This window comes from Pseudomonas sp. YuFO8 (assembly GCF_035065025.1).
GTDB lineage: Bacteria > Pseudomonadota > Gammaproteobacteria > Pseudomonadales > Pseudomonadaceae > Aquipseudomonas > Aquipseudomonas putida_AE.
Genome location: NZ_JAXDEQ010000015.1, coordinates 110,783 through 159,252, shown reverse-complemented (window position 1 = coordinate 159,252; position 48,470 = coordinate 110,783). Strand labels below are relative to the sequence as shown.

General features: G+C 60.9%; 41 protein-coding genes (1 of these 41 cut by a window edge). 17 read left to right on the top strand and 24 right to left on the bottom strand.

Translation table 11 applies throughout. The features are described from left to right. Window positions 1-225: hypothetical protein (locus tag SOP95_RS15940; RefSeq protein WP_323607556.1), on the top strand; the 225-nt coding region annotated here is incomplete at its 5' end. A 254-nt stretch (window positions 226-479) separates the two neighbouring features. Here SOP95_RS15940 and hutC read toward each other — a convergent pair. Further along, window positions 480-1,232 (bottom strand): histidine utilization repressor, encoded by a 753-nt coding sequence (hutC, locus tag SOP95_RS15935; RefSeq protein ID WP_323607555.1) that lies wholly within the window; start codon window positions 1,230-1,232, stop codon window positions 480-482. A gap of 361 nt (window positions 1,233-1,593) precedes the next feature. Between hutC and SOP95_RS15930 the strand changes: the two genes are divergently transcribed. The 5 genes from SOP95_RS15930 (at window position 1,594) to SOP95_RS15910 (ending at window position 7,601) form a co-directional block, all read left to right on the top strand. Beyond that, a complete protein-coding gene (locus tag SOP95_RS15930; RefSeq protein ID WP_323607554.1) occupies window positions 1,594-2,838 on the top strand; it encodes an OprD family outer membrane porin in 1,245 nt (414 codons plus the stop codon). A gap of 148 nt (window positions 2,839-2,986) precedes the next feature. Then, window positions 2,987-4,348 (top strand): spinster family MFS transporter, encoded by a 1,362-nt coding sequence (locus SOP95_RS15925; protein WP_323607552.1) that lies wholly within the window; start codon window positions 2,987-2,989, stop codon window positions 4,346-4,348. 78 nt (window positions 4,349-4,426) lie between these two features. Then, window positions 4,427-5,401 carry an AraC family transcriptional regulator gene (locus SOP95_RS15920; protein ID WP_323607550.1) on the top strand — a complete coding sequence of 325 codons (975 nt, stop codon included), beginning with the start codon at window positions 4,427-4,429 and terminating at the stop codon, window positions 5,399-5,401. Window positions 5,402-5,496: 95 nt separating this feature from the next. Next, window positions 5,497-6,606 (top strand): NAD/NADP-dependent octopine/nopaline dehydrogenase family protein, encoded by a 1,110-nt coding sequence (locus tag SOP95_RS15915; protein WP_323607549.1) that lies wholly within the window; start codon window positions 5,497-5,499, stop codon window positions 6,604-6,606. Then, on the top strand, window positions 6,603-7,601 hold the full coding sequence (locus SOP95_RS15910; RefSeq protein WP_323607548.1) for a 3-hydroxybutyryl-CoA dehydrogenase: 999 nt from the start codon (window positions 6,603-6,605) through the stop codon (window positions 7,599-7,601). Before SOP95_RS15915 ends, SOP95_RS15910 begins: the two co-directional genes overlap by 4 nt. A 12-nt stretch (window positions 7,602-7,613) precedes the next feature. Here SOP95_RS15910 and SOP95_RS15905 read toward each other — a convergent pair whose 3' ends face one another. The 5 genes from SOP95_RS15905 to SOP95_RS15885 form a co-directional block, all read right to left on the bottom strand. Then, on the bottom strand, window positions 7,614-8,015 hold the full coding sequence (locus SOP95_RS15905; protein WP_323607547.1) for a hypothetical protein: 402 nt from the start codon (window positions 8,013-8,015) through the stop codon (window positions 7,614-7,616). Between the two features lie 182 nt (window positions 8,016-8,197). Further along, entirely contained in the window at window positions 8,198-8,737 is a 540-nt protein-coding gene (locus SOP95_RS15900; RefSeq protein WP_323607546.1) for a dihydrofolate reductase family protein, read from the bottom strand. Window positions 8,738-8,870: 133 nt separating this feature from the next. Further along, complete coding sequence (locus SOP95_RS15895; RefSeq protein ID WP_323607545.1) at window positions 8,871-9,542, bottom strand: GNAT family N-acetyltransferase; 672 nt, start codon at window positions 9,540-9,542, stop codon at window positions 8,871-8,873. 17 nt (window positions 9,543-9,559) lie between these two features. After that, window positions 9,560-10,006 (bottom strand): GNAT family N-acetyltransferase, encoded by a 447-nt coding sequence (locus SOP95_RS15890; protein ID WP_274077656.1) that lies wholly within the window; start codon window positions 10,004-10,006, stop codon window positions 9,560-9,562. Window positions 10,007-10,015: 9 nt separating this feature from the next. Next, window positions 10,016-10,639 (bottom strand): FMN-binding negative transcriptional regulator, encoded by a 624-nt coding sequence (locus SOP95_RS15885; protein WP_323607544.1) that lies wholly within the window; start codon window positions 10,637-10,639, stop codon window positions 10,016-10,018. Window positions 10,640-10,729: 90 nt separating this feature from the next. On the opposite strand from SOP95_RS15885, the gene pdxR reads away from it, so the two are divergent. Beyond that, on the top strand, window positions 10,730-12,244 hold the full coding sequence (pdxR, locus tag SOP95_RS15880; protein ID WP_323607543.1) for a MocR-like pyridoxine biosynthesis transcription factor PdxR: 1,515 nt from the start codon (window positions 10,730-10,732) through the stop codon (window positions 12,242-12,244). Window positions 12,245-12,246: 2 nt separating this feature from the next. Here the strand turns inward: pdxR and SOP95_RS15875 are convergent, their stop codons facing one another. The 8 genes from SOP95_RS15875 to SOP95_RS15840 form a co-directional block, all read right to left on the bottom strand. Beyond that, on the bottom strand, window positions 12,247-16,779 hold the full coding sequence (locus tag SOP95_RS15875) for a dermonecrotic toxin domain-containing protein (protein ID WP_323607542.1): 4,533 nt from the start codon (window positions 16,777-16,779) through the stop codon (window positions 12,247-12,249). After that, window positions 16,776-21,353 (bottom strand): dermonecrotic toxin domain-containing protein, encoded by a 4,578-nt coding sequence (locus tag SOP95_RS15870; protein ID WP_323607541.1) that lies wholly within the window; start codon window positions 21,351-21,353, stop codon window positions 16,776-16,778. The genes SOP95_RS15875 and SOP95_RS15870 overlap by 4 nt, the downstream gene beginning before the upstream one ends. A gap of 139 nt (window positions 21,354-21,492) precedes the next feature. Next, window positions 21,493-22,593 carry a polyamine ABC transporter substrate-binding protein gene (locus tag SOP95_RS15865; RefSeq protein WP_323607540.1) on the bottom strand — a complete coding sequence of 367 codons (1,101 nt, stop codon included), beginning with the start codon at window positions 22,591-22,593 and terminating at the stop codon, window positions 21,493-21,495. Continuing rightward, a complete protein-coding gene (locus tag SOP95_RS15860; protein WP_274077662.1) occupies window positions 22,590-23,615 on the bottom strand; it encodes a histone deacetylase family protein in 1,026 nt (341 codons plus the stop codon). The genes SOP95_RS15865 and SOP95_RS15860 overlap by 4 nt, the downstream gene beginning before the upstream one ends. Window positions 23,616-23,780: 165 nt before the next feature. Then, window positions 23,781-24,773, bottom strand: a complete 993-nt coding sequence (locus SOP95_RS15855; protein ID WP_323607539.1) for an AraC family transcriptional regulator — start codon at window positions 24,771-24,773, stop codon at window positions 23,781-23,783. A 64-nt stretch (window positions 24,774-24,837) separates the two neighbouring features. Continuing rightward, window positions 24,838-25,467: a LysE family translocator gene (locus SOP95_RS15850; protein ID WP_323607538.1), complete on the bottom strand. Its 630-nt coding sequence runs from the start codon at window positions 25,465-25,467 to the stop codon at window positions 24,838-24,840. Between the two features lie 71 nt (window positions 25,468-25,538). Next, window positions 25,539-26,888: an NCS2 family permease gene (locus tag SOP95_RS15845; RefSeq protein WP_095196825.1), complete on the bottom strand. Its 1,350-nt coding sequence runs from the start codon at window positions 26,886-26,888 to the stop codon at window positions 25,539-25,541. Between the two features lie 298 nt (window positions 26,889-27,186). Further along, the gene (locus tag SOP95_RS15840) at window positions 27,187-27,633 is read right to left on the bottom strand and encodes a MarR family winged helix-turn-helix transcriptional regulator (RefSeq protein WP_323607537.1); all 447 of its coding nucleotides are present in this window, start codon (window positions 27,631-27,633) and stop codon (window positions 27,187-27,189) included. Between the two features lie 82 nt (window positions 27,634-27,715). On the opposite strand from SOP95_RS15840, the gene SOP95_RS15835 reads away from it, so the two are divergent. Next, window positions 27,716-28,873 (top strand): aminotransferase-like domain-containing protein, encoded by a 1,158-nt coding sequence (locus SOP95_RS15835; protein ID WP_323607536.1) that lies wholly within the window; start codon window positions 27,716-27,718, stop codon window positions 28,871-28,873. 162 nt (window positions 28,874-29,035) lie between these two features. Here the strand turns inward: SOP95_RS15835 and SOP95_RS15830 are convergent, their stop codons facing one another. The 5 genes from SOP95_RS15830 to SOP95_RS15810 form a co-directional block, all read right to left on the bottom strand. Continuing rightward, window positions 29,036-29,407 carry a glutathione S-transferase N-terminal domain-containing protein gene (locus SOP95_RS15830; RefSeq protein WP_323607535.1) on the bottom strand — a complete coding sequence of 124 codons (372 nt, stop codon included), beginning with the start codon at window positions 29,405-29,407 and terminating at the stop codon, window positions 29,036-29,038. A gap of 103 nt (window positions 29,408-29,510) precedes the next feature. Next, window positions 29,511-30,056 (bottom strand): GTP cyclohydrolase I FolE, encoded by a 546-nt coding sequence (gene folE, locus SOP95_RS15825; RefSeq protein ID WP_046815589.1) that lies wholly within the window; start codon window positions 30,054-30,056, stop codon window positions 29,511-29,513. 77 nt (window positions 30,057-30,133) lie between these two features. Next, window positions 30,134-30,691 (bottom strand): Smr/MutS family protein, encoded by a 558-nt coding sequence (locus SOP95_RS15820; RefSeq protein ID WP_007898817.1) that lies wholly within the window; start codon window positions 30,689-30,691, stop codon window positions 30,134-30,136. A gap of 87 nt (window positions 30,692-30,778) precedes the next feature. After that, on the bottom strand, window positions 30,779-31,099 hold the full coding sequence (locus tag SOP95_RS15815) for a hypothetical protein (RefSeq protein WP_274077668.1): 321 nt from the start codon (window positions 31,097-31,099) through the stop codon (window positions 30,779-30,781). 130 nt (window positions 31,100-31,229) lie between these two features. After that, entirely contained in the window at window positions 31,230-31,820 is a 591-nt protein-coding gene (locus tag SOP95_RS15810) for a cysteine hydrolase family protein (protein WP_274077669.1), read from the bottom strand. Between the two features lie 239 nt (window positions 31,821-32,059). On the opposite strand from SOP95_RS15810, the gene prmB reads away from it, so the two are divergent. Continuing rightward, window positions 32,060-32,968, top strand: coding sequence for a 50S ribosomal protein L3 N(5)-glutamine methyltransferase (gene prmB / locus SOP95_RS15805; protein WP_323607534.1), 909 nt, complete (start codon window positions 32,060-32,062; stop codon window positions 32,966-32,968). A gap of 117 nt (window positions 32,969-33,085) precedes the next feature. On the opposite strand, the gene SOP95_RS15800 is transcribed toward prmB, so the two are convergent. Continuing rightward, the gene (locus SOP95_RS15800) at window positions 33,086-33,877 is read right to left on the bottom strand and encodes a hypothetical protein (RefSeq protein ID WP_274077671.1); all 792 of its coding nucleotides are present in this window, start codon (window positions 33,875-33,877) and stop codon (window positions 33,086-33,088) included. A gap of 99 nt (window positions 33,878-33,976) precedes the next feature. Continuing rightward, window positions 33,977-34,975, bottom strand: coding sequence for an alpha/beta hydrolase (locus SOP95_RS15795; protein ID WP_323607533.1), 999 nt, complete (start codon window positions 34,973-34,975; stop codon window positions 33,977-33,979). Between the two features lie 83 nt (window positions 34,976-35,058). Between SOP95_RS15795 and aroC the strand changes: the two genes are divergently transcribed. Genes aroC through SOP95_RS15780 form a run of 3 tightly spaced genes read left to right on the top strand, consistent with a single transcriptional unit; the run spans window position 35,059 to window position 37,872 of the window. Next, the gene (aroC, locus tag SOP95_RS15790) at window positions 35,059-36,150 is read left to right on the top strand and encodes a chorismate synthase (RefSeq protein ID WP_274077673.1); all 1,092 of its coding nucleotides are present in this window, start codon (window positions 35,059-35,061) and stop codon (window positions 36,148-36,150) included. Window positions 36,151-36,157: 7 nt separating this feature from the next. After that, a complete protein-coding gene (locus SOP95_RS15785) occupies window positions 36,158-37,333 on the top strand; it encodes an MFS transporter (RefSeq protein ID WP_274077674.1) in 1,176 nt (391 codons plus the stop codon). Then, entirely contained in the window at window positions 37,330-37,872 is a 543-nt protein-coding gene (locus SOP95_RS15780) for an acireductone dioxygenase (RefSeq protein ID WP_323607532.1), read from the top strand. The genes SOP95_RS15785 and SOP95_RS15780 overlap by 4 nt, the downstream gene beginning before the upstream one ends. A gap of 72 nt (window positions 37,873-37,944) precedes the next feature. On the opposite strand, the gene SOP95_RS15775 is transcribed toward SOP95_RS15780, so the two are convergent. Continuing rightward, window positions 37,945-38,220 carry a DUF3509 domain-containing protein gene (locus tag SOP95_RS15775; protein WP_274077676.1) on the bottom strand — a complete coding sequence of 92 codons (276 nt, stop codon included), beginning with the start codon at window positions 38,218-38,220 and terminating at the stop codon, window positions 37,945-37,947. A gap of 345 nt (window positions 38,221-38,565) precedes the next feature. On the opposite strand from SOP95_RS15775, the gene SOP95_RS15770 reads away from it, so the two are divergent. Together SOP95_RS15770 and SOP95_RS15765 are read left to right on the top strand one after the other, a co-directional pair. Beyond that, the gene (locus SOP95_RS15770) at window positions 38,566-40,404 is read left to right on the top strand and encodes a long-chain-acyl-CoA synthetase (protein WP_323607531.1); all 1,839 of its coding nucleotides are present in this window, start codon (window positions 38,566-38,568) and stop codon (window positions 40,402-40,404) included. A 96-nt stretch (window positions 40,405-40,500) separates the two neighbouring features. Further along, window positions 40,501-41,019: an ankyrin repeat domain-containing protein gene (locus SOP95_RS15765; protein ID WP_274077678.1), complete on the top strand. Its 519-nt coding sequence runs from the start codon at window positions 40,501-40,503 to the stop codon at window positions 41,017-41,019. A gap of 57 nt (window positions 41,020-41,076) precedes the next feature. On the opposite strand, the gene SOP95_RS15760 is transcribed toward SOP95_RS15765, so the two are convergent. Then, window positions 41,077-42,417: a phosphate ABC transporter substrate-binding/OmpA family protein gene (locus SOP95_RS15760; RefSeq protein WP_323607530.1), complete on the bottom strand. Its 1,341-nt coding sequence runs from the start codon at window positions 42,415-42,417 to the stop codon at window positions 41,077-41,079. A gap of 151 nt (window positions 42,418-42,568) precedes the next feature. Beyond that, entirely contained in the window at window positions 42,569-43,381 is an 813-nt protein-coding gene (gene xthA / locus SOP95_RS15755) for an exodeoxyribonuclease III (RefSeq protein WP_323607529.1), read from the bottom strand. A 184-nt stretch (window positions 43,382-43,565) separates the two neighbouring features. Between xthA and SOP95_RS15750 the strand changes: the two genes are divergently transcribed. From SOP95_RS15750 to SOP95_RS15740, 3 genes are all read left to right on the top strand, one after another. Then, a complete protein-coding gene (locus SOP95_RS15750; protein WP_274077681.1) occupies window positions 43,566-44,216 on the top strand; it encodes a GNAT family N-acetyltransferase in 651 nt (216 codons plus the stop codon). Between the two features lie 63 nt (window positions 44,217-44,279). Continuing rightward, a complete protein-coding gene (locus SOP95_RS15745) occupies window positions 44,280-46,007 on the top strand; it encodes an autotransporter assembly complex protein TamA (RefSeq protein WP_323607528.1) in 1,728 nt (575 codons plus the stop codon). Next, window positions 46,004-48,470, top strand: the 5' portion of a protein-coding gene (locus SOP95_RS15740; protein ID WP_323607527.1) for a translocation/assembly module TamB domain-containing protein. It continues 1,208 nt past the right edge of the window; 2,467 of the gene's 3,675 nt are visible here — the first part of the coding sequence; the start codon lies at window positions 46,004-46,006; its stop codon lies beyond the right edge, outside the window. Before SOP95_RS15745 ends, SOP95_RS15740 begins: the two co-directional genes overlap by 4 nt.

Genomic DNA, 48,470 nt, shown 5'->3' with positions numbered 1-48,470 from the left:
TTCGGTCAGCCAGCTCTTGGCGGTCAGCTTGTTACCGCGGGCAGCGCGGATTTCAACATCACGCAGGCGTGTGTTCTTAGTGGTCATGGCGTTCTCCTCATTCAGCGGTCAGTGGCGTGGCATCGGCAAACAAGGATGTACATGTATGCTTATACCAACCTGTATGTACAAGTGAATGCAAGTGAAGGGCCAAAATCCGATCTGGCGGACGCAGAAAACTTCTAGAAAGGTGATAAATCGATTTGAATCAGATACTTATCAAAACAGAGAAAACTTGACTAACGCAGAGCTTGATCAAATTTCTGTTGCAACTTTGAAAAAGTTTGCTGCGATGGTGAGCATCTCGTAACACTTTTGTGCGAAAGGAAACGCTGGAATGTCACTTTTTTGCCACATTTGGCCTTGGCAGTAACAGCCCTGCAGAATGTCTGCAACAACAGCCTTGTCGAGCGGCAAGCGGGGGCCGCTCGACGGGTAAATCAGTTGCCGAACTTGCCTTCCAGGCGATAACGCGAACCGGGATACACCAGCCGCGCACAACCGACCTGGCCTTTGGCAGCCCAGGTACGGCGGCGAATCAACAGGCACGGCTCATACCGTTTGATTTGCAACAGCTTGCACTCCGCGGATTTGGCATGGATCGACTCGACCACATGTTCGCCTTCGGTCAGCGGGGCCAACTGGATCAGGTAGGCGTAGGGCGTGACCTGGGTAAAGTCCTGCTGCAAATAAGCGGGTGCGACGTCGGCATTGACGAAGCGTTCTTCGATCTGCACCGGCACACCGTTCTCGTGGTGCACCACCACCGAATGGAACAGGCGCTTGACCCCCTCCAGGGGGAAGGGCATGGAAGCGCGGGCCCGCTCCGGCATCTCCTCGAGCACGATCACTTCGCAGCGGTGCTCGTGACCCCGGGCCTCGATTTCTTCGGCGATGTTGTGGATCTCGAAAAGCGCAGCATGCCCCTTGGGCTCCGCCACGAAGGTGCCAACCCCTTGCATGCGCACCAGCGCGCCTTCAATGGTCAGCTCGCGCAAGGCGCGGTTGATGGTCATGCGACTGACCCCCAGCAAATTCAGCAATTCGCTTTCAGACGGCACCTTGGAATTGGGCAGCCAGGCACCGGAGCGAATCTTCTGCATGATGATCTGCTTGACCCGCGCATACAGGGGGGAGGGACTCTCAAGAGAAAAGGACTCGAGAGACGCATTGTCCTCAATAGATTTGGTCACGTTTATTCCTGAATTGAAAAAATTACCCCGACAAGCTTGCCGAGCAGTTTACCGAGCTACGGCAGCTACGCCTATGCGTAAACAAGGCGCCCGGAAAATCATCCGCGATGGCCGGCTGCGCAGGATCGACTAAGGGAAACCTTTAGCTGGGTGGGAGATTTCCCCCCTTCGGATGCTGTTCGTCTTGATACCGGCGCGGCGTCCACTCGCTTACCGTGCGTAGACCTTGGGTGTGCCGTCGTAGTGGATTGTTCCATCGGGCTCGCCTGGCGCCATAACAACAAGAAAGCGTTTTCGTTCTTCGTTTGACACTGCTCCTATAAATACAGTGCCCAGGCACATACAGATGTGGAGATGTTGGATGTATCAGGTAAAGCAGTCTTGCCGTGGGCTCGGTATTGCCAGCGTGTTGGGGATGATCTGTTCGCCGTCCCATGCAGATCTCATCGATGACAGTCACTTCAAAGTGGATACGCGTAACTTCTACTTGCATCGCAACTACACCAACACCGATGCACCGGTTTCCGAAGTCCACAGTTGGTCCCAGGGTTTCGATGCGCAATTTACTTCCGGGTATACCGACACGGCCTTGGCCATCGGCCTCGATGTGGATGCGCAATACGCCGTGCGCCTGGATTCGTCCGGCAACGACGGTTCATTGCCCTACAGCGTGAGCGAGCAGCAGACGGCCGATGACTACAGTCGCGCCGGTGCGACTTTCAAGATGCGCTACAGCAAGACCGAGTTGAAAGTCGGTGACCTTCGCCCGCAATTGCCGGTGGCATTCGATGACACCAGTCGGCAGCTGGATACCATCTACCAAGGGGCGGTGGTCGAGTCCAAGGAGGTCGATGGGTTGACGCTGACCGGTGGCCGTTTCTGGTCTGCGGTGACCCGGGAGTCTTCCAACCACGAGAAGCTCTACAAGTTTGGTTCCACCGATAATCTGGACAGTGACGGCCTGGATTTTGGCGGAGTTACTTACGACATTACCAAGACTCTGCAAGCCAGTTACTTCTATGGCGTGTTGCACGACATTTATCAGCAGCACTATTTCGGCCTGATGCATATGGCCGACTTGGGTAATGGCTACAAACTCAAGACCGACCTGCGCTACTTCAATAACAATGAAGACGGCAATGCCTTGAACGGTGAGATCGACAACCGTTCCTACGGTGCCTTGTTCTCCCTGCTCAAGGGCGCGCACATGTTTGGCCTCAGTTACCAGCGCATGCTCGGTGACAGCGTGTTCCCGACCATGAACGGCTATATCCCGCAACCTTACCTGGTGCACTGGTCGTCCCTGGGGTTTGTCCGCCCGGATGAAAAGTCCTGGGGGGCGCGCTACAGCTACGACTTTGCCGGGATGGGAATGCCTGGGCTGAAGTTCTATACCCGCTACATCAAGGGCACGAACTGGGACCGTGGCGGCAACCTGAGCGACAACCAGGAAAGCGAACGTTTCCTGGGGCTCAGCTACGTGGTGCAGAGCGGGGCGCTGGCAGGCCTCGGGCTGGACCTGCGCAACATCGATGTGAAACAGAAGTACGGCTACGACTACAACGAGTTCCGTGTCGCCACGACCTACACCTGGAAGTTCTGGTAAGCGTGCCTACCCCCATAACAATAAGAGGCCTGACCATGTTCGAACCCATTGTCCTTTGCATCTGCCCCGCAACTATCCAGTCGGTGCGCCGTGCACCGTCACCCGGCGCGCTTCGCCCATGAGCGGATTCGAGAAGGAGCAAACACTAGTGAATATCCAGGTCGATAATGCGGTCCTGCAACAACAGAAAAAGAAAACCTATATCTACGAGTGGTACGTGGTCGGCCTGTGCATGATCGCCTACATCTTTTCATTCGTGGATCGGCAGATCCTGGCGCTGATGATCGAGCCGATCAAGGCCGACCTGCAGATCAGCGACACCCAGTTCAGCCTGCTGCACGGGCTGGCCTTTTCTTTGTTCTACGCCTTCATGGGCATGCCCATCGCCTACCTGGCCGACCGTTTCTCCCGGCCGAAGATCATCGCCGTCGGCGTGGTGTTCTGGAGCCTGGCGACGGCCGCCTGCGGCCTGAGCAAAAACTTCCTGCACATGTTCCTCGCGCGCATCGGCGTCGGCGTCGGCGAAGCGGCCCTGTCGCCCTCGGCCTACTCGATGTTCAGCGACATGTTCCCCAAGGAGAAACTCGGCCGCGCCGTCGGCATCTACTCGATCGGTTCGTTCGTCGGTGGTGGCCTGGCCTTCCTGGTGGGCGGCTATGTGATCGCCATGCTCAAGGACATGAACACCATCGAGGTGGCTTTTCTCGGTGCGATGAAGGCCTGGCAACTGGCGTTCTTCATCGTCGGTCTGCCTGGCATCGTGGTCGGCCTGCTGATCTGGCTCACCGTGCGCGACCCTGCGCGCAAGGGCCTGCAGGTCGATGCGCAGGGTAGGGCCAAGAAGGTTGGAATGAGCGATGGCCTGCGCTTTCTCGGGCGCCACCGTGCCACCTTCACCTGCCATTACCTGGGCTTTTCGTTCTACGCCATGGTGCTGTTCTGCATGATGAGCTGGAGCCCGGCGCTGTACATCCGCAAGTTCGGCCTGACCCCGATGGAAGCGGGCTACATGCTCGGCACCGTGCTGTTGCTGGCCAACACCGCCGGGGTGCTGTTCGGTGGCTGGCTCACCGATTACCTGGCGAAGAAAGGTCACCAGGATGCCGCGATGCGCACCGGCGTGATCGGCGCCTTGGGCATGGCGGTGCCGGCCGTGCTGTTTCCGCAAGTCGATCAACTGTGGCTGTCGGTGACGCTATTGGTGCCGGCGATGTTCTTCGCCTCGTTCCCGATGCCGGCTTCAACGGCGGCGATGCAGATCCTCGCGCCGAACCAGGTGCGCGCACAGGTCTCGGCGGTGTTCCTGCTGATCAGCAATCTGCTGGGGTTGGGCCTGGGCACAACGCTGGTGGCGCTGTTGACCGATCGCTACTTCGGATCGCCAGCAGCAGTGGGCTCTTCGATGTCGCTGGTGATCGCCGGTGCATCGGCGTTGACCGTGCTTTTGCTGTGGCGCGGTTGCCGGCGTTTCCGCGAAAGTTATGCCCGGGAGTACCCGACCCACGCATGACATGAATATGTCGGTGCAACGACCCCGCTGCGTTTAAACGCAGCGGGGTCGATCCGCTTCAGGTCAGGAGAGCCTCTGATGTTGAATGACGTACACCTGCTGGAACGACACAGCCTGCTCAGCTCGGCCGACTGCCGCGAGATCCAGGACAAGGTCAGCCACTACCTGTGCCCGCACAGCTTCAACGTGCTGCGTGACGAGCCGATTCATACCCGGCTCAACGGCGTGTTCTTCGGCACTTCGGCGCTGCTCGACTTGCGCTATGGCGCGCCGGTGGAGATCACCATCGGCGACATTGCCGATCAGTACCTGTTTCGCATCACCTTGCAGGGGCATTGCCAGGTGGCCCACGGGCGGCGCAGCGCGGCGATGCAGTCGGGCTGCCTGAGCGTGTCCTCGCCGTTCGCGCAAAGCCGCATCGTCACCGATGGCGAGTGCCGCAACCTGATCCTGCGCGTCGACCGTGATGCCCTGCAGACGCAATTGCAACATCTGCTCGGCCGCAGCCTGCGCCAATCGGTGATTTTCGATGTCAGCGTCGATCACCTGGGCGCCGGCGTCGTCAGCCTCTATCACACCCTGGACTACATCTGCCGGCTGTACGGCAGCGGCGTGGACGGCTCGCGCCTCGCCAGCGGCCTGTCCGACTACCTGATGCAACTGCTGCTCACACAGCTGCCGCATAACTACTCGACGGATCTGTTGCACGATTCCCGCGCGCCACTGCCGCACCACGTGAAAAAGGCCCGTGACTACATCGAGGAGCACCTTGACCAACCAATCAGCCTGGTCACCTTGAGCGAGCTGTGCGGGGTTTCGGTGCGCACCTTGCAGAACGGCTTCCGGCAGTTTCTCCAGCAAGCGCCGGTCGAGTACATCCGTGACCGTCGCCTGGCGCTGGTCCACGAGTCGCTGCAGCAGGGCAATGCCTGTGAAACTGTCACCGATATCCTGCTGCGCCACGGCATCAACAGTTTCGGGCATTTTTCCAGTGCCTATCGGCAACGTTATGGCTGCCTGCCGTCGGACACCCTGCGACGACAGAAGCATTGAGACTTCTGCGCAATCCGTGAGTCGGCTGCGCATTCGGATAAGCCTGGGGCGGCAGCGCTCGATAGCATCGAGTCTCTTACCAGAGGAGTGACTCGATGAATATTACCGTGCTGGGTGGTGGACACGGCTGTTACGCCGCCGCTGTCGAAATGGCTGAGAAAGGGCATCAGACCCGCCTGTGGCGTCGCGACTCGGCGGCGCTCAAGGAGCTGCTGGCGATCGGCAGCCTGACCATCAAGGACTACCGGGGCACTCGTCAGCTCTCGGTCGGTAAACCGGGCGACAAGCTCTCATTGACCGACGATCTGGCTGAAGCCTTGGCCGACGCGCAACTGATCATCATCCCGCTGCCCTCGACGTCCCACGAAGACCTGGCCAAACAGGTGGCGCCGCACCTGCGCGACGGTCAGGTGGTGTTCCTGCCACCGGGCACTTTCGGCAGCTACGTGTTCGCCAAGGCCCTGGCCGATGCGGGCAACCGCAGCAAAGTCGCTTTCGCCGAGACCGGCACGCTGCCGTACCTGGTGCGCAAGCATGGCGCCAGCGACCTGGTGATCAGTTGCTACGCCACCCGCCTGCCGACGGGCGTATTCCCCGGCAACCTGTCCGAACACGCCTTCGCCGTGCTGCGCGAGGCCTACCCGAGCGTCGAACCGATCGAAGACGCCCTGAGCGGTGCGCTGATGAACGCAGGTCCCGTCATCCACCCGCCGCTGATCATGATGAATGCCGGTCCCCTGGAGCATTTCGAGGCCTGGGACATTCACAACGAAGGCACCCAACCGTCGATTCGCCGCGTGACCAACCAGCTCGATGCCGAGCGCATGGCCGTGCGCGAAGCACTGACCTACGGCGCACCGCATTTTCCCCTGGCCGATCACTACAACAGCAGCGAAGGCGAGGCGTGGATGTACGGTCGCGGTGCCCATGGCAAGCTGACCGACAGCGGCGACTGGCGCGAAGACATCGACCTGCAAACACATCGCTACATGCTCGAAGACACCCGCCTGGGCCTGTCCTTCCTGGTGTCCGTCGGCCGCTGGGCCGGTGTGCCGACCCCGATTGCCCAAGGCCTGTTGAGCATTGCCTCGGTCGTCGCCGGGCGTGATCTCTACGCCGAGGGCCGCACTCTGGAGAACCTCGGCCTGGCCGGGTTGAGTCGAGCACAGATGAGCGAACTGCTGACCGAGGGCTGCAACCGATGAACGCCGCGCTGCCGCAAGTCAGCGTGGTCGGCGCCGGCCGGATGGGCGAGGGCATTGCCCTGGCCTTCATCCATGCGGGCCTGCCGGTGACCCTCATCGACATCAAGGATCGCGCCGAGAATGAGCGCCACGGCTACTTCGAGCGCGTGCGCAACAACGTCCGCAGCGAACTGCAGATGCTGGTTCGCCTTGGCATGCTCCAGCCGGAACAGGCGGACATCGCGCTATCGCGGTTGACCCTGCAAACCCGATCCCGGGCCGCCGAGGCATTGCGCCGCTGCGACCTGGTGTTCGAAGCCGTGCCGGAAGTCATCGAGGTCAAGCAGCAGACCTTCGCCTGGGTCAGCGAGCATGTCCCGGCGTCGGCCATCATTGCCTCGACCACCTCGACCTTCCTGGTCACCGAGTTGAGCGAAATGGTCAGCGGGCCGCAGCGCTTCGTCAACGCGCACTGGCTCAATCCCGCGCACCTGATGCCGCTGGTGGAAGTCAGCCGCAGCGAGGCGACCTGCCCGCAGGTGGTCGAGCGGCTGCTGCAACTGCTCAAGCGCATCGGCAAGGTGCCCGTGGTGTGCAATCCGGTGGCGGGTTATATCGTGCCGCGCATCCAGGCACTGGCGATGAACGAAGCGGCACGGATGGTGGAAGAGGGCGTGGCCAGCGCCGAAGATATCGACACCGCAGTGCGCGTCGGCTTCGGTTTGCGCTTCTCGGTGCTGGGCCTGCTGGAGTTCATCGACTGGGGCGGCGGCGACATTCTCTACTACGCCTCGCGCTACTTGAGCGGCGCACTGTCACCGCGTTTCGAGTCGCCCCAAGTGATAACCGACAACATGCAAAACGGCCGCAATGGCTTGCGCGATGGCCAGGGTTTCTACGATTACCGTGACCTGGACGTGGACGCCTACAGGCAAGAGCGTCTCGGCGCCTTCGTGCGCAAGCTGGAGTTGTCGGGATTGACGCCTGCGTTCGAGGGCGCCTTGAGGCAGGCCTGAAGGCGGATTGATTTAGCGACGATAGTAGCGGCGATCGTCGTCGTAGCGGTGGCCCATGACACGATCCCGGTGGTGGCGCTCCCAATCACGATGGCGTTCCGCTTCCCGGCGGGCTTGCTCTCGACGCCACTGGTCCCGGCGCCATTGGTCTCTACGCCATTGGTCCCGGCGCCAATCGTCTCGATGATCGTGCCAGTTCCGGTCGTCATGGGCCAGCAATGACCCTGGCTGCTTGTCGGCCATGCTGGCCAAGGTCGGCCAAGGGTTCTCGGCGGCCTTGGCAGGCGCCTGGATGGCTGTGACTTCAGTGGGGAAAACAGGGGTTGCGGGCTTTATCTGTGTGGCTGATGCCGAGCCCATTGCCGCGAACGCGAACAGGCCGAAGAGCACCATCCGAGGGTCATGGAATTTCATGCGCGAAGGCAACCTCTGATTGACAATTGGTCGTGTGGCCATCCGGTTGCGGCAAGCTGCGGGTTCGCACTTGCCGAGCGGATGTGCCTATCCAAATAGACCGGTAATCAGAGAAAAGTTCGCAGGACCGTCACCTGGTTGATCCTGCAGGTGTCGTCCGCTGGCTTGGCAACCCTGTGCCGTCAATCCGCTTTCACGTCCAGGACGCTTTCCATGGCACCGCTCTGCAGCGTTCGCTGTTTTCTGAGAACGACTTCAAACGCACGGTCAACGGGCAGTACGGGAACGCCGGAGCCCAGAAAGATCGGAAGGGTGGTGATGAACAGCTGCTGCAATTCCCCGGCGTCGGCAAAACAGGCTGCCGTTTTGCCGCCACCGACCAGCCAGACATTTTTGCCCTTCGCCGCCTGCCTGGCCCTGGCCGCGATGGCCCCGGCATCACCGCGTACGAAGGTGATATCCAGATTGGCGGGGACTGACCGATTCCGGTTGCTCATGACAAAGGCGGGTACATCCTGGTAGGGCCAGTCATCGGGAGCGTTCGACATGATCCAGTCATAGGTCTGCGACCCCATGACCACCGCTCCGACCGTCTGATAAAAATCATCATAGGCCGTGGCGTCATCCCCCAGCGCAAAGTTCTCCAGCCAATCGAGTTTGTGTTGTTGAGTGGCAATAAAACCATCCAGGGTGGCGGCTACGTAATAGACCAGCGTCGACATGTGTTTTCCTTGTCATCATGCAGGCGGGAAATGACCCCTAAATCAAGAGCCCCTCTGGAACGTGGCGAGGGGCGATGGTGATCATTTATTTCGGGAAGGCGAAGTTAATGCCGTTTCCTTCCCCCTGGTCAAGTTACCCCCGACACTCCACCAGCCCCTTGACCTGCCCCGAGGCCCCCTGGTTTTCATCACTCAACCAGCGCTCGAACCCCGCACCAATCGCCGGCCATTCCGAATCAATAATCGAATACCAGGCGGTGTCGCGGTTCTGTCCCTTGACCACCATGTGCTGGCGGAAGACCCCTTCGAAACTGAAGCCCAGCCGCTCGGCGGCGTATTTGGAGCGGGCGTTGCCGTTGTTGCATTTCCACTCCAGGCGCCGGTAGCCGAGGGCGAAGGATTCCTTGGCCAGCAGGTAGACCGCCTCGGTGCTTTTCGGTGAGCGTTGCATCGGCGCGCCAAAGGTCACGTGGCCGATTTCGATGCGGCCCTGGGCCGGGACGATCGACATCAGGCTGAGGAGGCCTTGCACCTCGCCGCTGGCGCGGTCGATCACGCTGAAGAAATAGGGATCGCTGCTGGCGGCATGATTGTTCAGCCAGTCGTTGAAGGCGCCGCGCTCCGGGAAGGGCCCGTAAGGCAGGTAGTCCCACAGTTTCGGGTCGGCACCGGGGCCTTGCAGGGCGTTGAACAAGTCGTCGCCGTGGCGCGTCGGGTCGAGTCTTTCCAGGCGGATGAAGCGCCCTTCGATCAGTTGGACGGTCGGGGCCGGGACGCCTTTCCAGTCGGCGGGTGAAATCGACATGCTGTTCTCCTTGAACCTTAAATGGCTTTGCGAAACTGGATGAAACCCGGACGCTCGGCGATGCGCTCGTAGAGCTGGATCGCGGTGGCGTTGGTTTCGTGGGTCAGCCAGTGCACCTTGTTGCAACCGTCGGCCTTGGCCGTGGCGTAGACGAACTCGATCAACTGGCGGCCAACGCCAGTGCCTCGGGTTTCCGGCACCACCAGCAGGTCCTGCAGGTAGCACGAGTTTTCGATGCTCCAGTTTGAACGATGGTAAATGAAATGCACCATGCCCACTGCTTTGCCGTCAGCCCAGGCGAGGGCGGCGTGGGTCGGTTCGTTCGGGTCGAGCATGCGCTGCCAGGTGCTTTGGCTGACGGCGTCCGGCAGTTCGGTGTTGTAGAAGCGCAGGTAAGCCTGCCACAACGGAAGCCAGGCGGCGTGGTCTTCGGCGTTGACCTGGCGGATTTCGAGTTGACTCATGCTGATTCCTTAACGCATCAAGTGGGCGAGGGCCTGGTCGTGGGCATCGGGGCTGGCGGCCAGCCCCTCGCGCACGCCGGCGATGTCTGCGGTGCTGCGGTTCTGGCTGAGCTTGCGTTTGCCTTCCAGGCGCTGAATCGGCAAGGCAAAGCCGACGATGGCCCTGAGCATGCCATCGATGTAGTCGGCGGGCGCGTCGGCGACTTTCCACGGCTGGGCGCGACCGGCTTCATGGCGATCGGTCAAGGCACTGACCAGCGAGCGCAGGCGATCGGCGTCGGTGAAGACTTCGGCGCTGCCATAGGCATGCACGGCGACGTAGTTCCAGGTCGGCACGACTTTGCCGTGTTCGGCCTTGCTCGGGTAGAAGCCGGGACTCACATAGGCATCGGCACCGGCGAAAATGACCAGTGCTTCGGCTCCGTTCTGCAGTTCCTTCCACTGGGGATTGGCCTTGGCGAAATGGCCGTACAAGGTGCCGTTCGGGCCCTCGTCGGTGTTCAGCAGCAAGGGCAGGTGACTGGCTTGCAGACCCTGTTCGCCATGGGTGACCAACAGGGCGAGTCGGGTACCGAGGATCTGTTGCTGCAGCTCGGGCAAATCATTGAGGGCGAAACCACTGGGCGTATACATGGAAATATTCCTTGGCGAATGCCTGCATCCTAGGCAGGCTATTGGTCTGTTGTAAGAGCCATTAACGTCGAATTTCATGGGTCCATTGTCATGACGAATGCGCCGCTATCCTTGTCCTTCAACCCCGCCGGCATCGAGCTCGACCGTCGTCAGGGGCTGAGTCGCCAGCTTTATCAGGCGTTGCGGGCGAGGGTGCTGGACGGACGACTGGCCAGTGGTACGCGCTTGCCCGCCAGTCGGGACCTGGCGGCGGCATTGGCGATCTCGCGTAACAGCGTGGTGCGCGCCTACGATCAGCTGTACGCCGAAGGGTTTATCGAGGGGCGGGTGGGGGACGGGACTTATGTCGCGCAATTGCCCCAGGCGTCGTTGCCGGTCAGGAAGTCCTCGAAAAAAGCGCCGACGCAATGGCTGGATCTACCGGTGGTTGTACCTGACAAGGTCATCCACAGCGGCGCATTGCTGCGTGTTGAAAACAACCATTTGCCAACGCCACCCAGTGGTCCGCCCCGGGCGTTTCGGGTCGGCGTGCCGGCGTTCGATCTGTTTCCGTTCGAGGTGTGGGCCAAACTGAACGCGGCGTTCTGGCGCAAACCGGATCTGCAGCAGCTGTGTTACGGCGCTCCTGAAGGGGACGCGCGGTTGCGCGGGATGATCGCGGCGTATTTGCGCAGTTCCCGAGGCATGCAGTGCAGCGCCGAACAAATCGTCATCACCAGTGGCGCGCAGCAAGGGATCAGCCTCTGTGCGCAGTTGCTGGTGGAACCGGGGGACGGGGTGGCGATTGAAAACCCGGGTTATCGCGCGGCGGGTCATGCGTTCGCGGTGGCCGGCGCGCGCTTGCACGGCGTGGCGGTGGACAGCGAGGGCATCGATTGCCAGGCATTGGCGGGGTTGGGCGATTGTCGCCTGGCCTATGTGACGCCATCGCATCAGTACCCCACGGGGGTGGTGATGAGCCTGGCCCGGCGCCTGGAGTTGCTGGCCTGGGCCGAGCGCGCCAACGGCTGGATCGTCGAGGACGACTACGATGGCGAATACCGCTACAGCGGCGCACCCCTGGCGCCGCTGGCAGCACTCGATCGGCAGGGACGGGTGCTGTACGTCGGCACGTTCGGCAAGGTCGCCTTTCCGGCGCTGCGCCTGGGTTATCTGGTCTTGCCGCCGGCGCTGGTGGACGCGTTCTCGCAACGTCGAGCGGTGGACGTGCGTCATTCCGAGGTCAGCACCCAGGCGGTGATGGCCGAATTCATGGCCGCCGGGCACTTTCAGCGACACATCCGGCGCATGCGTCGCGCCGCGTTGAGCCGCCGTAACACACTGCTGACGGGGTGGCCCCGGGACATCGCCGGTGTCGGCAACCTGCCAAACGTCGCGGCAGGGCTGCACCTGACTGTCGCGGTCGACTCCCTGGCCCGTGAGCGTGAACTGATCGAGAAAGCGGCCAGGGTCGACGTCGAAATCAACGGGCTGAGCAGCTACTGGTTGCCGGACTCCCGGGAACCGGGAGACCAGCGTGCGGGGCTGGTCCTCGGTTTTGCGGCGGTGCCCGAGGCGGCGATCAGCGCGGCGCTCGGGCGTCTGGAAGAAGCTTGGCGTCGTTAGCGTCAGGTTTTGGCCTTCGGTTCCATGTCCCAGAAGAGCTTGCGCAGCTCGGGGTCGACGAGCTTGCGCAGGACGCCATCGATGGGCTCGAAGGCGTTCAATGCCGTTTGCTGGTCGGGGGAGAGGGTTTTGAGATAGTCATCGGCGATTTTCAGGTGGGCTGCCGTTGGCTGGTCGGCGGGGCTGGTCAAGCTTTCATAATGAAAATGCGCCACCCAGATCGCCTTGCCGTTGGCCTTGTCGAGTATCCGGTACTCCTGAAAGAAGTCGCCCATCCCTGTGGTCTGGATTCGCCCTCGTGGGTCGGCGGCGACGTCGACCTGCTGGTGTTCGTGCATCCATTTGAAAGCCGTTTGAGTCGGTTTGCGCAGCTTGTATAACTTCGCTCGAACGCTGATGCCTTCTTCACGCATTTGACGCGCGGCTGCACGCATCTCGAGGCTCAGGGTCGCGACCGGCAGCGGTTCGCCGTCCCGTTTTTTACTCCGCAGCACGGCCTGATCTACGCTGTCGGCGCCTTGCTCCAGTTTGAGCGCCTGTTGATCGAACAGATCCTGTATGTCAGCGGGTATACGCCTTGGGCGCAACGCGTCCTTGGCGGTGCGCTCGATGAATCTGGACGTATCCAGGTTCAGGTCCATGGCGGCGGCGATGAGCTCCTCGTCGCTGAGTGTCGAAGCCGGTTGTTGGCGGATCATGGGCGCGATGGGCGTGAGGGGAGCCTGCGCGGTAGTGCCGGGTTCGCTCTTGGCCGGGGCCTTCGGCCGGGTTTTTCGGACTTTTGCCGGTTGATGGTAAGACGCCTGGCGACTGCTCGTCGTGGCTTTTTGTAGCGGCTTTGGGGGCTGCGGCAGCAACGCCTGGAGTCGGTTTTGGGCCAATTGCGCGAACTCGCCGATCAGTCCACGCAGGTGCAGAAGTCGGGCTGGCTTGAGCAGGTCGGGGTAGGCGTCCGGCAACTCCTGTAGGCGCTGGTCGGCATCGGCGAAGGTTTCAATCAGGCTGTCCAGCGCTTCAATGCGAGACTGCAGAGGGCGCAGGTTGTCGCCAGCCGCTGCCATGTCAGCCACTTGAATGGCGGCCTTGGCGGCACTCACGATGATTTTACCCACGGCATCCCGTGCCTGGGGCATCAGGGGGCTGGCCTTGTCTTCAAGACACAGTTCCTGGGCCATGCCAATCTCGTTGGTTTTCAGATCCAGCACGTTGAACGATGGCGCGAGCTTTTTTATTTCGTTCGCTCTCTCGATGCCGGACCTTCCTGCCGCGCGCAGACCCTCGATCGTCGAGTGCGAAAGCTCGAGTTTTTCGACCATTTCCTGGCTCAGGTCAGTCGCCACTTGAATGTTGGCCACATAGGTTTTCAGGGGCATCGGTTCTGTCTGGCCGGTGTCGGTCATCATCCTTGTCGCCTGGGCATATTCGGTTCTCTTGATGACGAACCACAACGACAGGTTCTTCTGCAGCGAGGTGCTGATACGCAGCAATTCATGGACGTAGTTTTTGCTACCGCCGAGGGTGCGCCATTCGCGGAGTTTTTCCAGCGCCTGCCGATACGCCGTAATGGTGACTTCCAGTTTTTGCGCATACGCCTTGCTCAGGCTCTCGAAATGCTCCTGGGTGGACTTCTGCATCTCGGTTTGCAATGTGGAAAGCTCATCTTCCAGCACTTTCTGTTGATCGCTGAATGAGGTCAGGGACTCTTCCAGTTCCTTGAAGCGCATCTCATTGGCAGCGACCAGGGGTTTGCTGAAGGCATTGCCGCCGCCACCACGCAGGCGCAAGCGCAGGTCGATGAACCACTCACCCTTGGCATTATGCGTGAGCAGCGGACCGCTGCGATTTGGCTCGTCAGGGTCAACGATGTGAGGAGGGTCCTCGCCGCTTACCATGACCTGGAACCAGCGCTCGCCGACCTGGGCAAAGTTCCTGTCATTGTGTTGATAGAGGTGAGGAGGTTTTTCGTTGACCTTTGTCACGTTCCTGTCGGTGATATCAATGGCTGCGACCTTGAACGTGTCCAGGTAAGTACCCAGCGCCGCCGGTGTACGACGTGGCACCGAGCCGGCCACCTCAAGCGAGGAGCGGTGCCCGGGTGCAAGTTCTGCGACCAGTGGGGCCGGGTCGAACTGGACGGTGACAGGCTCGCCCCCAGGCAGTGTTGGTTTCTCTAACGACGGCCGCGCCAGTCGAGGCTTGCCTGATAGAGTATTGCGACGCATCGCGGCATGATGGCTGAGGACAATGCCGGTGATCAGCAGCAGGTCCGACAGCGAAGTCCATTCAATGAACGAGTCGCCTCGATTACTGGCGTCGATGGCCTGCTGGATTTCGTTGATGGTCTGCCATACCCATACGGCCGTCCCGACAGCGCCGGTGAGAAAGTTCGAGGTGACGGCGAACAATGCCCAGCTGCTTTCCTTGAGCAGGGTCCAGCGGCGTTCGGCATTCGATTGTGACTGGCGGTCAGCCAGGTCGACCAAGGCCCGGGCGTTGCTTTTGAACAGTGCCGACAGGACATTCCCGGTTATTTCGTCATTCGCGGACGTTACTTGCCCGAACCCTTGCGCCTGCTTGAACGGGTTGACCAACTGTTCGGCCACGATCCACGGCGATGGCAGGCCGGTGGGGAGTACATATTGGTCATACTCATAACTGAGGGTGTTGTCCGGCAGCCATGCCAGCACGGAGTCCCTCAGCTCGCCGGGTTGATGCAATGCATACAGCAGGTTTTGCCTGGAAGGAAACTGCAACAGGGGCAGGTCCTGCATCGGGCGATACAGCAGGCAAGGCCCGCTTTCTGCATTTCGAGGGCTGATGAGGAACATGTTCTCAACGCTGTCACTGCTACTGATCAGGCGATGTTGCGGCGTCAGCTTGAGCGGGTAGATGGCGATGGAATGGGCCTTTTCGGTATCGCTGTCGAGCAACTCGCAGATGAATCGGTAGCCGAGCTCATCAATGCCCGCCTCCTGTTTGACCTTGCCTTCGAGCGCCAGCAGCGGCAACAGCAAGCGCAACTGGTCGCAGTAGAAGTTTTCCTGGCGTCGGGATTCCACGGGCTCGTCGATCAGCTTGCGTTTGATCAGCGCCGGGTACGCCTCGCCGATATTGACTTGTGCAGCCAGGGTGGTGAGGAACGCTGGTGTGAGCCATGGCGGAACCGACTGACCGTGCAGGAACGATACGGTTGCCATGTAGGGCGCCTGGTTTTCCATGGCAAACTCGGCGAGCGTCTCGGTGCGGTGGTCGAGGGGGTTGGGCAGTGTGAAGTTGCCAGAGGTAAAGCTGTTGGTGATGTTGATTCGCAGTTCATTGAGCGGCAGCGTCGCGGCATCGACTGCGCGGGTATCGGCGATGATCGCTTCAGCCATCAGGCGCTGGGCAAAGTCGATGATGGAAGGTATTTCGTTTCTGGCTGCCTTGTGCTCAGGCTGTCGATAGAGCTTGCCCAGTGCGGTGATGTAGCGGCTGTAGTCTTGAATGTCCTTGGGCGATGCGTTGCGCAGCCAGTCGGGAATCGCCGCGTGCAGTTGCATGAGCCGCGCGTGTTCGGTTTCGTCGAGCCCGCTTTCGAGTTCGGTATCATCTTCGACCGGATTTTCAAGGGAACCAATGATGGCGATGGCATCAAGCTGTGACGAGACCAGGGCCCAGGCCATATGGTCAAAAACGTTGCCGTCAGGCTCGAAAAGCCGCCATGTCAAGGTGCGCCCTTCGAGCGATTCCTCAAGGCGGGCGGGCAGCGAATTGCCCAATTGTTCCATTGAGCTGAACGACTCATAACCGCGCTCGATCGTGTACATCACCAGCAACTCGCGTTCGCGGCAGGTGGCCTTGAGCACCAGGGCCCCGCCGATCACGAGGTGGCTGGCAACCGTGTTTTTAACGATGTCGATATCGATCAGGCACGCCTGAATGGCCGATAGGCCGCTGCTCGAATTCTTTCGTGTGGCTTTGTCCGGGGCTTCGAACACTTCGCGCGCCATCGTGCACTCGTCGACGTCCCAGCCTTTTACCGTTTGCACTCTCAATGCCTTGCGCAGTGAATCGGACAACTCCTGCCAGCGAGGGATTTTCTGGCCTGTCTGGTTCCAGTAATCGAGCTGGCGCTTCTGCAGTTCGACGAACAACTGTGGCACCGAGTCGTTGAGTACCTGGGCAATGTCTTCAATGCTGACGGCGAGATGAACCGGGTCGTTGGCGTCGGATTCCAGGGTCAGGAAATGTTCGCCTTCGAGATAGTTGGCGGTTGTGCCATACAGGCTCTGCAGGACAAGTGTGTGGGTGAGCGAAAGGAATTCGACCGACTCCATCTCGACGTGATCGTCCACCACCCGCCATTGCGGGGTGGCGACGAGGGTTTTGTCAGGGTCGATGTTCAGTGCCGGGTAGCGCGTTGCCAATTTGTCGCGCAGCAGGTCCGAAGCGACTTCACTCGGCAACGGACTGTGGCTGGTCTGGCTGACCAGATCACTTTTTTCGAGAAGGGGTGTCGAGTCTTTTGGGGCGATCGGTGTCGGGGTACTGGTCATGATGTCGTGCCCCCGGTTTTCGCTTTCGGCAAGAACAATGATCGAGCCAGTTGTGGACTGATCTCGCTGCGGTAGATCGCGATCAACTCGTTGTTGCTGACCGTGCGCAGATCAAACGCGCCGCCCAGTGTGCGTTGCGCTTCGGTTTTCAAGTGCGCCGCACTGTAGGCGTCGGCAGCGGCGGAGGGCGTCGGGTAGTGAAAGTGGGCGTACCAAAGCACTTTGGCGGAGCTGGCGTCACGAATTTCATACTCCTCGAGATAGTCCTTGCGGTGCCCTTTGAGCCGCTTGCGCCCCGCAGTCTTGACGATGACGACCAACCCTTGGCTGTGCAGCCATTCGACGCGAGCGGCGGTGGGAGGTTGTTGCTTGGTCATGCTGATTCGAGTCTGGAGACCCTTTTGATCAAGGCTGACCGCGCCCTCATTAAGCTGTTTGGCCATGCTCACAGCGGAGCCCGGACCGCCGTCAGTAATGTTCAGCTTGGTCAGGGCCTTTTCGATGGCGGTCGCGGCGTCCTCCATCCGGCGGGCCCTTTGTTGGAAAAGGTCCTCTATTTCCACGGGGATACGCCCCGGCCGTTTGGCGTGGGCCTCGGTTCTGCGGGTAAATTCGTCCAGCTCGTCGAGTAAGGCTTGTCCCGTCTGGGTACTGGTCTTCAGATCAACCGGACCGGTGGCCTCAGGCGCGCGTGAGCTCGACACATGTTCGAGCCAGACACCGGGCGTTTTCTCGTGAAAGGTCACGACCTTGCCGCTCAGTGTCGAGGTCACATCGAGCAGCTCGGTGCCATCAGCGCTGGTACGCTCGCGCAGCTTGCCGACGACCGTTCCCTTGTATCGGGTCTTGATCACGCGCCTGGGCGCAGGCGCCGGGCGTGAGGGGCCGGGCGTCGGTTCGAGCATCCTGCGCTCATTGAGCAGGCTCGCCAGGTGTCTCTCGCTGCGCTTTTTGAATTCTTCGATTTGCTGGCGCATCCGCTCCAGCGGGGGCTGTAGCAATTGCCCCGAATACTCGTCGGGCAGATCGACGATTCGTTGGTCCAGGGTTGCGTATTGCTCCACCAGATCATTGAAGCCGTCGATGCGTTCCTCCAGGCCAAGCTCATGGTCCTGGGCCGCCAGGTCGATGGACGACTGGATGGTAAGGCCGGCATCTTCGACGAGTCGCTGCATGGCCTGGCTGGCTGGCGCGGTGTCGACCGTGGCGCTGTCGTCGAGGCATAACTCCTGCGCCAGGCTGATCTGGAACAGCTTCAGATCCTGCAGGTCGAACTTCGGCAGTTGTGTCTTGCATTGGCGGGCGGCTTGCGCCGCCTCTTTGCCCAGGCGCATCAGATCCTCGATGCGGGCGTGGGCGAACTCGATCTTCTCAATGTAGCCTTGGGTCATGTCGCTGGTGAGCTGATGGACCTGGCGGGGAGTCTGGGTGCCTTCGAGGGTCTCATTGTCCAGCAAGGCAAGGGACCTGCGCATGCTTTCTCCGAACGCCAGGTTTTGCCGGGTGAACCATTTCTCCGTCAGTAACAGCTGATAGTCCAGGCAACTGACCGTAACCGGGCGATAATTGACGATGGGCTCAATGGCGTTGAAATTCTTCACTTGGTCGATGTAGGCGCCGTAGGCCGACAGCTGTGAGTCCAGCAGGTCGAGCAGGGGCTGGCGATTTGCATCGGTGGCGGCCTTTTCCGCGGCCTCGAGTTCATTTTGCAGTTCAAGCTTGCGGGCATCGAACGTGGTCAGTTGTTTCCTCAAATCTTCCTTGAGCTGTTGGTTCTTGCGTTCGATTTCCCTTCGGGCCCTACCGCCGCCGCGCAGCCGCAGGCGTGTGTCGACGAACCATTCGCCCTTTTCCGAGTGAATCAACAGGGGCCCCGTCCTGGCCGGGGTTTGCCTTGAATCGATGATCTGCACATCACCGTTGTCATTGAGCATCACTTCAAACCAGCGCTGATTGATTCGGGCATACCATTTCTGCTCGAGCGGGATCAGGAAGCGATGAGGACCGGACACGGCAGGTGTGTCTTTCAATGCCGCAGGCTTGCCAATCGCCAGGCTGTCCAGCAAGACCCCCAGCGGCACGCTTGGCAACAAGCCTTGGGTGTAGACCGACGTTTCATGGTTGGCAGGCAACTGCTCGGCGGCGACATCGGCCGCTTGATTCAGGGTGATTTTTGCCGGTGGCAGGGGTCTGGAAGCCGGTATCGAAACCTTCTCGACGGTCTGCGGCGCAGGTTTGTCGCGACTTGCCGCGTGATGGGCAAGCACCATGCCCAGTGACAGGAACAGATCGGTCAGCGCGGCCCATTGTTGATCACTGTCGCCGACTTCGCGGGCTTCATTGGCTTCATGCAGGTCATCCATGATTTGCCAGATCCAGGCGGCCGTCCCGGCGGTGCGACCGAGGAAGGGCAGGGCAACATTGAACAGCATCCATGCGCCCTGTTCAAACGTCGCCCAACGCCGTTCTCCATTGGACACCGATTGCCTGTCCGCCAGGGTGACCAGTGCATTGGCGTTGGCGTTGAACACCGCTTGCAGCGGCGGCTCAGGGAGTGGCGCAGGACTGAAGGTGACAGCCCCCATCATGCCCAATGTCGAGGTGGGGTCGACCAACCACTGCGAGAGCGTCCAGACCGAGGGCAGCTCTCCTGGGAAGACATACTGGGAATAGTTGAAGTACAGGTCTTGCGGCAGCCAGGCCAAAACCGACTGGCGTAGCGCCTTGTCGTGTTTGATCGCGTACAGCAGATTCGCCTCGCTGGAATATTGCGTCAGCGGATGATCGAGCAGCGGTCGGTACAGCAGGCATGGCCCCTTGTCGGCCAGTTTCGGCCCGATCAGGAACATGTTGGCAACTTCGTCGGCCTTGTTGTCGCTGCGTCCCCCTGGAATGAACGCCAACGGACGAATGGCAATTTCCTGCCCGTCGACGTAGCGATCGGCAGCCTTTTCCTGCAAGGCGGCGACCACGTACCGATAGCCCTGTTCGTCGATGCCGCTGGCCCCGCCACGGATCTTCAGTTGCAGCGCCAACAGCGGCAGTTGCAGGTGCAGTTGGCTGGTATAGAGGCGTTGTCGACGCAGGCTTTCCCCGGGATCGACCAGCAACTTGTTCTTGATCAGCTCTGGGTAGGTTTTGCCGATGTTGACGGTGCTGACCAGTTCTTCCAGGTAGGCCGGCGTCAGCCACGCAGGCGCGGCCTCACCGTCGTTGTATTGCACGGTTTTGTCGCCCAGCGGCAGGCCGGTGAGGTTTTGCAATGCAAAGTCGGCGAGCGACATTTTCAGGGTCTGTGTCTGGCCGGGCACGATGACCGCGCCGAGCACAACCAGGCTGGTAATGCTGACTTCGATGTCCGCCAGTTTCAGTGAGGTCGCGGCTGCCTGATCCTTGATCTTCTGGTCCTTGATCATCTGATCGGTCAACGCCTGCAGGGCAAAATCAGGCAGCGCGGCAATGCCTTCATCAAAGGTCTGGCCGTGGTGCTGTTCACGCAGCAGCGCCAGGTCCATCAAGTGTCGGCTGTAGCGGGTCAGATCGGTGGGCGACGCGTTTGCCAGCCAGTCCGGCAACAGGTGCTGGATCTGGCTGTAGCGCGACGTCGAGGGTGGGTGAAGTTGCGAGAAATTGTTCGCTGATGCGGCCACCTGCGGATCAAGGGTTGGGGCCCAGGTGGCATTACCAAAGGCGCCGATGGCGTCGATCTCAAGGGCAATCAGCGCCCAGGCCTGATGCTCGAAAAACATCCCTGCGGGCTCGTAGAGGCGCCATTGCAACGTGCGGTCATGTCTGGACGTGACCATGCGCCCGGACAGCATTTCGCCCAATAACGCCAGCGAATCGTAGCGCTTGAAGCCTTCGGCGATCGAATGGGTCACGACAAGGGTGCGATCCTCCAGTGTGCCCACCAGCACCGCCATTTCCAGGACCCACGAGTGTTTGCTCGTGGCGGTATCGAGGCTATCGATATCGATCAGGCAGGCCTTGGTCTGGTAGCGGTCGTGAGCTGCTCGTTCGTGCTTGTCCGGGTACTGGAAAAGGGACAGGGCCATTTCTCGCAGGTCCTCGTCCCAGTCCGTCACCTTGTCGACGTTCCAGAGCTTGTGTAGCGCGTCGCGCAACTGATGCCAGCGCGGCGTCGAGTCCGCGATGGGCCGGTTCCAGTAATCGAGTTGTTGCTCCTGATAGGCAACGAACAATAACTTGGCCAATGTGTTGAGCAGGCATCCGACGGCGTTGATCTTGACCGGTAGATGAGTTAACGGCTCGACTCCCGGTTGCCGTGTCAGGAAATGTTCACCGTCGAGATAGGTCACCGATTTGCCTGACAGGCTCAGTCTTACCAGCACCTCGGTCAGGAATTCAAAGTGGCTGGTACCCGGAACGACTTGAGCGTCGGTCATGATCCAGGCAGGTGTCACCACCATCGTCACATTCGGGTCGATGTGCAGATTGGGGTAGTGGATGTCGAGGGCGGTACGTAGTGATTTTGCAGCGACTTCCCTGATCGAAGGACCTGCCACCAGTTGGGTCAGTACGTCGTCGGGGTTTATGGCGGGCGAGTCGGGCATGGCCGTTTCCTGTGTCCGGTGGGGCGCTGCGGGGGGCAACGCGGTTTTCGGGCAAGGTAGAGGGCTGGCGGTGGCTCAGGGTGGTAGATATGTATCGCTGACAAAAAAGACCCGCGTCACCGCGGGTCTTCTGTTTCAACTAGGTTCCGGATTTGATCTTGGTCCAGGCCCGGGTGCGTGCGCGTTCGGCATCCCGTGGCAAGGGTTGCAGGGTGTAGAGCGTGCCCATCGCCGCTTCGGTCGGGTACAGGTTGGGGTTGTTGCGGATCGCCGGGTCCACCAGTTCCGTGGCGTCCTTGTTCGGGTTGGGATAACCCACGAAGTCGCTGACCGGCGCGATCACCTGGGGTTGCAGCAGGTAGTTGATGAAGGTGTAGGCGTCCTCCGGGTTCTTCGCGCCTTTGGGGATGGCGAGCATGTCGAACCAGATCGGCGCGCCTTCCTTGGGCAGGCGCATGTCGACGACCACACCGTTCTTGGCTTCCTTGGCGCGGTTGGCGGCCTGGGAGAAGCTGCCGGAGTAACCGACCGCGACGCAGATGTCGCCGTTGGCGATGTCGGCCATGTACTTGGAGGAGTGGAAGTAGGTGACGTACGGACGGATCTTCATCAGCAGCGCTTCAGCCTTGTCGTAGTCCGCGGGCTTCTTGCTGTTGGGGTCCAGGCCCAGGTGTTGCAGGGCCAGGGGCAGGATCTCCGAGGGTGAGTCGAGCAGGGCGACGCCGCACTGCTTGAGCTTGCTGATGTTTTCTTCCTTGAAGATCAGGTCCCAGCTGTCCACCGGTGCGTCGGCCCCCAGTGCGGCCTTGACCTTGTCGGGGTTGAAGCCGATCAGGATGGTGCCGTACATGTAGGGCACGGCGAACTTGTTGCCCGGGTCGTTGGCCTCGATCAGCTTCATCAGCTTGGGATCGAGGTGGTTCCAGTTCGGCAACTTGCTGCGATCCAGCGGCTGGAACACGCCGGCTTCGATCTGCTTGGCCAGGAACACGTTGGACGGCACCACCACGTCGTAGCCGGAGTTGCCGGTCAGCAGCTTGGCTTCCAGCGCCTCGTTGGTGTCGAAGATGTCATAGACCAGTTTGACCTGGGGGTTCTGCGCCTTGAAATCCTCCAGGGCCTTGGGGGTGATGTAGTCGAACCAGTTGTAGACGCGCAGCGTTCGTTCTTCGGCGTGAGCGCCAGTACTGAGCAGCGCCGCGCACAGGGCCGGAGCAATGACCTGCTTGATCTTGTTCATTGTTCAAAACCTTCCAGCACGTTCACCGCGTTGATGCCGATTTCTTCCACCGCGTAACCGCCTTCCATGACAAACAGCGTCGGTTTGCCGAGGGCGGCGATGCGCTTGCCCATCGCCAGATAATCAGGGCTGTCGAGCTTGAATTGCGAGATCGGGTCGTCCTTGAACGTATCCACGCCCAGGGATACGACGACGATGTCGGCGCCATAGCTTTCGATCTCGTTGCAGGCTTGCTCCAGTGCAGCGCTCCAGGCATCCCAGCCACTGCCGGCGGGCAGGGGATAGTTGAAGTTGAAGCCTTCCCCGGCGCCTTCGCCGCGCTCGTCTTCATAGCCGAGGAAGAACGGGAACTCGGCTTCCGGATGGCCGTGGATCGAGGTGAACAGCACGTCGCTGCGCTCATAGAAAATCGACTGGGTGCCGTTGCCGTGGTGGTAGTCGACGTCGAGGATCGCGACTTTCTTGTGGCCCTGGTCGAGGAAGGCCTGGGCGGCGATGGCGGCGTTGTTGAGGTAGCAATAACCGCCCATCAAGTCGCTGGCGGCGTGGTGCCCCGGTGGACGGCACAGGGCGAACGCACCGCGGGCGCCGCGCTGGATCTCTGCCTGTGCGGTGAGTGCGACTTGCGCCGCGCTGTAGGCCGCTTGCCAGGTGCCGGCGGTGATCGGCGCGCCGCCGTCGAAACTGTAGTAGCCGAGCTGACCGTGCAGGCTGGTGGGCTTGATGCTGCGCAAGGTGCGGGCCGGCCAGGTGTAGGGCAGCAGGTCACCGTCGGTGTTGAACTCGGTCCAGCGCGCCCAGGCGCCTTTGAAAAAATCGAGATAATCGCGGCTGTGGATACGTTCTATCGGGCCGAGGCCGAAATCCCCGGGTGCCTCGACGGGGCCCAGGTTCTGCTTTTGCACCCGTTGCAACACGTGGTCGGCACGCGAAGGCATCTCGAAGCAGGGCTTGAGTTGCCCGTCGATCAATTCACAGCGGCCGTGGTGCAGGTGGTGATCGTCCGAGTAGATCGTCAGCATTTTGTTGTTCTCCGCAGGCTGTTTCGGTTGCATACAGTCTTGCGGCGTCGAGCGTTTCGGAGAACGGCAGGAAAGGCCAAAAGGGGATCAATATGGCCAAAATGATTGACCGAAATTCGCCCCTTGTACCTGTAGGAGCTGCCGAAGGCTGCGATCTTTTGATCTTCAAGGCCGAAACTGACTGGGCGCGACCCCACTCCAGCGCACAAACGCATGGCGGAAACTCGCGGTCTCGCTGAAACCCAACGCTTCGGCAATCCGATAGATCGGCATCTGGTCCTCACACAACATCTGCTTGGCCTGCTCGAATCTCAACTCATCCAGCAATTCCTGATAACTGCACCCCAGATCCTTGAGATGCCGACGCAAGGTGCGCGCTGAACAATTCATCTGCTCGGCCAAGCCTTCAAGCCCAGGCGCGGGATTCAGCTGCGCGCTGAGCAACTGGCGAATCCGCCCCAACCATGCCTGGCGTCCGGTGAACTCGGTGTTCTGCTTGCGGCAGCGTTCGGCCATGGCCTGGTGGGTGATGACATCCGCCAGCGGCAGGGGTTGATCGAGCCAGCGCTTGTCGAAGGCAAAGGCATTGTTGCGTGCCCCGAAGTGCAGCGGGCAGTCGAAGTGTTCGGCGTAGCTCGCCTCATAGTCGGGCGCGGCATGTTCGAAGCGCGCGGCGAGCAGCGGCAGGACATGCCCGAGCAGGTCGTCGCAAATGACTTTCAGCGACACCAGGCAGAACTCGGCGTTGAACACCGCCAGCGCCGGATTCTCCCGGTAATCGGCGGCGACGAACCAGACGCGTTCGTCGTCCTCTTCCAGGCTCAGCTCGAAAAGTGTTCCCAACAGCGCCGGATAACGCATCGCCAGGCGTAACGCGTCACCGAAGGTGGCACTGGTGAGCAGGGCATAGCCCAGTATGCCGTAGGACGAAACGTGCATCCGTTGGCCCAGTTCCAGGCCGATATCACGCTTGAGCGCGACGGCGTTGGCGCAGACCTGCATTTCCTGGTTGGTGGTAATACGGGTGTCCGCCCGGCTCAGGTCCGCGGCGCTGATGCCGCTGCCGGCCAACAAGGCTTCGCTGGACAGGCCTTCGGCCTTGAAGGCGTTGAGCACCAGGGAGACGGCGTTGAGGGTGGTCAGATGGGAGTGGAGCATGCTCGGTTCCAGCGTGGGAGTGCTGGAACCGAGCAACTTGTGTGCCGGTTTGAGTCAGTGAGCCTTAATGGCTACTCAACAACGAAGCTGCACCGGCACCGCCGAACAGTCCGGCACTGACCCGGTTGAACCAGCTCTGGCCCTTGCCGCTACGCAAATACCGCGCCGCGCCATGGGCACCGAGGCCGTAGGCCAGCTTGCACAGCAGGTCGAGTACGGTCCAGGTAGCGATCATCACCAGCAGTTGCGGCAGGAAGGGTTGCTCGGCGCTGAGGAACTGCGGCAGGAATGCGGCGAAGAACAGGATGTCCTTCGGATTGCTGGCGCCCAGCATGAAGGCTCGCCCGAACAATGCGCGAAAGCGTGGAATCGCTGTCGCCTGAGGCACTTCGGCGCCGTGGGACGGTTGGCGCGATTGCTGCCAGCTCTGCCAGGCGAGGTAGAACAGGTACAACGCGCCGACGATTTTCAATGCGCTGAACAACTGTTCCGATGCCAGCAGCAGGGCGCCCAGGCCCAGTGCCGAAGCACTCAACAGGCAGATCGAGGCAATCACGCCGCCGAGAAACGCCGGGTAGGAACGGACCAGGCCGTAATTCAGACTGTTGCTGATCATCAGCAAAGACAGTGGCCCCGGGATCAGGATCACCACCAGCGCAGCGCCGCTGAACAGCAGCCAGGTTTCCAGACTCATCACTTTCCTCCATTTGCACAAAAGCCTCACCCGACGGGGTGAGGCTGGTTTCTAGCGCGTCCCGCCGAGGTTTACAGGAAGATGAACTTGGCAATGAAGATTGCGCAGAGCACCCACAAACTGACGGAAATTTCCTTGTACTTGCCAGTGCCGGCCTTCAGCGCCACGTAGGTGATGAAGCCCAGCGCGATGCCGTCGGCGACCGAGAAGGTCAGGGGCATCATGATTGCCGTGACGATCGCCGGAATGCTGTCGGTCGCCTCGTCCCATTCGATGTGGGCCATGCCGCCCATCATCAGCATGGCCACATAGATCAGCGCACCGGCGGTTGCGTAGGCGGGGATCATCCCGGCCAGCGGAGCGAAGAACATGGCTGCAATAAATAGCACACCTACGGTCACAGCGGTAAGACCAGTCCGACCACCTGCCGCGACGCCAGCAGCACTTTCCACGTAGCTGGTGACCGGTGGAACGCCCACTACCGCACCAAACACACTGGAGGCACTGTCGGCTTTCATGGCGCGCGAGAGGTTTTCGATCTTGCCGTCAGCGTTCACCAGGTTGGCGCGCTGGGCCACCCCCATCAAGGTGCCGGCGGTGTCGAACATGTGCACGAAGAGGAAGGCCAGCACCACGCTGATCATGCTGACGTTGAACACGCCGGCGACGTTCATGGCCATCCAGGTCGGGGCCAGGCTCGGCGGGGCTGACATGATGCCCTCGTAGTGCACCAGGCCCAGGCCCCAACCGGCCAGGGTCACGGTGATGATGCTGATGAGGATCGCGCCGAAAACCTTGTGATAGCTGAGGATGGCGATCATCAGGAAGCACACGGCGGCGAGCAGCGGGCCAGGCTCGCGCAGGGAACCGAGCTTGATCAAGGTCGCCGGGCTATCGACGACGATGCCCGCGGTTTTCAAGCCGATCAGCCCGAGGAACAGGCCAACGCCTGCGCCCATGGCGAAGCGCAGGCTGACGGGGATGCTGTTGAGCAGCCATTCGCGGATCCGCGAGAAGGTCAGGATCATGAACAGCACACCGGAGACGAACACCGCCCCCAACGCGGTTTCCCAGTTGTAGCCCATGGTGCCGACCACGGTGTAGGTGAAGAAAGCGTTCAAGCCCATGCCCGGCGCCAGGCCGACCGGCCAGTTGGCGTAAAGGCCCATCAACAGGCAGCCCAGGGCGGCGGCAATGCAGGTGGCGACGAACGCCGCGCCATGGTCGATCCCGGCGTCGGCCATGATGTTGGGGTTGACGAAGATGATGTAGGCCATGGTGATGAAGGTTGTCAGACCGGCAATCAGCTCGGTCTTCACCGTGGTGCCATGCAAGCTGAGTTTAAAGATGCGCTCCAGCCAGCCATTGCGTAGAGGCGGCGAGAGATCCAGCGTCGATGCTTCGGATTTGCGGCTTTCCACAGCGAGGTACTCCTCAAGAGTTTTATTGTTATTTCCAGGGCCGGACCCATGAGGGTGGCAGCGGCCCTTTGAGGCACTTGCGAATTTGTTGACCGATAGGTCAGGAACTCGCACGAAGTGGATTATGCTTTTGTATACAAATAAAGCAAATAATGTTTTTGGTTTTGTCGACGAAAAGTTTGGCAATAGGGATATATCGCCTTCGTGGGCCTCATCGCCAGCAGGCTGGCTCCCACAGATTTTGTGTACACCACAGATCACTGTGGGAGCCAGCCTGCTGGCGATAGGGGCAGAACAGTCAATCAACAACAGCCTGACTTTTCCCAAGCGCCAGATTCACCGCCAACCACCCATTCACCGCCGACTCCCCGGCCTCGGCAAACACCCGCTCAAGCAATTTCACCTGCTCACGCCGCAGCGCCTGCTCAAACCGCGCACCCTCGGCGGTCAATTCCAGCAGCCGCTTACGCTTGTCCGTCTCGGATGCCACGCTGTCCACCAAATGCATTTCCAGGAGTTGGCGCAACGGCATGTTCAACGCCTGCTTGCTCACGCCCAGCAACGCCAGCAACTCCTTGACGCTCAGGTTCGGGTAACGGGCAATGAAAAACACGATGCGTTGATGCACCCGACTCAAGCCGCGCCGCTCGAGCATTTCATCGGCCTTGGCGGTAAAGGCCTGGTAACCGAAGAAAAACGCTTCCATGGCCTGCTGTTGGGAAATCGGGTTTTTAAGGTCAATCATGTTGACGTATCCGCTCGGGCTGTCGTAATTTCAGTCAACAAGTTTGACTTATTTTCCCTTGGCCTTGCTACCGGTGACTCCCATGGCTTTTTCCGAACGTGTCTCGCGCCTTAAAAGTTCCTTGATCCGTGAAATCCTCGCGGCCGCCCAGCGTCCGCAGGTGATGTCGTTCGCCGGCGGCTTGCCGGCCGAAGCCATGCTGCCGAAAGTCGACTGGGACCAGATGCCGGTGTCCATGGGCCAATACGGCATGAGTGAAGGCGAACCGGCCTTGCGCGAAGCCCTGGCGGCACAGGCGCGCGCGTTGGGTGTGCCATGCGAGGCGAATCAGGTCTTGGTGGTCAGTGGCTCCCAGCAAGCCCTCGACCTGGCCGCCAAGCTGTATATCGACAAAGGCACCGAGATTCTGCTCGAAGCACCGACCTACCTGGCGGCGCTGCAGATCTTCCAGCTGTTCGGAGCCCATTGCCTCACCGTGCCGCTGCAAGCCGCTGGCCCGGACCTGGCGCAACTGCGCGCGCGCCTGGAAACACATCGCCCGGCGTTCATCTACCTGATCCCGACGTTCCAGAATCCATCGGCGGTGCGTTACAGCGAAGCCAAGCGCGAGGCGGTCGCGGCTTTGCTGGATGAGTTTGGCGTGACCCTGATCGAAGACGAGCCTTACCGTGAGTTGACCTTCGATGGCGGCAGCGCCCAACCGATTGCCGGTCGCCTGAAGAAAGCCAGTTGGATCTACACCGGCACCGTGTCGAAAACCTTGCTGCCGGGCCTGCGTGTCGGCTATCTGATCGCCAGTCCAGACCTGTTCCCGCACCTGTTGAAGCTCAAGCAATCGGCGGACCTGCACACCAATCGGGTCGGCCAGTGGCAGGCGCTGCAATGGCTCGGCAGCGAGCCCTATCAGCAGCACCTGAGTGAATTGCGGGGATTTTACCGGGTGCGCCGCGACGCATTCCAGGTGGCGCTGCAAAGGCATTTTGCCGATCTGGCGGATTGGAACGTTCCTCAGGGCGGGCTGTTTTTCTGGCTGACGCTCAAGCAACCGCTGGACACCCGGACGTTGCTCAATGCGGCGCTGGCCAATGACGTGGCGTTCATGCCGGGTGAGCCGTTCTTCCCTGAGCCGGACAATCATCACGGGCATCTGCGGCTCAACTTCAGCCACATTGATCCGGTGCGGCTGGAGGAGGGGATAAAGCGATTGGCGGCGGTGGTGCGGCAGGCTCAGGCGGCCTGAAGAAAAAAACCGGCTCAATGGCCGGTTTTTTGTCTGGATTTTGCGGTGTTTGTGCCGGTCTCATCGCCAGCAGGCTGGCTCCCACAGGGGATTTGTGGTGTTCACAAAACCTGTGGGAGCCAGCCTGCTGGCGATAGGGCCGTCAATCACACCCCAAATACATCAGGCTGCAGCAAACCGCTTGTCCAGATAATCAATGATCACCTTGGACTCATACATCCAGGTCGTCTGCCCATTCTCTGCGATTCGCAGGCACGGCACCTTGATCTTGCCACCTTGCTCGAGCAGGGTTTGGCGATCCGTTTCGCTGTTCTTCGCATCACGCAAGGCCACCGGTACGTTCAGGCGACGCAGGGTGCGGCGGGTTTTCACGCAGAACGGGCAGGCATGGAACTGATACAGGGTCAGGTCCTTGGCGGCGGCTTCGACCTGGGCCTGGGCGGCGGCAGGGCGCTGCTTCTTGCCGGGGCGGGTGATGAAGTCGATGAAGATGATCAGTTGGCCAAGGCCGACACGAAGCGCTTTTACGAACACGTTGAAGCCTCACGGTGCTATTGGAGAAAGGCGCGCAGCTTACCTGATTTTTCCCGGACGAAAAAAAACCGGCGATGAATGCCGGTTCTCTTCGTGGGGCGAATTACTTGATCAGGCTGAGAAATTCGCTGCGAGTCGCGGCGTTCTCACGGAACTCGCCCAGCATCACCGAGGTGATCATCGACGAATTCTGCTTTTCCACACCGCGCATCATCATGCACATGTGCTTGGCCTCGATCACCACGGCAACGCCCAGGGCGCCGGTGACCTGCTGGACGGCATCGGCAATCTGGCGGCTGAGGTTTTCCTGGATCTGCAGGCGGCGGGCGTACATATCGACGATCCGCGCGACTTTCGACAAGCCCAGTACCTTGCCACTCGGGATGTAGGCCACGTGGGCCTTGCCGATGAACGGCAGCAGGTGGTGTTCGCACAACGAGTACAACTCGATGTCCTTGACCAGCACCATTTCGCTGTTGTCGGAGCTGAAGAGGGCACCGTTGGTGACTTCTTCCAGCGTCTGTTCATAACCGCGGCAGAGGTACTGCATGGCTTTGGCGGCACGTTTTGGCGTGTCGAGCAGGCCCTCGCGGGAGGGATCCTCGCCCAGTTGGCCAAGGATCGCGGTGTAATTCTGTTCCAGGGACATGAAACTACCTGTGGGATTTTACGCAAAGGGCAAGGGTACGGTGACGGACACGACGCTGCAAGCGTGAAGCATCAGCTTTACTCGTCGCGGCCTTCCATCATGGTTCGTTTGAGCATCACATAAACAGCGCCCGCACCGCCATGTTTGGGCTGGCACGAGGTGAAACCCAGTACCTGAGAATGCTGGCGCAGCCAGGTATTGACGTGGCTTTTGATCATCGGCCGCTTGCCGTCCAGGCGCACGGCCTTGCCGTGGGTGACGCGCACGCAGCGGATTTCGAACTTGGTCGCTTCAGCCAGGAAGGCCCAGAGGGTTTCCCGGGCCTTTTCCACGTTCATGCCGTGCAGGTCAAGGCTGCCTTCGAACGGAATCTGCCCGATCTTGAGCTTGCGCATCTGGCTTTCCTGCACGCCGTCGCGGGCCCACATCAGCTCGTCTTCCGGGCCGACGTCGATGACGAACTGGTCGGACAGCCCGTCAACGGTGGTGGCATCGGTACGCACGGTGGCGGCCTGGCGCAATTTTGCGATCTGCGCGCGGTCAGCCTTGGGTTTGCCGGTTTCGGCGCGATCGTGCTTGATCGGCTTGACGCCTTGGATCGCACTTTTGAACAGGGAAAAATCGTCGTCTTGCATGTCAGCCTCCGCGAAGGGCGGCCAGTTTACCCAACTCGAAGGGAATCGGGCGTGAGAAAACGCGCGGCAGCGGGCGACGATGTGCGCTTAGTCGTGTTTTTTCATCAGGTGTGGGGACATGTTCAGCGCGTTCGACTGCCGTGAACGGCGGCGGCAGCGGCGCCACAGCCACACGCCCAGGTACAGCACGAACAGGCCGATGACCAGGATCACTGCCGCCCCCGCGCGGTTGCTGTTCAACTCGCCCAGGGCGGGCATGTGACCGAACAGGGCGGCGGCACCTGCCATCGCCAGCAGCACGCCACAGGTCGCCAGCAAGGCGGCAAAGGCCGCGCCGAATCGAAAACGCCAGTTGCTTTGGCCTTTGGGCCGCAAGCGGCGAGCGTCAAAACCATCGGATAACTTCATTCCGACCTTCCTCAATGGGTATCGGCCCTTCGACCGGAAGTTGACCGGGATGTTCCTGAGGCTAAGACATTTACGGCGAACAAGAGGCTTTTGCGGATGAGCGGCGGCCTGCGCCGCCCATGAACCCTGCTCAGACCAGGTCGTTGGTCAGGGCGAGGGCGGCAAAGTTGTCCGCCATGATCGCCATTTCGGTCTGCTGCACATGCTCGGCGCTCAGCACGCCGCCTTTGTACGGCAGATCGCGGGTGGCGCAGGCGTCTTCCACCAGGGTGCAGCGGAAACCCAGGTTCTTCGCCGCCCGCACGGTGGTGCTGACACTGGAATGGCTCATGAAGCCGCACACCACCAGGTCCACCGAGCCCAGTTCTTCCAGGCGTTTTTTCAGGTCCGTGCCATGGAAGGCACTGGGCAGGATCTTCTCGATCTTGATTTCGCCGGCCAGCGGCTCCAGCCCCGGGATGAACTGGCCACGCTCGCCGCGTGGGTCGAACAGCCCACCAACGGTGCCGAGATGGCTGACATGCACGATGGGCCGGCCGGCCGCACGGGCAGCCGTCACCAATTGCTTGATGTTCGCGACAGCCGCATCCATGCCGCTCAGGGCCAGGGGGCCGCTGAGGTACTCTTTCTGGGCATCGATGATGATCAGGGTCGCATGACTCAGTTTGGCTGCTGCGTAACCGCGGCCGCTGAGTTGAAACATCGTTTGTGGAACGGACATTCTGGGGCTCCTTCGAGTGGGGCTTTTGCGACATTGTCCTCTGGCTGAGCGCTTCTGTGAATCGCTACCATCGTAGGCACCGTCGTTACTGGCGTGCAGCGTTGTCAAGTATGACGTTTTGTTCAAGGGTGGGTGAGAAAACCAGAAGTTTCCTACATTTGCCCCGGTATTTTTCCTGCGTCGTCGAGACGACGTTTGACTGGTAGAATCGCCCGTCGATTTTTCTGGAGTTTACCGTCGTGATCACTTCCCGCCTTCGTACCCTGCGTGACCATATCCGTTGGGCCGTCAGCCGCTTCCATGGGGAGGATCTGTTTTTCGGCCATGGGACCGACAACGCCTGGGACGAAGCCCGTCAACTGGTGTTGGGTGCGCTGCACCTGCCGTGGGAAATCGCCGACAGTTACCTGGACTGCAATCTGGAAGAAGACGAAGTGGCCCACCTGCAGCACCTGCTCAAGCGCCGCATCGAAGAGCGCGTGCCGACTGCTTACCTGCTGGGTGAAGCCTGGTTCTGCGGCCTGTCGTTCATTGTCGATGAGCGCGTGCTGATCCCGCGTTCGCCGATCGGCGAACTGATCGAAAACCGTTTCACGCCATGGCTGGGCACTGAGCCGGCGCGGATTCTCGACCTGTGCACCGGCTCCGGCTGCATCGGTATTGCCTGCGCCTATGAGTTCCAGAACGCAGAAGTGGTGCTGGCCGACCTGTCGTTCGAAGCGCTCGAAGTGGCGAACCAGAACATCGAGCGCCACGGCGTCGACCAGCGTGTCTATACCGTGCAGGGTGATGGCTTCGATGGTCTGCCGGGGCAGCGTTTTGACCTGATCGTGTCGAACCCGCCGTACGTGGACGCCGAGGATTTCGCCGACATGCCGGACGAATACCAGCACGAACCGGAACTGGGCCTGGCCTGCGGCGATGACGGTTTGAACCTGGTGCGGCGCATGCTGGCCGAGGCCGCGGACCACCTGACCGAGAAGGGCTTGCTGATTGTCGAAGTGGGCAACAGCCAGGTGCATGTCGAGGCGTTGTACCCGCAAGTCGATTTCGCCTGGCTGGAATTCGAGCGCGGCGGGCATGGCGTGTTCATGTTAACGGCCGAGCAGTGCCGCGATCATCAGGCATTGTTCGCGTCCCGCGTCTAATTCCTTGAAACCCTATCGCTGGCAGGCCAGCTCCCACAGGTTTTGTGTGTGCCACAACATTTGGGCACGACATGATACCTGTGGGAGCTGGCCTGCCAGCGATGGCATCGCCGCCGACTACCGGTGTGTCGCAATCCAGATCAACAACCCCGCCTGAAACACCGCAAACGCCACCAGACACGCAATGGTAAACCGCAAGCCGGCGTCTTCACGCTGGTATTTGCTGACCTTCTCTTCGTGTTTCTTCAGTTTGACTTCCTGCTCGGCCAGGTTCTGCTCGGCTTGCTGGAGCATCTGCGCCGCCTCGAGAATCTCCACCACCTGCAGTTTTTCGGTGTTCCAGTCGCCCAGCAAGTCACCGACCCTGACTTCCTTGACGCTGCCTTTCAAATGCTGGGCATCGGCGTAGACCACGTCGAAACCGTGCACCCGCAAAAAGTGATCGCGGCGCAGGCGCGTGTCTTCGTTCAGCGCGTCCTTGTTGTTGAGGTCGGTGCCGTCGACGGTGTAGCCAGGCCAGCGTTTCTTCGCCCAGTTGATACCGTAGGCGGCCATGAAGCGGCCGATGCCGCGGTTCAGCGGTTCGATTTGCAGGCCGCTGTCCGGTCCGAAATGCACGCGTTTTTCGAGGTGATCGACCCACACATCCAGATGATTCTGTTCCTTGCGCACCCGCTGGCCGGGCAGGGTGATGCGCATGCGCAGCAGGCTGCGGACCTTGTCTTGGCGCTCGGCATAACCGAACTCGACAAAACGCAGGGGCCGGCCACCGGTGCTCCGATCGGTCTGCAGCGGCGCCAGACGGAGCATTTTCGGGTGCTCGACGTCGACGTCCGCCCAGGGCAGCTCGACCGCTGGCGGTGCCTCTTTTTCAGCGGTGGTGTCGGGTGAAGTCGGGGTATCGGTCATAACGGCGAGATCCTGTCCAAGCTCTACTTGCCGCCAGCCATAGCGCTGGCGACAAAGGCTTATCGGCCGTTTTTTTCAGGACTGGAGTGCTAAAGGCGCTTAAGAGGTGCGAAGTCCGTCAATAAAAGCCAGGATTCGCGTGCCCAGCTCAGCCGCCAACGGCAATTGCGGGTCTTTATAGGAGGCCAATTGCCGTTTCACATCGTTGGGCACGATGCGCATGACGTGGTTCATGCCTTCGATCAGCGCCAGTTCGGCGTCCGGCTTGGCCGCCTTGAGCAGCTTGGCGTCATTGATTCCGACCTGGATGTCGTTGCTGCCTTGGATGATCAGCGCCGGCATTTTCAACCTGGCGAACGCCGCGGCAGGGTCCTGGCGGAACAGTGAAATCAGGTACGGCTGCACACTTGGACGGAAAATCACCTGCAGTTGCGGTGGCACGTTGTCGTCAGTCTTCCCGGCCTTGAGGCTGTCGAGCAGTTGGTTACTGCGCAGCACCAGCGGAGGAGGGAGGCGGTTGCCCAGTTGCTCGCGCAGCACCTGGTCGATCGGCCGGGCGCTGCCGGACATGGAAATCACCGCTGCGGCATCGACGCTGGGGGCCGCGAGGCTGGCGATCAAGGCGCCTTCGCTGTGGCCCAGCAGGATCAGCTGGCTGAAGCGCGGGTCGGTCTTGAGTTTGCGGCCCCAGGCTTCGGTGTCGGCCACGTAGCCTTCCACCGACAGATTGCGTTCGTCAGGGGCTGCCGCCAGGCTCGCCGCCACGCCGCGCTTGTCGTAGCGCACGCTGGCGATGTTGTGTTTGGCCAGTACCCAGGCCAGGCGCTTGAGGCTGTCATTGCGCCCGCCGTCGGGGTTGTTGCCGTCACGATCGGTCGGACCGGAGCCGGAAATGATCAGCACAACCGGCACCGGCGTTTCGGATTTGGGCAGCAGCAACGAGCCGAACAGCTCTCCGGTGCCGGTATCCAGGGTGATCGGCCGCTGCAGGACAGTGGCCTGGGCAAAGCCGGAAATCAGGGTAAGGCTCAAGGCTATAACTCGCAGCATTGTCGGGCCATCATGGTCAAGGTGCCGGTTGGACTCGCCGGCTCCCATAAGGTTCGAGGATGAACTACTTGGATAGCCTGCGTATACTGGCGCGCATTACGTATTCAGGTTCATTTCACGGAGCGTCCTGCATGTCCGGCAATACCTACGGCAAGCTGTTCACTGTCACCACCGCTGGCGAAAGCCATGGCCCGGCGTTGGTCGCCATTGTCGATGGCTGCCCGCCGGGCCTGGAGATTTCCCTGGAGGATCTGCAGCGCGACCTCGATCGCCGCAAGCCCGGCACCAGCCGCCACACCACCCAGCGCCAGGAAGCCGACGAAGTCGAAATCCTCTCGGGGGTGTTCGAGGGTCGCACCACCGGCTGCTCCATCGGCCTGCTGATTCGCAACACCGACCAGAAGTCCAAGGACTACTCGGCGATCAAGGACTTGTTCCGTCCGGCCCATGCCGACTACACCTACCACCACAAATATGGCGAGCGCGATTATCGCGGGGGCGGGCGCAGCTCGGCCCGGGAAACCGCGATGCGCGTGGCGGCCGGTGCGATTGCCAAGAAGTACCTGGCCACCCAGGGCATTGTCATTCGCGGCTACATGAGCCAGCTCGGCCCGATCGAAATCCCGTTCAAGACCTGGGACTCGGTTGAGCAGAACGCCTTCTTCAGCCCTGATCCGGACAAGGTGCCGGAGCTGGAAGCCTATATGGACCAGTTGCGCCGCGACCAGGATTCGGTCGGCGCGAAGATCACCGTGGTCGCCGAAGGCGTGATGCCGGGGTTGGGCGAGCCGATTTTCGACCGACTCGACGCGGAGCTGGCCCATGCGCTGATGAGCATCAATGCGGTCAAGGGCGTGGAAATCGGCGCCGGTTTCGCCAGCGTCGCCCAGCGTGGCACCGAGCACCGCGATGAGATGACGCCAGAAGGTTTCCTTAGCAACAACGCCGGCGGCATTCTCGGCGGCATTTCTTCCGGCCAGCCGATCGTGGCCCACCTGGCGTTGAAGCCGACCTCGAGCATCACCACGCCGGGCCGTTCCATCGACATCCATGGCAACCCGGCGGAAGTCATCACCAAGGGTCGACACGACCCGTGCGTCGGCATCCGCGCCACGCCGATCGCCGAAGCGATGATGGCCATCGTGCTGATGGACCACCTGCTACGCCACCGTGGGCAGAACGCCGATGTGCGGGTGAGCACGCCGGTGCTGGGCCAGATCTAAGACACCGGTGGCGGCCCTCCCGTACTGGCGGCTTTCCAGCTTTTATCTGTTCTATTTCGCCTTGCTCGGTTCGACAGCGCCTTTTCTGGCGCTGTACTTCGATCACCTGGGGTTCTCCGCGGCGCGCATCGGCGAGCTGGTGGCCATCCCCATGCTGATGCGTTGCGTGGCGCCGAACCTCTGGGGCTGGCTCGGCGACTACACCGGGCGGCGGCTGGCCATCGTGCGCCTGGGCGCAGTGTGCACGCTGCTGACGTTTTCGCTGATTTTCGTCAGCCAGACCTATGCCTGGCTGGCGATGGTCATGGCCTTGCATGCGTTCTTCTGGCACGCGGTACTGCCGCAGTTCGAGGTCATTACCCTGGCACACCTGCAAGGGCAAACCTCTCGCTACAGCCAGATTCGCCTGTGGGGCTCCATCGGTTTCATCATTACGGTGGTGGCGCTCGGGCGCTTGTTCGAATGGCTCAGCCTGGATATTTATCCCGCAGCGCTGGTGCTGATCCTGGCCGGGATCGTGCTCAGCAGCCTGTGGGTCCCGAACGCCCAGCCCGTGCAGGGCGAGCGATTGACTGGCGAAGGTTTCCTCGCGCAATTGCGCAGCCCCGGGGTGTTGGCGTTCTACGCGTGCGTGGCGCTGATGCAGATGAGCCATGGGCCCTATTACACCTTTCTCACCCTGCACCTCGAGCGACTGGGTTACAGCCGCGGCGTGATCGGTATGCTCTGGGCCGTCGGCGTGGTGGCGGAAGTGCTGATGTTCATGGCCATGAGCCGGATCCTCGCGCGGTTCTCGGTGCGGCGCGTGCTGCTGGCGAGCTTCCTGCTGGCGGCGTTGCGTTGGCTGCTGCTCGGCTCGTTCGCCGAATTTCTCTGGGTGTTGTTGTTTGCCCAGGTGCTGCACGCGGCGACATTCGGCAGTTTTCACGCCGCGGCCATCCAGTTCGTGCAGCGCAGCTTCGGCCCGCGCCAGCAAGGGCAGGGCCAGGCGTTGTACGCCGCACTGGCCGGCACCGGTGGCGCAATGGGCGCGCTGTATTCCGGTTACAGCTGGAATGCCCTCGGCGCCCCCTTAACCTTTAGTATTGCCAGCCTCGCAGCGCTGGCGGCAGCCGTTATCATTGCCACACGAATGCAAGAGGACACGCGCTCCCTCTTGAACAATCAAGGAGTTGCCAGATGAGTAGCCTGTCCGTTTATCACCTTTCCAGTCCCGACATCCCCAACAAGGTGCTGACCCACTTCGAAGACATTGCTTCGACGCTTGCCGAGCAGGGGGTTCGCTTCGACCGCTGGGAAGCCACGGCGAAGGTCCGCCCCGGCGCTAGCCATGAAGACGTCATCAATGCCTATCAGGCGCCAAGTGACAGTCTGATGACCGAGCACGGGTTGCGTGCGATGGATGTGATCAGCCTTGACCGCGATCACCCGCAAAAAGACTCGATACGCGCAAGCTTCATCGAAGAACAGCGCCAGGACCAGGACGAAGTCATGCTGGTCGCTGCGGGCAGCGCCTTGTTGTGCGTGCGCATCGACGATTACGTCTATGCCGTGCTGTGCGAGAAAAACGACCTGATAATGCTGCCGGCGGGCACGCGGCAGTGGCTGGACATCGGCGAACAGCCTTTTGTCGTTGCGATTCGTCTGTCCAGCAATCAGCCTTGGGTGGCCAATTTCACCGGCGACGACATTGCGGGTCGATTCCCGCGAATGGACGACTGAGCGGTCTGCGAACACAACTCAGGCCGTGAAGCGCCAGCTTGCACGGCCTGATGGTTTACCGAAGCCTGACGCTTACAGCGAATGATAGGTCGGCAGGGCAAAACGCTGCTGGCTTTGCAGCATGGAGATTTGCGGCAACTCGCTGGCCTGTTCGGCCAGGTCGCGGCGAATGGCGCTGATGACCCACGACAGTTGGTCGCCATTGTGCAGCTGCTGGTAGGAAATCGAGCGTTTGAATTCCCGGCCTTCGCTGCGCAAGGTGAGCAGGATGCCGCCGTCAGGTCGATCCTGGGTGATCACGTCGAAGTTGGAGAACAAGGAAGAGAATTTTTCTTGGATCAGGCTCATGTCTATCAGCTCCGTAAGTGCTTGGATGGCAAAGCATGGGGAGGCTGTTGCAGTGATTGTGCCAGTATTTATTCGTAGAAAATATTCATATAAAACAACGACTTATAATTTTTGAAGTTTTTTGCTTTCGTGCAATCTGCATGAATGGCTATCGTGCATCCTGCATTTTGCGGGGTCCTCGGCGATTCGATTGAACCATTTCCCATCCACGCGCTCATCATTTCAAACGTCGGTGTCGCGGATACAAAACATTTCAAAAACCGCGTGTACAGCTGCAGAACCGTTGACGTATTTTCGGGGTCGATCAATGCCGCCCGACAATAAGAAGAGCCAACGGGAACCGCCATGAGCCGCACGCAGCGCGACACCATCACCTGGGGCATGATGCTCCGCAAGCTGCCTTCCATTGCCAAAGCCATTCCTCGCGTGGTCAAGGGCATGAAGGTCGCCAACGTCACGGATCCGACCCAAGCGTGTGGCCTGGGCTGGAGTTTCGAGCAGGCCACCCTGCGTAACCCCGAAGGCCCGGCCTTGCTGTATGGCGAGGTGCAACTGACGTACGCGCAGGTCAACCGTTGGGCCAATTCCATCGCCCATCACCTGATGGCCCAAGGCATCGGCAAGGGCGACGTGGTGGCGGTCTTCATCGAGAACCGCCCGGAACTGCTGGTGACCATTCTGGCGTTGGCCAAGGTCGGCGCCATCAGCGCGTTGCTCAATACCTCGTTAACCCGCGATACCCTTATCCATAGCCTGAACCTGGTGACGCCAGCGGCGATTGTCGTCGGTGCGGAACTGGTCCCGGCCTACCTGGCGGTGCGCGAGCGGGTGTCGATCGAGGTGGCGCGTACCTGGTTCGTCGCCGATCAGGACACCTACAGCCACCCGGGCATAGCGCCCGAAGGGTTCGTCAACCTGATGACCGCCAGCGTTGACGCCTGTAGCGACAACCCCGCCAGCAGTCAGCAGGTCTTTTTCGACGACCCCTGTTTCTACATCTATACCTCGGGCACCACCGGGTTGCCCAAGGCCGGGGTTTTCAAGCACGGGCGCTGGATGCGCAGTTGCGCAAGCTTCGGCATGATCGCGCTGGACATGCGTCCCGAGGACATCGTCTACTGCACCTTGCCCCTGTATCACGCCACCGGCTTGTGCGTGTGCTGGGGCTCGGCCATCAGCGGGGCCTCGGGGTTCGCCATCCGCCGCAAGTTCAGCGCCAGAGAATTCTGGAGCGATGTACGCAAGTACCGGGCGACCACCCTGGGCTACGTCGGTGAGTTATGCCGCTACCTGGTCGACCAGCCTCCCAGTGTCGACGACAGCCAGCACGGCGTGACCAAGATGATCGGCAACGGTTTGCGTCCGGGCGCATGGGGCGAGTTCAAGACGCGCTTCGCGGTCGAGCATATCTGCGAACTGTACGCCGCCAGTGACGGCAACATCGGTTTTACCAACATCCTCAATTTCGACAATACCGTGGGCTTTTCCCTGATGTCCTGGGAGCTGGCGGCGTACGACCACGACAGCGGCGCGCCGACCCGTGGCGCCAACGGTTTCATGCGCAAGGTCGGCAAGGGCGAGCAGGGGCTGCTCCTTGCCAAAATCGACGACAAGGCGCCGCTGGATGGTTACACCGACCCGCACAAGACCGAAAAGGTCGTGCTGCACGACGTGTTCGTCAAGGGTGACCGCTACTTCAACACCGGCGACCTGTTGCGCAACATCGGATTCGGTCATGCGCAGTTTGTCGATCGCTTGGGCGACACCTACCGCTGGAAGGGTGAAAACGTGTCGACCACCGAGGTCGAGAACATCCTGCTGCAGCACCCGAACATTTCCGAGGCCGTGGCCTATGGCGTGGAAGTGAATAACACCAACGGCCGGGCCGGGATGGCCGCGATCACCCCCGCGGAATCCCTGGCGACCCTGGACTTCGACGAGTTGCTGGCTTTTGCCCGGCAGCACATGCCGGCCTACGCGGTGCCGTTGTTTTTGCGGGTGAAAGTGAAAATGGAAACCACCGGGACGTTCAAATACCAGAAGACCCGGCTCAAGGACGAAGCGTTCGACCCCGGCAGGACCGGCGTTGACCCGATCTACGCCTGGTTGCCGGGCACCGACACCTACGTGCAGGTCACCGAGCAGGTCCTGGCGGAGATCCAGGGTGGCAAGCATCGCTATTGAACAGGGCTATGGCCGTGTTCCAGAAAAAAGAAGTGACAGTGACGAGCCCGCTCGGGAAACTGTCGGCTTTGCGAAAAACTGAAAGTGGAGCGTTCAATGTCAGACAACAGCCGCCAGATGACCCCCGAAGAAGCTGCCGAGTTTGCCGAACAGGTCTTCAACAAGGCGCGTGAGGGAGATGCGGCCATGATGGCTGCACTGCTGAGCAAGGGCCTGCCGCCGAACCTGCGCAATCACAAGGGCGACACCCTGCTGATGCTGGCCGCTTACCACGGCCACGTCGACACGGTAAAAGTCTTGCTCGAACACAAGGCCGATCCGGAAATCCGCAACGACAACGGCCAGAGCCCGATTGCCGGCGCGGCCTTCAAGGGTGACCTGGCCGTGATCAAGGCCTTGGTCGAGGGGGGCGCACAGGTCGAAGGTTCGTCTTTCGACGGCCGCACCGCGCTGATGATGGCCGCGATGTTCAACCGCGTCGAAGTGGTCGACTACCTGATCGGTAAAGGTGCCGACCCGCGCGCCAAGGACGCCAACGGCATTACCGCGCTGGATGCCGCCAAGACCATGGGTGCCGTCGATACCGTTGCGCAGCTTGAGAAACTGCTGGGCTGATGGCGTTTCGGGCCAGGTTCGATCAGCCACTTTGCTGATGGACCTGGCCTGACAGGCTCAATAAACCCAGACCTCGACCCGCCGGTTCCTGATCCGCCCCTCATCCTCGCTGTTGGCTGCCACCGGCATCTCGGCGCCGAAACCGCGAACATCACGCAGCACCACGCCACTTTTCACCAGTTCGCGGCGCACTGCCATGGCCCGCAGTTTCGAGAGCAGATCGGCACGTGCCGGGTCGAGCTTGGCATCGCCGAACCCTACCAGCGTTACCCGGCGATCGGTCTTGTCGTGCTGTTTCATGTAGTCGAGCACCCGTGACAGGTCCTGTCGGGCCTTGTTGTCCAGGCTGGCGCTGCCTTCTTCGAAGCGAAAGTTCACCGTCAGGCGCATGGCGTGGCGGCTCAGTGCCTGGTAGCCCTCGGGCATCAACGCGTTCGGCGTGACGTTCATGGCCTGGATGGTTTGGGCAATAAAGCCGTTGGCCGCGACGATCGCCTGGCCCTTGGGGCTTTGCGCGAAGGCCACCAGCGCTTGCGCCCAAGGGTTGTTGCCCTTGGGTGGCAGGTACAGGAACAGGCGCCGGGACAAGGGGTAGTCTTCCGTGGCAATCAGGCTGTTGAGCGGCAGCATGGCCATGGACTGGCCGTCGGCAATCGCCACGGCCTTGGCCGAGCGCACGTAGGGCAGGCCGATGAAGCCGATGCCATGGGGATCCTGAGTGACGGCGTCGGACAGTTGTTCGCTGGATTCAAACCGTTTTGCGCTGCCGCTCAGGGTTTTGCCATGACCACTGAGAACCAGCTCTTTGAAAGTATCGTAGGTGCCGGACTGATCATCGCGCGCATAGAGATGAATGGCGCCGCCTTGGCCACCGAGTTCTTCCCAATTTTTCACTTCGCCGCTGAAAATGCGTGCCAGTTGGGTGGTATCGAGGGTGTTCAACGGGTTTTGCGGATGCAGGATGATCGCCAGTCCATCGATGGCGATGACCTGTTCGGCGGCGGCGCTTTTCAGGTCGCCCAGTGGTTGGAGGCTGACCAGCTCGCTGTCCTTGATCGGCCTGGAAGAGGCAGCGACATCGGCACTGGCGCTTTTCAGCGCGGTGAAGCCGGTACTGGAGCCGTGGGCCGCCAGCTCCACTTCGACCCGACGGCCTTCCAGGGTTACACCGACGATACGCGATTCGTTGGCCTTGTCCGCCGCTTCGCTGTGCACCTTGAGCAGACCCTGCTCGCGCATCAAACCCTCGACCAGCGCCGGCCCCAGTGCCGCGCCAATGGTGTTGGAGCCCTGGATGCGCAACACCGGACCTTGCCCGGGGATCGGTAACGGGCTGGCCGTGGCCGTCGGCGGCAGTCCGATGCACAGTATCAACAGGAACAACACGCGCAGGGTCATGCCGGCACCTAAATGGCCAGAGGAGGTGCCGAGAGATTAAGTCAGTAAGATGTCTTGAATATGACAGAGCAAAAGATCGCAGCCTGCGGCAGCTCCTACATTGGATCGGCGTACTCCTGTAGGAGCTGCCGCAGGCTGCGATCTTTTGGTATTAGCTCAGTTCCAACCAGATCGGCGCATGATCCGACGGCTTCTCCATTCCACGCAGTTCGTAGTCGACACCGGCCGCCTTGACCCGTGGCAACAGACCATGGGAGGCGAGGATCACATCGATCCGCAGCCCGCGCTTGGGCTCATCCTCAAAGCCACGGCTGCGATAGTCGAACCAACTGAAGACGTCAGCCACCTCGGGGTTCAGGTGGCGGAAACTGTCCACCAGGCCCCAGTTCTTCAATCGGGCCATCCACTCGCGCTCTTCAGGCAGGAAGCTGCATTTGCCGGTTTTCAGCCAGCGTTTCATGTTGTCCGGGCCGATGCCGATGTCGCAGTCTTCCGGGGAAATGTTCACGTCGCCCATCACCACCAGCGGCTGGACGTTCTTGAACTGGCTTTCCAGCAGCACCTGGAGGTCGCTGTAGAAACGCTGTTTGGCCGGGAACTTGGTCGGGTGGTCGCGGCTTTCGCCTTGGGGGAAGTAGCCGTTCATGATGGTCACCGGCACACCGTTGGCATCGGCGAAGGTGCCCCAGATGAAACGTCGCTGGGCATCCTCTTCATCGGTGACGAAGCCTTTGTGCAAGGCCAGCGGCTCCTGGCGCGACAGCAGGGCGACGCCGTAGTGACCCTTTTGCCCATGGAAATACACGTGGTAGCCCAGGGCCTTGACCTCTTCAAGCGGGAACTGGTCGTCGTGGACCTTGGTTTCCTGCAACCCGATCACGTCCGGCTGATGCTTTTCGATCAGCGCCGCCAGCTGATGGGGACGGGCGCGAAGCCCGTTGATGTTGAAGGAGACGATCTTCATGCTCGGCAGTCCTGGCAAAAGGGCGATGCTAGCTGACATGGGCAATGGGGGCCAGTGCGGGGTGGGACGAACAGGGTTTCATTGCCTACACTGATTTGCGATCAGCAAGGAACTGTCTCGGCCCCAATGAGCTCGTAACAACAAGAGCGCAGCCCCGCGAGCTGCGTCAGGGAGAACGACCGTCATGCCTGAAACCTCCACCGCCATTGCCGATATCCACATGCTCGACAGCGGCTATTCCCGCGAAGCGCGTTCTCTGCTGTATCAGGCCTACCGCCACGAGCCGACGTTCAGCTACCTGTTCGAAGCCGAGCGTCCCGGCTATGAACAACGGGTGCGCGCCACCGTGCGCGAGCTGGTCAAGCAACACTTTTTCCAGGAGCTGCCGGCCATCGGCCTGCTGGTCAACGACCGGTTGATCGGCATTGCCCTGATCGCGCCGCCACAACGGCGCCTGGGGGTGACGGAAAGTTGGGCCTGGCGCCTGCGCATGGTGCTCAGTACCGGTTTTCGCTGCACCCGGCGCTACCTTGAGTACCACGACGCCGTGGCGGCCTGCGTGCCGAATGACTCGGTGCACGTACTGCCGTTGCTGGGGGTTCACCCGCAATTCCAGGGCAAGCACTTTGGTGAGCAACTGTTGCAGGCGGTGCATAACTGGTGCGCGGTGGATGAAAACTCCCAGGGCGTGATTCTCGACACCGGCAACCCGCGTTATCTCGACTTCTATAAGCGCCAGGGCTACGAAGAAATCGGCGAGGTGGCCGTTGGACCGGTTCGCGAACACGTGTTTTTCCACGCGAATCCGCAGGTATTACATTCAGCAACGGCTTGAGGCCGAACTTTACGTGCACGCCAGGCTCTATCACGCTCCACGCTCGTGATAGCATCCGCGCCTATGAATTTTCCAGGAAGAATTACCAGTGGCGTACTGCTGCTGATCACCAGCTGCGCGGCACTGGCGCAAAGTGAATTGGATGTGCGGATCAAACCGTCCAACGATGCACTGAAGGCCAATATCGAAGGCTATATCGGCAGTCTCGGCGATCGTGACGAAGAGGCTTTGCTGCGCTTCAGCCGTGGCGCCGAGGAACAGGCGCGCAAGGCCGCCCAGGCCTTGGGTTACTACCAGCCGCAAATCGACAGCGAAGTGAAGGGCGGCAAGTCGCCGCGCCTGGTGCTGACCATCGATCCCGGCGAGCCGGTACATCTGCGCAACGTCACCATCCGCGTCGACGGCCCGGCGGCCAGCCTCAAATCCTTTCGTGTGCCCAAGAGCCCTGCACTGCAAACCGGTGCGGTACTCAACCACGGTCAGTACGAGGACGCCAAGCGCCTGATCCAGAACCAGGCCTCGCGTTTTGGTTTTTTCAGTGGCCGCTTCAGCCGCCAGAAGTTGGCGGTCGACCCGCGGGCCGGCGTGGCCGATATCGAGCTGGTCTACGACAGCGGTCCGCGCTACTCGCTGGGCAAGGTCAATTTTGAAGGCGACACACCGTTCGACGAAGACCTGCTGCAACGCATGGTGCCTTTCAAGGCCGGTACGCCGTACGACTCCGAACTGATCGCCGAGCTCAATCAGGCGCTGCAATCGAGCGGCTATTTCGAAGGCGTGCGGGTCGACGCCGCGCCGACAGCGTCCAAGAACGATGTGATCCCTGTGGACGTCAAGCTCGAAACCCGCAAGCCACGCACCATGGGCCTGGGCATTGGCTACTCCACCGACGTCGGCCCACGGGTCAAGGCCAACTGGACCCGGCACTGGGTCAACCCCCAGGGCCACAGTTATGGCTGGGAGACCGAAGTCTCGGCACCTCGGCAAAACGTCGGGTTGTTCTACGACATTCCCCTGGACCCGCCGCTGACCGACAAGCTGCGTTTCGCCGGTGGTTACCAGAACGAAGAAATCGCCGACAAGGACAGCCTCAGCAAGTTGCTGACCGTAGGCCCCGAGTGGCACAGCAAGCTGCCCAGCGGCTGGCAGCGGGTGGTGTCGCTCAAGTGGCAGCGCGAGGAATACCGACTCGGCGACGATTCCGGCCTCAGTACCTTGCTGATGCCCGGTGTCAGCTATTCGTACCTGAAAAGCGACAACCGTATCGACCCGCACAATGGTTATCGCCTGCAGTTCGAAACCAAGGTCGCCAAGGAAGGACTGGGTTCCGATAACAACTTGCTGTACGGCACGGCGCTGGTCAAAGGCCTGACCACGGTGTTCGACAAGCACCGCTTGCTCGGTCGGGTGCAGGTCGGCGGCAGTGCCACAAACGGCTACAAATCGATACCGCCGTCGTTGCGCTTCTTCGCCGGTGGCGACCAGAGTGTGCGCGGCTACGACTACCAGAGCCTGTCCCCGGAAAACAACCAGGGTGACCGCATCGGTGGTCGCTACATGGTCACCGCCAGTGCCGAATACCAGTATTCCGTTGCGGAAAAATGGCGCGTGGCGACTTTCGTCGACCAGGGCAACTCCTTTAATACACTTGAACTGCCGAACCTCAAGACCGGGGTCGGCATCGGCGTGCGCTGGGTCTCTCCGGTTGGGCCGATCCGCCTCGACCTGGCCCATGCGCTCGACGACGATGGCGGCATTCGCTTGCACTTTTCCATGGGACCCGAGTTGTGAAACGTGGCTTGAAAATAACGTTGCTGACCATTTTGGCGCTGCTGATGCTGGTGGTCCTGACCCTGGCCACAGTGCTGGGCACGGCGACCGGCAGTCGCTGGGCACTCGGGTTTGTGCCGGGTTTGAGCCTCGACAATTTCCAGGGTCGCCTGGGCGGGCAGTGGAGTGCCGATCGCCTGTTGTGGCAGCAAGACAGCAGCCGGGTCGAGCTCAGCAAAGTCATCTTCGCCTGGTCGCCGCTGTGTCTGACGCGCATGACCCTGTGCATCGAACAACTGAAGGCCGATCAGGTCAGCCTGCAATTTCCACCCGGCGAGCCAGAAGAGGACAGCGGGCCTATCACTCTTCCAGACTTGAACTTGCCGCTGGCGCTCGAACTGGGCGACATCCAGGTCGGCAGCCTGCTGTTCAACGGCAGCGAACAACTCAAGGGCTTGCAACTGGCGGCGCACTGGACGGCCAACGGCTTGCAGATCGACTCGGTGCAACTGCAGCGCGATGAACTGAGCCTGCACCTGTCCGGCTTGCTGCAACCGACTGGCAATTGGCCGCTGAAGGCAGAAGGCAAACTGACCCTGCCAGCACCTGGCACCGAACCTTGGGCGCTGGCCCTGCAAGTCGACGGTGACCTGCTGAACACCTTGAACCTCAAGGCCGACAGCAGCGGCTATCTCAATGGGCAACTGACCGGCAAGCTGCAACCCTTGGTGGAAAACCTGCCGGCCACAGTGCGCATCACCGCTGACGGCTTCAAACCCAGCGCCGACTTGCCGGACACCCTGCAACTCAATCAGCTCGAACTCACTGGCGCCGGTGACCTGAAAAACGGTTATCAGTTAGTCGGCAAGGCCATGCTGCCAGCCGAACAAGGCCCGGTCGCGCTGGCGTTGCAAGGCAAGGTCGACGCCAACGGCGCGCAGATCGCCGCCCTGGACCTGACCGCCAACGACAAGCAAAGCCTCAAGCTCACCGGACAACTGGACTGGAGCAAGGGCCTGAGCGCTGATGCCAAAATCGCCTGGCTGGATTTCCCCTGGCACCGGCTCTATCCGCTGATCGACGAACCGCAAGTGGCCCTGCGCAGCTTCAACGGTGACGTCTCCTACACCGACGGCAAATACCTGGGGCACTTCGACGCCGCCCTGGATGGCCCGGCCGGGGCGTTCAGCCTGACCAGCCCGTTCGCCGGTGACCTGACAAAAATCTACCTGCAACAGATCCAGCTCGTCGCCGGGCAGGGGAAGGCCGAAGGGCACTTGAACCTGCAATTCGCCGACGGCATCGCCTGGGACACTGCGCTGGATCTTTCCGCGATCGATCCGGCGTACTGGGTCGCGGAACTGCCGGGCACGTTGGCAGGCCCCTTGCGCAGCAAAGGCGAGATGAAAAATGAACAGCTCAGCCTGAGCGCCGACCTGGACCTGAAGGGCAAGCTGCGTGGCCAGCCGGCCGTCCTGCAAGCCAAGGCCGATGGCAGCGGCGAGCAATGGAACCTGAACGCCCTGCAGATTCGCCTCGGCGACAACAGCATCAACGGCAAGGGCAGCCTGCAACAGAAACTTAACGGCCAGATCGACATCAAGCTGGCGCGTCTGGCCCAGCTATGGCCGCAATTGCGCGGCCAGATCAACGGCCGGGTCGATGTCGCCGGAACGCTCAAGGCACCGCAAGGCAAGCTCGGGTTGCAAGGCACGCAACTGGCTTTCCAGGACAATCGCCTGCAAAGCCTGAACCTGGACGCGACCCTCGACAGCGCGCAACGGGCGAAAATCGACCTCAAGGGCAGCGGTATCCAGGCCGGTGACACCTCGTTGGGCACCCTGACCGCCAGCGGTCAGGGCGACATCAAGAACCAGAAACTGAGCCTTGACCTGCAAGGGCCCAAGTTGAAACTGGCCCTTGGTCTGGACGGCGCACTGGACAAAGGCAACTGGCGAGGACGTCTGGCCAGCGGCGACATCCAGGCCGGTGGCCAGGACTGGAAGCTGCAAGGTCCGGCAAAACTCGAGCGGCTGGCGGACGGAAAAATCAATTTTGGCGCCCATTGCTGGGCGTCTGGCCCGGCCAGTCTGTGCGGTGAAGACCAGCGTCTGATGCCGGAGCCGAAGTTGCGTTATCACCTGCGGCAATTCCCCATCGACAGCCTCGCCCAGTGGCTGCCGAAGGATTTCGCCTGGCAGGGCCGGCTCAACGCCGACGTGCAGCTGGACCTGCCAGCCAGCGGCCCGAACGGCGTGATCAGCATCGATGCCAGCGGCGGGACGTTGCGCGTGCGCGAGAAAGAGCAGTGGCTGGATTTCCCGTATCAGACCCTCAAGCTCACCAGCACGCTTGCGCCCAAGCGCATCGATACCAACCTGAATTTCGTTGGCGGCAAGCTTGGGGAATTGATGGTACAGGCGCAGATCAACCCGTTGCCGCAGAACAAACCGCTGACCGGTACCTTCCGCTTGAGTGGCCTGG

Excerpts from the sequence above, each read along its gene's own strand:
- folE (WP_046815589.1), bottom strand. The coding sequence starts at position 30,056 with ATGTCCCTGGAACAGAATTACACCGCGATCCTTGGCCAACTGGGCGAG.
- SOP95_RS15760 (WP_323607530.1), bottom strand. The coding sequence starts at position 42,417 with ATGACCCTGCGCGTGTTGTTCCTGTTGATACTGTGCATCGGACTGCCG.
- SOP95_RS15895 (WP_323607545.1), bottom strand. The coding sequence starts at position 9,542 with ATGTCGATTTCACCCGCCGACTGGAAAGGCGTCCCGGCCCCGACCGTC.
- SOP95_RS15890 (WP_274077656.1), bottom strand. The coding sequence starts at position 10,006 with ATGAGTCAACTCGAAATCCGCCAGGTCAACGCCGAAGACCACGCCGCC.
- SOP95_RS15865 (WP_323607540.1), bottom strand. The coding sequence starts at position 22,593 with ATGAACAAGATCAAGCAGGTCATTGCTCCGGCCCTGTGCGCGGCGCTG.
- SOP95_RS15765 (WP_274077678.1), top strand. The coding sequence starts at position 40,501 with ATGTCAGACAACAGCCGCCAGATGACCCCCGAAGAAGCTGCCGAGTTT.
- SOP95_RS15810 (WP_274077669.1), bottom strand. The coding sequence starts at position 31,820 with ATGTCCGTTCCACAAACGATGTTTCAACTCAGCGGCCGCGGTTACGCA.
- SOP95_RS15915 (WP_323607549.1), top strand. The coding sequence starts at position 5,497 with ATGAATATTACCGTGCTGGGTGGTGGACACGGCTGTTACGCCGCCGCT.
- SOP95_RS15770 (WP_323607531.1), top strand. The coding sequence starts at position 38,566 with ATGAGCCGCACGCAGCGCGACACCATCACCTGGGGCATGATGCTCCGC.
- SOP95_RS15930 (WP_323607554.1), top strand. The coding sequence starts at position 1,594 with ATGTATCAGGTAAAGCAGTCTTGCCGTGGGCTCGGTATTGCCAGCGTG.
- pdxR (WP_323607543.1), top strand. The coding sequence starts at position 10,730 with ATGACGAATGCGCCGCTATCCTTGTCCTTCAACCCCGCCGGCATCGAG.
- SOP95_RS15920 (WP_323607550.1), top strand. The coding sequence starts at position 4,427 with ATGTTGAATGACGTACACCTGCTGGAACGACACAGCCTGCTCAGCTCG.
- aroC (WP_274077673.1), top strand. The coding sequence starts at position 35,059 with ATGTCCGGCAATACCTACGGCAAGCTGTTCACTGTCACCACCGCTGGC.
- SOP95_RS15815 (WP_274077668.1), bottom strand. The coding sequence starts at position 31,099 with ATGAAGTTATCCGATGGTTTTGACGCTCGCCGCTTGCGGCCCAAAGGC.
- SOP95_RS15840 (WP_323607537.1), bottom strand. The coding sequence starts at position 27,633 with ATGATTGACCTTAAAAACCCGATTTCCCAACAGCAGGCCATGGAAGCG.
- SOP95_RS15780 (WP_323607532.1), top strand. The coding sequence starts at position 37,330 with ATGAGTAGCCTGTCCGTTTATCACCTTTCCAGTCCCGACATCCCCAAC.
- SOP95_RS15835 (WP_323607536.1), top strand. The coding sequence starts at position 27,716 with ATGGCTTTTTCCGAACGTGTCTCGCGCCTTAAAAGTTCCTTGATCCGT.
- SOP95_RS15800 (WP_274077671.1), bottom strand. The coding sequence starts at position 33,877 with ATGACCGATACCCCGACTTCACCCGACACCACCGCTGAAAAAGAGGCA.
- SOP95_RS15860 (WP_274077662.1), bottom strand. The coding sequence starts at position 23,615 with ATGCTGACGATCTACTCGGACGATCACCACCTGCACCACGGCCGCTGT.
- SOP95_RS15900 (WP_323607546.1), bottom strand. The coding sequence starts at position 8,737 with ATGTCGACGCTGGTCTATTACGTAGCCGCCACCCTGGATGGTTTTATT.
- SOP95_RS15795 (WP_323607533.1), bottom strand. The coding sequence starts at position 34,975 with ATGGGAGCCGGCGAGTCCAACCGGCACCTTGACCATGATGGCCCGACA.
- SOP95_RS15775 (WP_274077676.1), bottom strand. The coding sequence starts at position 38,220 with ATGAGCCTGATCCAAGAAAAATTCTCTTCCTTGTTCTCCAACTTCGAC.
- SOP95_RS15870 (WP_323607541.1), bottom strand. The coding sequence starts at position 21,353 with ATGCCCGACTCGCCCGCCATAAACCCCGACGACGTACTGACCCAACTG.
- xthA (WP_323607529.1), bottom strand. The coding sequence starts at position 43,381 with ATGAAGATCGTCTCCTTCAACATCAACGGGCTTCGCGCCCGTCCCCAT.
- SOP95_RS15910 (WP_323607548.1), top strand. The coding sequence starts at position 6,603 with ATGAACGCCGCGCTGCCGCAAGTCAGCGTGGTCGGCGCCGGCCGGATG.
- SOP95_RS15750 (WP_274077681.1), top strand. The coding sequence starts at position 43,566 with ATGCCTGAAACCTCCACCGCCATTGCCGATATCCACATGCTCGACAGC.
- SOP95_RS15850 (WP_323607538.1), bottom strand. The coding sequence starts at position 25,467 with ATGAGTCTGGAAACCTGGCTGCTGTTCAGCGGCGCTGCGCTGGTGGTG.
- SOP95_RS15855 (WP_323607539.1), bottom strand. The coding sequence starts at position 24,773 with ATGCTCCACTCCCATCTGACCACCCTCAACGCCGTCTCCCTGGTGCTC.
- SOP95_RS15820 (WP_007898817.1), bottom strand. The coding sequence starts at position 30,691 with ATGCAAGACGACGATTTTTCCCTGTTCAAAAGTGCGATCCAAGGCGTC.
- SOP95_RS15885 (WP_323607544.1), bottom strand. The coding sequence starts at position 10,639 with ATGTATACGCCCAGTGGTTTCGCCCTCAATGATTTGCCCGAGCTGCAG.
- SOP95_RS15875 (WP_323607542.1), bottom strand. The coding sequence starts at position 16,779 with ATGACCAGTACCCCGACACCGATCGCCCCAAAAGACTCGACACCCCTT.
- SOP95_RS15905 (WP_323607547.1), bottom strand. The coding sequence starts at position 8,015 with ATGAAATTCCATGACCCTCGGATGGTGCTCTTCGGCCTGTTCGCGTTC.
- SOP95_RS15745 (WP_323607528.1), top strand. The coding sequence starts at position 44,280 with ATGAATTTTCCAGGAAGAATTACCAGTGGCGTACTGCTGCTGATCACC.